Below are 45,116 nucleotides of genomic sequence, written 5' to 3'. Positions count from 1 at the left end.
CGAAACGAAACGGACCGCAGGCCGCACGTGCGGCCTACGGTCCGTCTCCGTCTGGGGTGAGTAACGGGACTTGAACCCGCGACATCCGCCACCACAAGGCGGCGCTCTACCAGCTGAGCTATACCCACCATGGCTCCCCACAAGGGGATATCCGCAGGAGAGTCTAACGGCTCATGCGGGATGCTCCGAACCGGGTTTGCCGGTGTCGTGGCCGGGGGTCAACGAGCCCTGGTGGAGGGCGGCGATGCGCTTCGCCTCGGCCGAGTCGGGACCGGGGGAGGGGACGAAGACGGCCTCCCGGTAGTAGCGCAGCTCCTCGATGCTCTCGCGGATGTCGGCGAGGGCGCGGTGGTTGCCGCCCTTGGTCGGCGCGTTGTAGTAGGCGCGCGGGAACCAGCGTCGCGAGAGCTCCTTGATCGAGGAGACGTCGACGATCCGGTAGTGCAGGAACTGCTCGAGCTGGGGCATGTCGCGAGCCAGGAAGGACCGGTCGGTCGCGACGGTGTTGCCGGCCAGCGGCGGCCGACTGCCGCTGGGGCAGTGCTCCTTGACGTAGGCGAGCACCTGCGCCTCGGCGTCCTCGAGGGTGGTGCCGTTGTCGAGCTCCTCGAGCAGGCCGGAGGTCTCGTGCATCTGCTGCACGAACTCCACCATCTGGTCGAGTGCCTCGGGGGGTGGCTTGATGACGATGTCGATGCCGTCACCGAGGACGTTGAGGTCGAAGTCCGTGACCAGGGCAGCAACCTCGATAAGGGCGTCTGCCTCGAGGTCCAGCCCGGTCATCTCACAATCGATCCACACCAGTCGCTCAGTCACATCGAGGGAGCCTACTCGGGGAACTCTCAGGACCGACTCCTACAGTGGTCGCATGCTGCGATGGGTGGGGCTGGTGGCGCGCCTCGTCGTCGGTGGCGTCTGGCTCTGGGCGGGCTTCCTGAAGGTCGCCGAACCCGAGTCCAGCGTGAGCGCGGTCCGCGGTTACCAGCTGCTGGCGCCCTCGGTCGCCGACGCCGTCGGGCGAGCGCTGCCGATGACCGAGGTCGTCCTCGGCGCCTGCCTCGTGGTCGGACTGCTCACCCGGTTCGCGGGCGGACTCTCCGCGCTGCTCCAGCTCGCGTTCATCATCGGGATCGCGTCGGTGTGGGCCCGCGGGATCTCGATCAACTGTGGGTGCTTCGGCGACGGCGGACCGAACCCCGATGCGATCGGCCACTACCCCTGGGAGATCGCCCGCGACGTGGGGCTGCTCGCCTTGTCCCTGTTCCTGGTCTGGCTGCCGCGTACGCCGCTGGCGCTGGACAACCTGCTCTACTCCGTCTCGCCGGGAGGCCGTGATGTCGAAGAAGCAACGTGACACCAACCGCACCGCCCGTGCTGCCGCCGTACGACGGGAGCAGGCGGCTCGCGAGCGCAACCGGCGGATCGTCCTGACGGCGGTCGTGCTGGTGGTGCTGGCCGTGGTCGTCACCGCCGGTGTGCTGATCGGCAACCGGGGGAGCGCGCCCACTGCCGCCGCTGCCAGCGCCAGCAAGGTGGGTGCGCGCGCCGACGGTCAGGCGCTGGTGCTCGGCACCAACGCGAAGGCGCCCAAGGTGGTCATCTACGAGGACTTCCTGTGCCCCTACTGCCGCGAGTTCGAGGCGGCCTCGCGCGCCACGCTTCGTGATGCCGCCGAGAAGGGCGCCGCGGTCGTCGAGTACCGACCGTTCCACCTCTTGCAGGACGACTACTCGACCGAGGCCCTGACGGCCTGGGCGGCGGTGCTCGAGAAGGGCACGCCGGAGCAGGCGCTGCAGTTCCACGACCTGCTCTACGAGAACCAGCCCTACGAGTCCGACAGCAACAAGCCGAGCGTCGCCGACCTGGCCGACCTGGCCAAGAAGGCGGGCGTGAAGGAGTCCTCGATCCTCGACGCCATGAAGCAGTCCCACCAGTCGTTCGTCGACGCGGCCGACAAGTCGGCCACCGACGCAGACGTCCAGGGGACGCCGACCGTGCTCTACGACGGCAAGCCGCTCGTGGGCTCGCCGACTCAGCTGGCCGACACACTCAAGCAGCGACTTGGCCAGTGACCAGCCAGACAGTCCGCGATCCCGACCCCGAGGCACCCGCAGCTCGCAGCACAGTGCTGCCGTACGTCATCGGCGGGCTGGCGCTGATCTCCGCGGTGATCGCCGGACTGGTGATCTTCTCCAGCGGGGAGGGGCCGGCCGACAAGCCCGAGGCGGCGGCGCCGGTCCGCGCCGGTGACGCCTCGCTCACCGTCGGCACGAGCGACGCCCCGACCAAGGTGGTCGTCTACGAGGACTTCGGCAGCCCGCAGAGCCGTGAGTTCGAGATCGGCTCGCGCGACTTCCTGCGCATCGAGGCGGCGCAGGGGAGCGTGCGGGTGGAGTACCGCCCGTTCGCGGCCGGTGCCGGCGCCTACTCGGCCGACGCGCTGCAGGCGTGGGGCGGCGTCCTGTCAGCAGGTACGCCGAAGCAGGCGCTGGCCTTCCACGACGTGCTCTTCGACCGGCAACCGTCGTCGGGGTCGCCGACTCCGAGCGAGCTCGTCACCTGGGCCGAGGACACGGGCATCCGTGAGAAGTCGGTGCAGGCCGCGATGGCACAACCGGGTGACGCGCTCGCGGCGGCGGCCGGGCGGGCAGCGAGCGAAGCCGGGGCCACCAGCCCGCCCTTCGTCCTGCTCGACGGCAGACAGCTCTCGGCGGACTCGCCGACCGCGCTGGCCGACGCGCTGCAGCGTCAGATCCTCGAGCGCGAGCACTGACGTCGTGCGGCATGCTGTGCCGCATGCCCTCGGACCTCACCGGATTCATCGCCCGACTCCCCAAGGCAGAGCTGCACGTGCACCACGTCGGTTCGGCCTCCCCACGCATCGTCTCCGAGCTCGCCACCCGGCACCCGGGCGTCGTGCCCAGCGACCCCGACGCGCTGGCGGAGTTCTTCGCGTTCCGCGACTTCGCCCACTTCATCGAGGTCTACCTGGCCGTCGTCGACCTGATCCGCACCCCGGAGGACGTCCGGCTGCTCACCTACGAGATCGCCCGCGAGATGGCCGAGGTGCAGCAGGTGCGGTACGCCGAGCTGACCGTGACGCCACACACGTCGGTGCTGACCGGGATCCCGATCGAGGCGTTCACCGAGGCGATCGAGGACGCGCGGGTGGCGGCCGAGCGCGACCTCGGGATCGTGCTGCGCTGGATCTACGACATCCCCGGCGAGTTCGGGGTGCCGGCGGCCGATGCCACGCTCGGCTATGCGCTCGACCACGGGCCGGAGTCGTTGATCGGCTTCGGCCTCGGCGGTCCCGAGGTCGGCGTACCGCGCCCGCAGTTCGAGTCCCACTTCGCCGCGGCCCGGGCGGCCGGCCTGCGCAGCCTTCCGCACGCGGGGGAGACCACGGGTCCGGAGACGGTGTGGGACGCACTCCGTCACCTCGGCGCCGAACGGATCGGCCACGGCACGTCGTCGGCCCAGGACCCCGCGTTGCTGGCCCACCTCGCCGAGCACCGGATCCCGCTCGAGGTGTGTCCGTCGTCCAACATCGCGACCCGGGCGGTCGCCACGCTCGAGGAGCACCCGCTGCGGACCTTCGTCGAGGCCGGGGTCGTGGTCACGATCAACAGCGACGACCCGCCGATGTTCGGCACCACCCTGAACCGGGAGTACCAGATCGCGGCCGACCTGCTCGACCTCGACGAGGGCGGCCTCGCCGAGGTCGCACGGACCGCCGTCCGGGTCTCGTTCGCGCCCGACGACGTCAAGTCCCGCGTCCTGGAGGAGATCGACGCGGCGCTGGCCGGGGCATGATTCAGGCCCTGGAAGCTCATACCTTCCAGGGCCGTGTCCTTTGTACGACGCGACGGCGGGTCTGCCCGGTATCGACACGCAGCGCGGCGGCCCTAGGCTCGCGGAATGAGTGAGCGCCCTGCAGCACTGGATGCCTGGCACCGGGTGGCCGAGAGCCGCGACCCGGCCGGGCTGGACGACCTGCTCGACGAGGCATGCGTCTTCCGATCGCCGGCGGTGCACACGCCGCAGGAAGGCAAGACCCTCACGACGGCGTACCTCTCCGCGGCCCTCGTCGTGCTCGGGCCGAGCCTGACCTACCGGCACGAGTGGTGGGACGACGGCTCGGCGGTCCTGGAGTTCACGGCCGAGCTCGACGGGCTGACCCTGCACGGCATCGACATGCTCCGGTGGGGCGACGACGACCGACTCACGGAGTTCACCGTGATGGTCCGGCCCTACAAGGGACTCACCGCGCTGATGGAGCGGATGCTCGCGGAGCTCACGGCCCCCTAGGGACCGCCGCCCGGTGCCATACTCGCCGCCATGGCGGGACTCGGTCACACCCTGCGCGCGATCGGCACGTGGCGCGGCCGCCGGTCCCTCGTCCAGCAGATCAGCACTGCCCTCTCCGGGCCGGACGGTCGAGTCGCCGTCATCGGTGAGGACCCGGCCCTTCCGGGCGTCTTCGTCGTGGACCCGGGGCTGAGCCCGTCGAGCAGGCATGCGCGACTTGCCGGAGCGGGGCCCTTCGACCTGCTCGTCGATGGCACGGCCGACGCCGCGGGCGAGATCGACCGCTTCCGCGAGTCCTTCCTGCACGTCCGCACCGGAGGCAGCTACGTCGTTGCCGGCGCTGCTGCAGGCACGGGGGAGGGACTGATGGCCCTCCTCGAGGCCGGCGAGAGCTCGGACCTCACCCAGGCGGTGGGTCAGGTACGCCGGACGGGCGGACTGCTGAGCGTCGTACGCACCGGGCGGACGCTGGCCAAGCTGCGCGAGCGCGAGATGAACGAGGCGCTGGCAGTCGACCCCTCTCGCGGGCGCATCATGAGCAGCATCCCGGGCGCCGTGTTCGACTCCCGCTGCGAGATGCGGGTCAGCCGGCCACCCCTGCGCGACCAGACCAAGGACCGCTACGAGGCTCCGGAGCTCTTCCTGCGCGAGTACGAGGGGGTGACCTGCCGGCCCAAGTCGGTCGTGGTGCAGCGCGGACTGTTGACCCCGGACACCTACCGCCACCACCAGAGCCCGCGGCTCACCCACAAGATGCTGCGGGACTCGTGGCCACGCTTCGCCGTCACTCCGAAGAACGAGCCGCCGGCGCGCCGGCTCGAGGGTACCTACTTCCACCTCGACAACGAGATCCGCGGGTTCTTCGGCCATGCCCTCACCGAGCAGGTCTCTCGCCTCTGGGCGTGGGACGAGGTCGCCTCGCAGTACCCCGGCATCAAGGCGCTGGTCTCGCTCAACCGGGGGCGTCAGGTCGCCGACTGGGAGTACGAGCTGCTCGCCGCCGGCGGCATCGCTCGCTCCGACGTCGAGGTGATCGGTGAGCCGGTCGTGGTGGAGCGGCTGCTCTCGGCGACGCCGATGTTCTCGATGCCGGCCTACGTCCATCCCCGGATCACCGAGACCTGGGACGCGGTCGGTAGGGAGCTGCGCAGCGACGCGCAGCAGCGGGAGTCCCCGTCGCGGATCTTCTGCACGCGCGAGCACGGCAAGCGGGAGTGCACCAACCGTGCGGACGTCGAGGAGCTGTTCGCGTCGTACGGCTTCGAGGTGGTGCTGCCCGAGAAGCTGCCGCTGCCGGACCAGGTGGACCTGTTCCACCGGGCCGACGTCGTGGCGGGGTTCGCCGGCAGCGCCATGTTCACGACCCTGTTCAGCGATCGGCCCAAGCGCCTGGTCCTGGTCAGCCCCGACACCTACGGGCCGAGCAACGAATACATGGTCAGCGCCGTACGCGGACACCGACTCGACGTCGCCATCGGGCACTCGCCCGCGATCGACGGCGTCGACCCGCTGAAGGCGCCGTTCACGGTCGAGATGGCCGACGAGGGCGCGTGGCTCCGGGAGGTGCTGGACGACCTCTGAACCAGGGGAGCCGAGTAGGTATTACTTGGGTTTGTCAGTGAGGTCCGCCGATCCCTGACAGGTTGATGGTCGGGACCTCGGGGGGTGGCGATGCGAGCAGGCCGGGACTCTGGACGTCGGGACCCGAAGCCGCGCGGGCTGACGCAGCTCACGGTCCCTGTCGTCGCCGCTGTGGCGTCGATCGCAGTCGCGGTCGTCTGGATCGCCCTGACCGGGCATCCGGCGAACCCGGTCAGTGCTCCGCAAGCACCTGGGACCTCGTACCCCACGCCGTCGACGCCGTCGACGACAACCGCGCCGCACGCCGAGGGGGACGCAGCGGAAGTCCTGTCGACGCTGGCCGTGAAGGGCCGTGCCGCCAGGACCGGCTATGACCGCGCCTCGTTCCGGTTCGGCGCCGACGTCGACAACGACGGCTGCGACACCCGCGACGACGTCCTCGCGCGTGACCTCGTCGACCGAACGGTGCCGGCCGACGACCAGTGCGAGACCGGGTCCGGGACCCTGACCGACCCCTACAGCGGACGGCGCATCGACTTCCAGCAGGGCACGACCTCGGTCGACATCGACCACGTCGTCGCGCTCGACGACGCCTGGGTCAGCGGTGCCTTCGGGTGGGACGAGGACACCAAGGTCAGGTTCGCCAACGACCCGCTGAACCTGCTGGCCGTCGACTACTCCCTGAACAGGCAGAAGGGCTCCGGCGACGCCGCGACCTGGTTGCCGCCGCTGAAGTCCCACCGGTGCGCATATGTCGCCCGCCAGATCGCGGTCAAGGCGAAGTACCGCCTCTGGGTGAAGCCCGCGGAGCGTGCTGCCATGGAGCGGATCCTGAGTGCCTGTCCCGGGCAGCACCTCCCGCGTCGTACGTCGCGGCCTACCCCGCCCGTGGCCACCAGCCAAGCGCAGCCGTCGGGACAAGAGGCGGCCACGCCTCCGGCCACAGGGCCGTTCGCGAACTGCGCCGAGGCCAGGGCCGCGGGAGCCGCTCCCGTGCACAAGGGAGACCCGGGCTACTCACCTCAGCTCGACGGCGACAGTGACGGCACCGGTTGTGAGGACTAGGAGGCCGATCGGTCTCGGCGCCCCTGGCAGGAGTCGAACCTGCGACCTAGAGATTAGAAGGCTCTTGCTCTATCCAGCTGAGCTACAGGGGCTGGGGTGGGACGTGACAGGTCCATCGTCCGACCTGTCGGCTGTCGATTATGGCATCGGCCCAGAGCTGCGAGCACCGACCTCGTCCGTGCGGCGATCCGCCCGTACCGGGTGAGGCCGACGCCTCGGGGTTGGTCGACGGTGGAGACCCCACCACCAAGGAGCTCTGCCATGTCTGACGCGACCAACACGCCTGACCCCGACGTGAACGCGGCCGCCGTCTCCGACGGCGCCTACACCCTCCTCGTCGCGGACTTCGGCGACACCAGCTCGGCGTGGGAGGCCTATGAGGCGCTGAAGTCGATCGAGGACGGCCGCGCCGTCGAGATCGAGGGAGTCATCGTCGTCAGCCGCTCCGCGGAGGGCAAGCTCGAGGTCGAGAAGGCGACCGACCACAGCACGAGGTCCGGGCTCAAGTGGGGCGTGGTCGGTGGCATCGCGCTCGGCGTGGTCTTCCCGCCGTCCATCCTCGGCAGCGCTGCCGTGCTCGGTTCGGCCGGCGCTCTGGCTGGCAAGCTGCGCCAACGCCACCACCACAGCGAGCTCGAGCAACAGCTCGAGTTCGCCATTCCACCCGGCCACTCCGGCCTGCTCGCCCTGGTCTCGGACCCCCGAGCCGTCAAGGTCCGCCAGGCGCTCGAGCGGGCCGAGGCCATCGTCGAGAGCGCCATCGACAAGGTCGAGGCCGACGACATCAAGGCAGCGGCCAAGGAAGTGCAGCAGGCAGAGGACTGACCGCTCAGTACGCCGCAGGCTCCGGCTCTTCGGCGTCTGCGGCCGCTGCTCACCGGAAACGGGCGAAGCCATCCACGACGTGGGCGGCGAGCATCGGCGAGGACGGAAGGACCCATCACTGTGACGACCAAGAACGACTTCACCGAGGACGAGTGGACCCGGGTGCTGCGGGCGCCGATGGTGGCCGGCATGGCGATCTCGCTCGCTGATCCGGGCGGGCCCATCGAGGCCACCAAAGAGACGATGGCGACGGTGCGGACCGCCACCAACCCCCCCAGTCGCGAACAGCTGTTGACCGAGGTCGCACTCGAGCTCCAGGCCGAGGTGCAGCAGCACCACAACCCGCTCAAGGGCTTCAAGCCGACCGGCGCGGGGAGCAGTCCGGGTCAGCTGGTGCTCGACGAGCTGCGTGCCGTGGCCGCCATCGTCGGTGCCAAGGCCACGACCGAGGAGGCGACGGCGTTCGGGAGCTGGTTGGTCGCAGCGGCGCAGGCGGCCGCCGAGGCCGCGAAGGAGGGCGGCTTCATGGGCTTCCACGCCGTGCGGGTCAGCGAGCGCGAGCAGGCGATGCTCGACCAGGTCCGTGAAGCAGTGACCGGGTGAGTCGTCGGTTCAGCGGCCTCTGACGGGGGCGGTGCGGGCCGAGGTGGCGTGCACCTTCGCCGCTCCGGAGTACGCCGTGACGCGGACCCGGATGTGCTTGCGGACGTCGGCCTTGCCGAGGCGGTACGTCGAGTGGGTCGCGTGGGCGATCACCCGGCCGTTGCGCAGCCACTGGTAGCGGACGGTGGTCGGGCGCTTGTTGTAGGAGCCGGCCGTGCTGCGCAGCACGTGGCCCTTGCGGATGGCGCCGCGGACGACGGGGGTCTTGGTGGCCCGAAGGGTCGTCGGCTGCGACTTGTCCGGCGCGACCGATGCGGCGCCGATCGGCAGCTCGATGAGCTGTCCGGTGAACGAGTCGCCCGGGTGGGGGTTCAGGTAGTAGTCGGGCTCGTAGCCGGTTCCGCCGCCGAGCCAGGCGAAGGTGTCGCCGCTGGCGTTGAACCCCTGTACGCCGGTCTCGTAGACGCCGCCGGCCCTGGCCGGGAGGAAGACCTGGAAGGCGCCCGAGGAGTCGACCTCGATCGGGTCGGCGAGCATGGCCTCGCTGCCGCCGTTGGTGTTCACGGTCGGACGCACCCAGCCCGGGACGGACGTGCCACTGCGGTCCACCAGCCGGCCGGAGTAGGAGACCAGCTGGGGAACCAGGAGGTTGATGCCGGAGACGGTCTTGCCGGCCTGCACGGTCACCGTCGTCGAGCTGGCGGGGGTGAAGGCGTCGTCGTAGAAGTAGGTGTAGTCGACAGGACCGAAGGTCACGCCCAGGGCCACCGGCTCGTTGGCCGGGACTTGTGCGGTGTAGGTCCCGTCGCTGGCGATGGTGGCGGCACGGGAGCCGTCCTCGGCCCAGGTGCCGGAGGAGGTCGCGCGGTAGACGTGGAGGGTCCGGTCAGCGGAGCTGGTGGGGAAGGTGACCTTCCCGGTGACGAGACCGTCGGCCGCAGCCGAGGCGGACGTGGCAGGCAGCCCGGCAATAACCACGCCGAGCGACACCAGCGCAAGGAGCCACCGGAGCAGGTGGATCCGGTGAGGTGCGGGGGACTGCGACATATTGGGAGAGTAGGTTCAAATTCGGACGCTGACGAACGTCGCGAAACACCCGTCTAGTCCGGTTGTACGACTCGGGCTTCAAGTGCTGAAAAAGGGGGAAAAGTACGCTAGCGCGTCCCGTATATCCCCAGATCAGGCGCGCAGCCGGTCCATCCAGGCCTCGATCTCGTCCGGTTCGCGGGGCAGGGCCGCTGACAGGTTGCGTACGCCGTCCGCGGTGACCACCACGTCGTCCTCGATCCGGATGCCGATCCCGCGGAGCTCCTCGGGCACCAGCAGGTCGTCCTCCTGGAAGTACAGCCCCGGCTCCACGGTGAGCACCATGCCCTCCTCGAGCTCGCCACCCGGGTAGGTGCCCTTGTCGGCGACCGCGCAGTCGTGCACGTCCATGCCGAGCATGTGGCTGGTGCCGTGCAGCGTCCAGCGCGTGTAGACGAGGCTGTCGGTGGAGAGCGCCTCCTCCTGCGAGACGGGGAGCAGCCCGAGCTCGTCGAGTCCCCGCACCAGCACCCGCATGGCGGCCCGGTGGGGAGCCCGGAAGGCGGCCCCGGGACGGACCTCGTCGATGCCGGCCTGCTGCGCCTCGAGGACCAGGGAGTAGAGCTCGCGCTGGAGGGAGGTGAAGGTCCCGTCGATCGGCAACGTGCGGGTGACGTCGGCGGTGTAGAGCGAGGTCGCCTCGGCGCCCATGTCGAGGAGCACCAGCTGGCCGGGTGTGATCGGCCCGGAGTTCTCGATCCAGTGCAGCGTGGTGGCGTGGCTGCCGCCGCCGACGATCGAGTCGTAGCCGATGTCGTTGCCCATCGCTCGGGCGCGCCGGAAGAAGGTGCCCTCCACCCATCGCTCGCCGTGCTCGAGCACGCGGTCCCACTCGCGCACGGAGTCCTCGAAGCCGAGCGTGGTGATGTCACAGGCGGTCTGGAGCTCCGCCAGCTCCCAGTCGTCCTTGACCAGACGGGCCTCGGACAGCACCCGGGCGAAGTCCTGGTCGCGACCGTCCTGGTCACCGACCAGAGCGTCCACCCGCGGGTCGGCGCCCCGCAGCAGTCGCGTCTTCGCGGACCCGTCGAGGCGCTCGCTCAGCTCGTCGAGGTGGCGGGTCTCGATGCCCAGCGAGTCGGAGATCTCCTTCAACGAGGGGCGGCGCCCGGCCCAGAGCTCGCCGTACTGCCGGTCGCGGAAGAACTCGTCGGTCTGGCGGGAGCTGCGCGGCCGTGCGTAGAGGACCGCGTCACCACCCTCGATGACCAGGACGGCATCGCTGGTCTGGTTGCCGCACAGGTAGGTGTGCGCCGTCTCGGCGCGGAAGCGGTAGTCGGTGTCGTTGGAGCGCACCTTGAACCCGCCGGCCGGGATCACCAGGCGCTCGTCCGGGAACTGCTCGCTCAGCCGCTGGCGACGAGCCCGAGCCCACTCGGTGATGGGATGGGGAGCGACGTCCAGCTCGCGGTCGCCCCAGCCGGTGCGCATGAACGAGGCGTAGGCCTCGGGGACCGGCAGGTCATGGCTCTCCGTGACCGGCTCGTCCGGGACCAGTCCGGCTTCGGGGGCGGCGTCGGGTCCAGTGTCCAAGGCGTCATCCACGTGGCCACTCTACGTGTGGCGTCTCGTTACGCTACGCGCATGCAGAGACGCCGGAGCTATGCCGCGTTCACCATCGTCGTGACGGTGGTGATGCTCTTCGGGGCTGCGGGAATGGGCCTGGTCCTGCTGCTCTCCGGAGCCCCCGGGGCCCTGGTCGTCGGGCTGCTCCTGGCCCTGGTCCCGGTCGTGCCGCTCATCTGGGTCTACATGTGGCTGGACCGCTACGAGCCCGAGCCACGCTCCCTGCTGGCCCTCGGCCTGGGCTGGGGTGCGTTCGTCGCCACCTCCGGCGCGCTGGTCCTCCAGTTGTTCGACAGCGTGATCTTCGAGAACACCGACACCTTCGCCGCCACGGTCGTCGCGCCGGTCACCGAGGAGGCGGCCAAGGGGTTGTTCATCCTCCTGCTGCTGATCTACCGCCGCAACGAGCTCGACGGCGTGCTCGACGGTCTGGTGTACGCCGGGATGGTCGGCATCGGCTTCGCGTTCACCGAGAACATCCTCTACCTGACCTCGGCGTACATGGGGGACGACGGACAGGCCGGCGGGCTCGGCGGCGCGGTCGGCCTCTTCGTGGTCCGGTGCATCTTCGGCCCGTTCGCCCATCCGTTCTTCACCTCGTTCACCGGCATCGGCATCGGCATCGCCGTGACGGCCCGCACCCGTGCGGTGCGGGTGTTCGCGCCGATCGTCGGCTACCTCGTCGCTGTCTGTGCCCACGGGCTGTGGAACGCGTCCCTGATGGTGGACGACGGACGCAACGCGATCGCCACCTACGTCTTCCTGATGGTCCCGGGGTTCCTGCTGCTCAGCGGCTTCGCGATCTGGTCGCGACGTCGCGAGGGCGGCGTCCTGACCGCGGCGCTCAGCGACTGCGCGCAGCGCGGCTTCCTCGACCCCGCCGAGATCCCCTGGCTGGCGCGCATCCCGGCCCGCCGCTTTGCCCGGAGGTACGCCGAGAAGGTCGGTGGCCCGTCCGCCCGGCGCGCCATGGTCGCCTACCAGAACGAGGCCGTCGAGCTCGGCTTCCTGCACAGCCGCTACCTCCGCGGGGTCGCGCCCCCGGACTTCGCGGCGCTCGGCCAGGAGCACGTCGACCACATGCGCGCGCTGCGGCCGGGCCTCGTCTGGCCGCAGCCCGCCGCGGGAGGCCCGCCCACCCAGCTGCCGGCGGTTCGTGGAGCCGGACGGTGACGCACGCCGGGCACTCATCGGGAGAGCGGCCCGGTCGCACGCAGTGGAGCGCGGGCTCGGCGCAGCTGCTGACGACGCTCACCAGCCTGCGCGAGGCACTGCGGTCCACCCACCTTCCCCTGGAGATCCCCGGCGCCGCGGAGCACCGGGCGCACCTCGCGGAGATGGTGTCCCAGCTCGAGGACTACGTCCTGCCTCGGCTCGTCGAGGTCGACGCGCCGCTGCTCGCGGTCGTGGGCGGATCGACCGGTGCCGGCAAGTCGACGCTGGTCAACTCGCTGGTGGGTGCTCGGGTGAGCGAGCCCGGCGTACTCCGTCCGACGACGCGGTCACCGGTCCTCGTGCACCACCCCGACGACGCCGGCTGGTTCGACCAGCAACGGATCCTGCCCGAGCTCGAGCGCACCACCCGCCCCACCGCCGACCCCGATGCGTTGCAGCTGGTGGCGTCCCCGGAGATGCCGCAGGGGCTCGCGCTCCTGGACGCGCCCGACATCGACTCCGTGGTGGAGCGCAACCGCAGCCTGGCGGCCCAGCTGCTCGCGGCGGCCGACCTGTGGCTGTTCGTCACCTCGGCCGCGAGGTACGCCGACCAGGTGCCGTGGGGCTTCCTCAAGCAGGCGGCCGAGCGCAGTGCTGCAGTCGCGATCGTGCTCGACCGGACGGCCCCGGGCGCGCTCGGTGAGGTGAGTGGCCACCTGGCCCGGATGCTGACCTCGCGCGGCCTCAAGGACTCGCCCCTGTTCACGGTGCCGGAGTCGCCGCTGGACGACCAGGGGCTGCTGCCCGCTGCTGCCGTGGGGGACATCCGTGGCTGGCTGCACGAGCTCGGCGCCGATGTCGAGGCCCGCAACGGCGTGGTCCGGCAGACCCTCGACGGAGCCGTCCGCTCGATCGGGCGGCGTACCTACGACCTCGCCGACGCTGCCCAGGCCCAGGCCGACATGCGCACCCGCTTGAGGCGGGACGTCGACGTCGCCTACGACCAGGCCGTCACCGACATCGACACCGGCACGGCCGACGGCACCCTCCTGCGCGGTGAGGTCCTCGCTCGCTGGCAGGAGTTCGTCGGCACCGGCGAGTTCCTGCGTGCGCTGGAGTCGAAGGTGAGCTGGCTGCGCGACCGGATCACCAACGCCGTCAAGGGAAAGCCCCAGCAGGCGGAGAAGGTGACGGTGGCCGTCGAGTCGGGCCTGCAGACGCTCCTCATCGAGCACGCCGAGGCCGCGGCCGAGCGCACCGACGCGTCCTGGCGCTCGGTGGCTGCGGGTGCGCAGGTCCTGGAGACCGCCGGCGTCGACCTGTCCCGGGCGTCGCGCGACTTCCGGGAGCGGTCCGAGAGGATGGTGCGTGACTGGCAGGCCGGGGTGCTCGACCTGGTCCGCACCGAGGGCGGCGACAAGCGCACGACCGCCCGCTTCCTCGCCTACGGCGTCAACGGACTGTCGGTCGCGCTGATGGTGGTCGTCTTCGCCTCCACCGGGGGAGTGACCGGCGCCGAGGTCGGCATCGCCGGCGGCTCGGCCGTCGTCGGCCAGAAGCTCCTGGAGGCGGTGTTCGGCGACCAGGCCGTACGCCGGCTGGCACTCAACGCCCGCAAGGATCTGACCACGAGGGTCGATGCGTTGCTGGACCAGGAGCGCCGACGCTTCACGACCCTGCTCGACGACCTCGACCTGCCGGCCGAGACCCCGGACCAGCTGCGCGCGCTGGCCCGGAGGGTCGACGACCTGCGCCTCGCACCGAGGCCCACCTCGTGAGCGGGCTGGTCGCCGGAGCGAGGAAGCTGCTCGGTCGAGGTGCCTCGCTCGACACCCGTCTCGTCGGTCTCGAGCAGGCGGTGGCGGGTGCCCGCGGACGGCTGGACGACGTCGTGGTCGACCGGGCCGCCCTCGTCGTCGACCGGGCCGGTGCCCGGCTGCGGCTCTCGGCCGAGCACACCGTGGTGGCGCTGGCCGGTGCCACCGGCTCCGGCAAGTCGTCCACGTTCAACGCTCTCGCCGGTCTCGATCTCGCAGCCGTGGGAGTACGCCGGCCCACCACGTCGTACGCCACCGCGTGCGTCTGGGGCGAGGACCCGGCCGCCGAGCTGCTCGAGTGGCTCGAGATCCCGCCGCGCCACCGCGTCGTCCGCGACTCCACGCTCGACCGCGGCCACCAGCACACCGGGCTCGACGGACTGGTGCTGCTCGACCTGCCCGACCACGACTCCACCGAGGTCGCGCACCACCTCGAGGTCGAGCGGCTGGTCGGGCTGACCGACCTGATGGTGTGGGTGCTCGATCCGCAGAAGTACGCCGACCTCGCCGTCCACCAACGCTTCCTCGCGCCGCTCGCCAGCCACCGCGAGGTCATGCTGGTCGTGCTCAACCACATCGACGAGGTCACGCCCGACGGCCGAGAGCAGATGCTCGCCGACGTGCGCCGCCTGCTCGCGGACGACGGGCTCGGCGACGTACCCCTCCTCGCCACCTCGGCCCGCACCGGCGAGGGCATCGACGAGCTGCGCCGCGTCATCGGCAAGCGCGTGGCCGACAAGGCGGCGACCCGCACCCGCCTCGCCGGCGACATCGCGGACGCCGCGGCCGCGCTGTCGGTCCAGAACGGGGACAGCCAGCCGCGCGAGCTCACCGCCAAGGACCGGCGCGAGCTCGTGGACGCGCTGGCGGACTCCGCCGGGGTGCCGATCGTCGTCGACGCCGTGCAGCGCGCCACCACCCTCCGCGCCCGCCGCGCGACCGGCTGGCCGCTGACGGCCTGGATCTCCCGGCTGCGCCCCGACCCGCTTCGTCGGCTCCACCTCGACCGGGGTACCAGCGGCAGGGACGTCATCGCAGCCGCACGGTCCTCGATGCCCGCTGCCGACTACGTGCAGAAGGCGCGCGTCGAGACGAGCGTGCGCTCGATGTGCGACGAGGTGTCGAAGGGTCTCGCCCAACCGTGGGTCAGGTCGATCCGGACTGCCTCGACCTCACGGTTCGAGGACCTCGAGGACCGTCTGGACCGGGCCGTCACCACCACCGAGCTCGGGGTCTCCGGCACCCCGGGCTGGTGCCGGGCGGTGCGTGGCGTCCAGTGGATCCTGCTCGGCGCTGCCCTGCTCGGAGCCGTCTGGCTCGGAGTGCTCGCGGGCATGTCCTACCTCCAGATGCCGCAGCCGGGCACGCCGGACTACGCCGGCTTCCCGGTGCCGACGCTGCTGCTCGTCGGCGGCGTGGTGGCCGGCGTCGTCCTGGCCCTGCTCTCCCGAGTGCTGATCGCGGTGGGCGCGCGGTCGCGGGCGCGGCGGGCCGACAAGGCCCTGCGCGAAGCCGTGTCCGTGGTCTGCGAGGAACTAGTCGTCGAGCCGGTAGCCGCCGAGCTGGCGGCCTGTCGCGCGACCTGGGAGGGCTTGCGTACGGCGCGGTCGTGACCCGTTCGCGTCCACAGCCCGTGTGCTCCTGGCCTCGGTCCACAGCCCGGCAACAGCTGCTTCCGTCGTACGACGCCCGCGGCTGGACTGGTTCGCACATGAGCGGACCAGGAAGGACGGACAGAGACATGAACGAGTCGTACGTGACACTGCAGGGCTGGGTCGGGGGAGACGTGGACCTCCGCGACGTCGGGGAGACCCAGTGCGCGTCCTTCCGCGTGGGGTCGACCCCGCGCTACCTCCGCAACGGCAGCTGGGTCGACGGCCAGACCTCGTGGTTCACAGTCAACTGCTGGCGCGGGCTGGCCCGCAACGTCAAGGAGAGCCTCCAGCGCGGCGACGCCGTGGTGGTCCACGGTCGTGTGCGCGTGGACGTGTGGGAGCGCGAGGACAAGTCCAGCTCCGTGAGCTGGATCATCGATGCCACCTTCGTGGGCCATGACCTCAACCGGGGGACCAGCAGCTTCGTCAAGACGGCCCGCTCGGGCCGCGACCCGCGGGAGAACGAGGCGGTCCGCGAGATGGTGCACGCCTACGAGCCCGACGGTCCCCAGCTCGACTCGGCAGGGGAGGTGCGCACGGACCCGACCGCGGCCTGACCCGTTTCGGCGCCGGCGGGGGTGGGCGCCTAGGCTGGCTGGACCATGGCTGATTACGTCTTCACGCTCCGCAACGTCCGCAAGGCCCACGGCGACAAGGTGGTCCTCGACAACGTCACCTTGTCCTTCCTCCACGGCGCCAAGATCGGTGTCGTCGGGCCCAACGGCACCGGCAAGTCGACCCTGCTCAAGATCATGGCCGGGCTGGAGCACGCCAACAACGGTGACGCGATCATCGACCCCGAGGCCACCGTCGGGATGCTTCAGCAGGAGCCGCCGCTGACCGAGGGGCGCACGGTGCTCGAGAACGTCGAGGAGGCCGTGCACGAGATCAAGAGCAAGCTCGACCGCTACAACGCGATCTCCGAGGAGCTCGCCGATCCCGACGCGGACTACGACAAGCTGCTCGCCGAGATGGGTGACCTCCAGACCGACCTGGACCACTCCAACGCATGGGACCTCGACAGCCGGCTCGACCAGGCGATGGACGCCCTGCGGTGCCCGCCCCCGGACGCCCTGGTCGACAACCTCTCCGGCGGTGAGCGTCGCCGGGTGGCACTGTGCAAGCTGCTGCTCCAGCAGCCCTCGCTGCTCCTGCTCGACGAGCCCACCAACCACCTCGACGCCGAGTCGGTGCAGTGGCTCGAGGGTCACCTGGCGTCGTACCCCGGCGCCGTCCTGGCCGTCACCCACGACCGCTACTTCCTGGACAACGTCGCCAGCTGGATCCTCGAGCTCGACCGCGGCAGGGCGCACCCCTACGAGGGCAACTACTCGACCTACCTCGAGACCAAGAAGGACCGCCTCAAGATCGAGGGCCAGAAGGACGCCAAGCGGGCCAAGATGCTCGAGCGCGAGCTGGAGTGGGTGCGGTCCAACGCCAAGGCGCGGCAGACCAAGAGCCGGTCGCGCCTGGCGCGCTACGAGGAGATGGCGGCCGAGGCCGACCGGATGCGCAAGATCGACACCTCCGAGATCAACATCCCGGCGGGGCCTCGCCTGGGTGACGTCGTCCTGGAGGCGCACGACCTCGAGAAGGGCTTCGACGGCCGCCTCCTGATCCACGACCTGTCCTTCACCCTGCCGCGGGCGGGCATCGTCGGCGTGATCGGTCCCAACGGCGTCGGCAAGACCACGCTCTTCCGGATGATCACGGGTGAGGAGAAGCCGGACGGTGGCGAGCTCAAGGTCGGCCAGACGGTGAAGATCTCCTACGTCGACCAGAGCCGTGGCGGCCTCGACCCGACCAAGAACGTCTGGGAGGTCGTCTCCGACGGGCTCGACTTCATCAAGGTCGCGAACTTCGAGATGAACTCCCGGGCCTACGTCGCCTCGTTCGGGTTCAAGGGGCCCGACCAGCAGAAGAAGGCCGGCGTGCTCTCCGGTGGAGAGCGCAACCGCCTCAACCTCGCGCTCACCCTGAAGATGGGCGGCAACATGCTGCTGCTCGACGAGCCGACCAACGACCTCGACGTCGAGACGCTCTCCTCGCTCGAAGACGCCCTGCTGGAGTACCCCGGCTGTGCCGTGGTCACCTCCCACGACCGGTGGTTCCTCGACCGCGTCGCCACCCACATCCTCGCGTGGGAAGGCGACGACGAGGACGACGCCAAGTGGTTCTGGTTCGAGGGCAACTTCGCGTCCTACGAGGAGAACAAGATCGAGCGCCTCGGGGCCGAGGCCGCCCGTCCCCACCGCGTGACGCACCGCCGCCTGACCCGCGACTGAGGTCGAGCCCAGCGCGGGGTCAGCGGATGTCGGCCTCGTCGGGCTTGGCGCGCAGCAGACGGTCGCTGACCTCGTCGAAGATGCGCCCGAGGGCGGCGAAGTCCTGCTTGGAGGCCAGGTCGACCAGGTGCTCGCGCACGCCGCGGACGTGCGTCGGAGCCGCGGCGATCAGCACCCGTCGGCCCTCCTCGGTCATCACCGCCTCGACCCCGCGTCCGTCGGCCCGGGATGCCTCACGCACCACCAGGTCGGCGCGTTCCATCCGGGCGATGGTGTGGGTCACCCGACTGCGCGAGTGGGACATGGCGTCGGCGAGGATCGCCATCCGCATCCGGCCGTCCTCGGCCTCGGAGAGACGCACGAGGATCTCGTACTCGCTGAAGGAGATGTCGTGCTCCTCGCGCAGCTCACGGTCGAGCTGATGGTTCAGCAGCTCGGTGCCCATGATGTAGGCCCGCCATGCCTTCTGTTGATCACTGGTCAGCCAGTGAACGTCGTTCCGAGATGCCATGGCGGGAGTGTAGGTCCCGACGGATTCGAAATTGTCCCGTCCCGCGGGAATATTGCCTCAATCCGGGTAGTTGAAGCCTGTACTACCGCAGGTGCGAGACGCGCACCGCGCCAGTACGTGAGGACTGATCTGCATGACGATCACCGTTGACAGCACCTTCGACACCGACATCACCGCGGGTTCGTGGACCATCGACCCGAGCCACTCCGAGGTCGGTTTCACCGTGCGGCACCTGATGAGCAAGGTCCGGGGCCAGTTCGAGAAGTTCGAGGGCTCCCTGACCACCGGCGACTCGCTCGAGGGCACCCGCGCGACCGCGACCATCGACCTGAACTCGGTGAACACCCGCGACGAGCAGCGCGACGGCCACCTGCGCTCCGCTGACTTCTTCGACGTGGAGAAGTTCGGCCAGATGACCTTCACCACCACCTCCTTCGACGGCACCACCGCCGTCGGCGACCTGACCATCAAGGGCGTCACCAAGCCGGTCGAGCTCGAGGTCGAGTTCCTCGGCATCGGCCAGGACCCGTGGGGCGGCCAGCGTCTCGGCTTCGAGGCCAACGGCGTCATCAACCGCAAGGACTTCGGCGTGGACTTCAACGTCCCGCTCGACGGCGGCCGCGTCCTCGTCGGCGACAAGGTGAACATCCACCTCGCCGTGGAGGCCGTGCGCGAGCAGGCCTGACCCCTGCAGCAGCACCAGCAGTACGACGAGAGGGCGCATCCGGAATACCCGGATGCGCCCTCTCGGCATGTTCAGGGGCAGCTCAGCTGAGCCGCTCCAGGATCATCGCCATGCCCTGGCCACCACCGACGCACATGGTGATCAGGCCGGTGGACTTGTCGTGCCACTTCAGCGAGTTCAGCATCGTGTTCTGCAGCCGGGCGCCGGTCATGCCGAACGGGTGACCCACCGCGATCGAGCCGCCGTTGATGTTGAGGCGGTCGAAGTCGATGCCGAGGTCCTGGTACGACGGGACCACCTGGGCCGCGAAGGCCTCGTTGATCTCGACCAGGTCGATGTCGTCGATCGTCATGTCGGCGTTCTTCAGCGCCTGCCTGGTCGCCTCGACCGGTCCGAGGCCCATGATCTCGGGGGAGAGGCCGGTGACTCCGGTGGAGACGATGCGCGCCAGCGGCGTGATGCCGAGCTCCTTGGCCCGGGTGTCGGACATGACGATGACCGCCGCAGCGCCGTCGTTGAGCGGGCAGCAGTTGCCGGCGGTGACGACGCCGTCCGGCCGGAAGACCGGCTTGAGCTGGGAGATCGCGTCGTAGGTGACGCCGGCGCGCGGGCCGTCGTCGCTGCTGACCATGGTGCCGTCGGGGCCGGCGACCGGGGTGATCTCGTTGGCCCAGAAGCCGTCGTTGATCGCCTTCTCGGCGAGGTTCTGGCTGCGGACGCCGAACTCGTCGAGCTCCTTGCGGTCGAGGCCGCGCATCCGCGCGACGTTCTCGGCCGTCTGGCCCATGGCGATGTAGATGTCCGGGAGCTTCCCGTCGTCGCGGGGGTCGTGCCAGTCCTGGCCGCCCTGGGCGTACTCGTCGGTGCGCGCGTTGGCCTCGTCGAACTTCGGGTTGCGGGTGTCGGGGATGTGGTCCGAGGTGCCCTTGGCGAAGCGGGAGACGGTCTCGACGCCGGCGGAGATGAAAGCGTCGCCCTCGCCGGCCTTGATCGCGTGGAAGGCCATCCGCGAGGTCTGCACCGAGGAGGAGCAGTAGCGGGTGATCGTGGTGCCCGGGATCTCGTCGTACCCGAGCAGCGTGGCGACCACGCGGCCCATGTTGTTGCCGGCCTCGCCGCCGGGGAGTCCGCAACCGAGCATGAGGTCGTTGATCGTGGTCGGGTCGAGCTCCGGCACCTTGTCCAGCGCCGCCTTGATGATCAGCGCGCTGAGGTCGTCGGGTCGGAAGTCCTTGAGCGAACCCTTGTTGGCGCGGCCGATGGGGGAGCGGGCCGCAGAAACGATCACTGCCTCGGGCATGTGGTCTCCTGCTCGTGTGGGTGTGCGACGCGCAGGCGTCGCGGGGCATCGACCACCCTAGGACAGGGACTGGTGAGTTGACTCTGTGCTCTTCCCCACCAAGGAGGTCATCAGCAGCTCGAGGCTCTCGCCCAGGAAACGCGCCCGATCCGCGGGGTCCTCGCGCACGGCGCGCAGCAGCACGCCGTCGATCGCGGCGAGCAGCGTCCGGGCGCGGGCCGGGTTGTGCTCCTTGCCGGTGGCCTCCATGGCGTGCTCCACGATCTGCACCAGCTGGACCCACTGCACCTGGAGGATGTCGGCCACCTCCGGCTGGCGCGCGCCCTCGATGGTCAGCTCCATCCGCACCAGCAGCAGCTCGGGGTCGTCGAGCCAGGAGCGCAGCATGGCGAGGGTCTCGCGCACGACATAGCCGTCGACTCGTGCGTGCTGCTCGATCCGCTGGGTGAGGTCGGAGATGTCGTGCGCGAACTGCGAGGTGACGTACTCCGCGAGACGGGTGAGCAGTGCGACCCGCGTGCGCATGTACGCCGAACAGCTGCCCTCGGGCAGGCCCGCCTCAGCATCCACCGCCCGGTGGGTCAGGCCGCGCAGACCGCTCCGCGCGACCACCCGCGCCGCTGCGGAGAGCAGCTGCACCTGCCGGGGCGTGAAAGGTATCTCCGGGATGGTCATGCCGCTCCTCCCTGTGGATCGCAGGTGACGCAGGACACTACCGGGCCCCTTGAACGGGTGGTTCTACACTTGTAGATTCTACAGATGTAGAGACCTAGGAAAGGACATCTCATGACCTTCGACCTTCCGAACGTGACTCCGTTCGTGACCGTCTTCTTCGCCGTGGCCGCCATCTCCCTCGCCCTGGCCATCGGTTCGCTCGCGACCTTCTTCGTGCAGAACCACTCGACCAGGGTGCGTCGCCACGAGGGTGTCTTCCAGTACTACGGCCACCTCGTCCTCGGGCACTGAGCCCCGCGCGGGGCTTGCTCTGGCACGATCGGCGCGTGCCGCACACCTACGAGTGCCCCATGCGCTGGGCCGACATGGACCTGCTCGGCCACGTCAACAACGTCACCTACCTCGACTACGTCGCCGAGGCCCGTGAGCGGCTGTTTCCCGACAGTCCCACGGGCCGGGCGCCGGTGACGCGACACCGGGTGGAGTTCGCCGCGCCGCTGGTCTTCCGCCGGCGTCCGGTGCTGGTCGACTCCTGGGTCACCGACGTGGGCGACCAGACTCTGGCCCTGGCCCACGAGGTGTACGACGCACCGGGCTCACCCGACGGTGAGCGGGTCGTGCACGCCCGGGTCTCTACCGAGCTCGCCGTCCGGCCCTCGGCCTCCGAGCTCGAGGTCCTCGAGGGGCTCAAGGCGCCCGACCACGAGTGGCGCCCGCTCGCCGACAGTGCCCCCCAGGGAGGGGACGTCTACCCCCTCACCGTGCGGCGCGCAGACGTCGACGAGCACGGACTCGCCCGCGACGTGGCGTTCTTCGAGTTCCTCCAGGAAGCGCGCATCACGTTCCTGATGGGGCTGCACACCCGCGGCCAGCGCTGGAGCCACCACGTGGTCGCGCGCACCGACGTGACCTACCTCGAGCCGCTGGCACACCGGCGCGAGCCGTACGCCGTGCGCTCCTGGATCGGTCACGTCGGGACGCGGTCGTTCACCATCCAGGCCGAGGTGCTCGACGGCGAGCGGGTGCTGGCCAAGGCCGCCGTCGTGATGGTCATCTTCGACATGGAGACGCAGCGGCCCACCGACATGGCTGACGCCCAGCGCGCGCGGCTGCTGCAGGAGCTCGGTCAGCCGAGCTGAGTGCGTCCCGCGGCAGGATCCGGGCCGTCGAGGGTGTTCACCATGAACTGGGCGGCGTGGGTGACGTACTCCCAGAACTGCTGGTCCTGCTCCGGCGTCAGGTCGGCCTCGTCGAGGGCCGCCCGGAAGTGGTGCAGCCAGTGGTCGCGGGCCGTAGTCGTGACGGCGAACGGGGCATGCCGCATCCGGAGACGGGGGTGCCCGCGCTGGTCGGAGTACGTCGTGGGACCGCCCCAGTACTGCTCCAGGAACATGGCGAACCGGTTCTCCGCCGGGCCGAGGTCTTCCTCGGGGTACAGCGGCCGCAGCACCTCGTCAGTGGCGACGCCCTCGTAGAAGCGCTTGACGATCCCGCGGATCGTCGGGCTGCCGCCGATCGCGTCGTAGAACGTGGCGGGCGAGTCTGCCGGGGTGCTCATGTGGCCATTGTGCCGAGAGGCCGTCAGCGCAGGTCGGCCAGGTAGCGGCCTGCCGTCTCCAGGTTGCGGCGCCGGGCCTCCCAGGTGATGCCGACGAGCAGCAGGGCCAGGCCGACGGCGCCGAGGGAGATCCAGCGCGGCACGGCGTCGGCGTACGGCTCGAGGTGGCGCAGGGCGAGCAGCCCGGTGGTCACCGCGCCCAGCACGAACGGCGCCGCGAGCCGCTGCTGGATGCCTGCCGTGAGCACCAGGATGCCCGCGGCCGCGACGAGCGCGCCACGCACCGAGACCGGCTCGTCGAGTGCGAGCAGGAGGCTGGGCAGCAGGGCGAGCGTCAGCCCGCTGCCGAGGGCGGCGAAGCTGTTCGCGGCCTCGTCGGTGCGCAGCCGCCACGCGCCTGCCACCACGAGCACGACCGCCGCCGGGAGCGTGTACAGCTCGGGAGCCTGCACCTCCAGGGCCACCCGCATGACCGTTGCGAGCCCGAGGACCACTGCGCCGAGCCAGCTGAACAGCTCGCGATCGCGCCGAGCGACCGCCACCAGGCAGATCGCGCTGCCGACGATGGTGAGCGCCATGGCGCTCGTCCGGGCGTCGGCCGGGTAGGTGGCCGCGGCGCCGCCGACCACGAGCGCCGAGACCTCGAAGGTGATGCGCGAGGTGCTGCTGCGGGTGATCGGGGCGGCGAGGACGCCCACGAGTGCGGCGTACAGGGCGAGCGCGATGGCGATCGCGTCGTGGTCCGAGCCCAGCTGTGCCCCCCACGCCACCAGGGCCCACGCCCCGAGGAGCGCGGCCAGGCCTCCGGTGACGGCCGCCGACACGGTGCCACCCGCCGTCTCGCGCAGGGCGTAGGCGGTCAGCAGGCCGAGGACCAGCACGGAGAGCGTCAGGGCGAGCAGGAGATCGTCGGCGGAAGCGGTGCGGACGGTGACGATCGCGAGGTATGCCGTCGTGGCACTGCCGACCCAGCTGGCCACCGAGTGCTCGCGCACCCACCAGGCGGCTCCGCCGGCAACCGTTGTCGCGAGGACGCCGGCGAGCACACCGGCCCACAGGGGCGACTCGCTGAGGAGGGCCACGTCGAGCGCACCCAGCGCGAGCACCGCGGGTGCCACAGCAGTGACGCACCGCGTGGCCAGGTTCCGGTCCTGGTCGCGGACCTGCCGGAGAAGGAGTGCCAGCGTCGCGGCGACGCAGAGACCGACCACAGCGTAGGTCCAGGGGGCGATCCCGGTGCCGGACCCGTCGAGCGCGTCCCAGGGCGCGATCGCCAGTACGACCCCGAGGCCCAGCACCCCCAGTCCGGCCAGGACCGTTGCCCCGAGCGCCCAGGCGCGCGGCGCTGCGAAGGCGACCAGGCCGAGGACCAGCACGACGAATCCGGCGACCGCGAGGTCCCGGGTCTGGGTGCCAGGGGTCGCAGGAGCCTCGGCCAGGAGCACGAGCGGGAGCAGGGCCAGCCCGGCGGCGACCGGACGTGCGGCCGCGGGCACCGACCTGGCGTGCACGACGACGGCCGCGAAGAGGGTGGCGGCCAGGAGCGGCCAGCCGCGCAGGTCGGACCACCATGCTCCGAGACCGACCTGCTCGAGGGCTCGGTCCAAGCCGACGAGCAGGAGCACCACCCAGCTGAGCACACCGATCCCGCCGACGCCGTACGCCGTCACGGGCAGCAAGCGCCGCAGGGCCACGAACAGCACCGCGAGCAGCGGGATCGCCACGGTGCACCCGACGGCCGGGATCTCGGCGCACCAGGCGTTGGTCGCGCAGAGCACCAGAACCCCGAGAGCGGCGACGGCCTCGGCGCCGTACACCCGACCGACCGGCTGGCGCTCGGCCCAGAGCCCGACCGCCAGCCCGGTCACGAAGAGGGTCAGCCCGACCAGGGCGCCGGTGCCGCGCCAGTCGAGCGCGTCGAGTCCGGCCAGGCCGGCGGACTGAGCCCCGAGCAGGTCGACGGTGAGCATCCCGAAGACGACCAGCCACAGGGCCTCGGCCGCTCCGCGCAGGCCCCGGCGGCTGACCGCGACCGCGGCCATCGCGAGCAGGCCGGTGACGCCGAGCAGGACCAGGGTTCGTCCGGTCAGCCCGAGGACGCTCCACGCCACGGCCACGAAGACGGTCGCGGCCACGAGCAGGCACAGCGCCCCGAGGGAGAGGAGCACGACCGGGACGGACGCGGAGGGCAGCAGTCTCCTGCGCGCCGGTCCGGTGTCGCTCCGGGGGAACGCGGGGAGGTCGTTGCCCAGGGTCGCGGCCGGTGCGGAGGGCAGTGCGGGTGTGGCGACCCGTCCCGAGAGCGCACGCAGCTGCTCGACGACCCGGTCGGCGGCGACCATGCGCTGCCAGAGCTCGGCGGCGAGGGGCCCGGTGACCTCGAGCCCGCAGGAGGTGCAGGTCGCTGCTGGATCCAGCAGTGCCCGGCAGTCGGGGCACAGGGTGGGGTCGACCAGTTTGCTCATGTCGACGATCGTCGTCCCTGGCACCGGCCCCGCGCGTCGGCGACCGGACTCAGGTGTGCTGAGTAGTGCTACTCAGGTGCGCCGTCGGGGGTGATGACCTGCCCAGGACCCTGCTGCCAGAAGAGCCGCTGCGGCACCTGCATCGAGATGCCCTCGTGGTCGAAGCGCGCCTTGATGCGCTCGCGCATCTCGCGGGCGACGCCCCACTGCTTCAGGGGCGCGGTCTTCAGCGTGACGCGGACCGTCACCCAGTCGGGGTTGAGCGCCTGCACGCCCCAGACCTCGGGCTCCTCGAGGATGACGTCCTTGTAGTCCTCGTCGTCCCAGAGACCGTGGGCGACGTCCTGCAGCACCTCGCGGACCTTGCGCAGGTCCTGGTCGTAGCTGACGTTGACGTCGAGCACCGTGCGGGCCCAGTTCTGGCTGGAGTTGCCGACGCGGAGGATCTCGCCGTTGCGCACGTACCAGACGGTGCCGTTGACGTCGCGGACGCGCGTGACGCGAAGGGCGACGTGCTCCACCGTGCCGATCGCCTCGCCGAGGTCGACCTCGTCGCCGACGCCGTACTGGTCCTCGACCATCATCATCACGCCGGACAGGAAGTCCTTGACGAGGTTCTGCGCGCCGAAGCCGATGGCCAGGCCGAGGACCCCGGCACTGGCGAGGATCGGGGCGACGTTCATGCCGAGCTCGTCGAGGATCATCACCGCAGCGATGCCGAAGACGACCGTCGTGGTGATGCTCTTCAGCAACGAGCCCAGGCTCCTGGCTCGCGCGGCACGCCGGTTGTGACCGACCCGCCCGGCGCCCAGGGAGGCGTTCTCGGCGCGGCGTACGACGCGGTCGATCGCCTTGGAGGCGAGCCACCGCACCACGACGGCCACGAGCAGGATGACGAGGATGGCCAGTGGCTTGCCGATCAGCCACGTTGCTCCGTGGGCGAGCGTCTCGTTGCCGGTCCAGTGATAGACAGCCGCACACGTCCAGCTGTCACTGTCACTGGTCCGGCAGGTGGCAGGCATGTCGAGGAACGCCTGCGTCGGTGCCGAGTGGACAGAAGTCAGCGAAAGCATGTGAGGGAGGCTACGAGGGCCGGGCGACGCTGACCAAGCCGCGAATCGCTATCCTGCGTGTGTGTTGACTCACGACTCGGCCCGTCGCCGCCTCCGCCCGGTCCTCCTGCTGCTCGGAGCGGCCTGGTTCGTGCTGGGCGCACTCGTCTCGCCGGCCGCGGCCGACACGCCGGCCGCCTGGGAACAGCCGCCGGACGTCTCGCCACTCGGATTCCTGATGGTGCTGCTGATCCTGCCGCTCGGCTGTGCCGCGGTGATCACCTTGCTGGTGGTGCTGCCGTCGCTCGCCAGCGACAAGGGTTACGAGCCCGGCCAGTCGTGGCGCGGGGACACCGAGTGGTTCGGCGGCCCGACCAAGGGCGTCAAGGGTGCCGACGACGTGACCCCCGACCAGATCGAGCAGAGCTCGCAGGGCGCAGGAGGCATCAGTGGCCGTTGGTGACTTCTCCGCCTCCCAGGAGGCCGAGATCGACCGCGCCATCCGCGCGGCCGAGACAGCGTGCCGCTTCGAGTTCTCCGTCTACGTCGGTCCGGCCAGCGCCGAGTCGCGCGCCTTCGCCCACCGACTGCACGCGTCGCTCGCCGCGCCCGCTCGCAGCGTGCTGATCATGGTCGACCCCACGGCCCGCCAGCTCGAGGTGGTCACCGGCTCCGTCGTACGCCGCTCGCTCAGTGACGACGCCGTCCGCCTGGCCGTGGCCGGCATGGAGTCGGCCTTCTCCGGCGGCGACCTCGTCGGCGGGATCAAGCACGGCGTCGGCCAGCTCGCCGAGGCCGCCCGTCAGCCGCTGTCGCTGCACGAGCAGCGCTGACCCCTCAGCGCTCGCCCGCGTCCTTCGCCTGTCCGGCCAGGTAGCGCTCCACGTCAGCGGCACCCTCGTGCACGTAGCGCTTCGCGGCGGGGTTGGCCGCTGAGTCCTGGAGCCAGGTGGAGACCCGGTCGAGGAGCTCGCGGGAGGCGAGCGGGCGCGGGAAGAGGAACTCGAGCGCGGTCGAGGCCCGCTGGGTGCCCTTGCGCTCCCACAGCGTCTCCGCCACCTCGAGGTACTTCTCCACGTACGGCGCGAGCAGCTCGTCCTGCCCGTGCTGCATGAAGGACAGCACCACGCTGCGCTGCGTCTCGTTGGGTACGTCGTCGCGGACGACCGCGATCTCCCAAGCCTCCGCCTTGGCCTCGGCCGTCGGTCGGGCGGCGCGTGCTGCCGCAGCCCGCTCCTGGCCGGAGATGGTGTTGTCGCGGCGCAGCTCCTCGGCGATGCGCTCGTCGTCGGCCCGGCCGGCGCGGGCCAGCCCGCTGAGCAGGGTCCAGCGCAGGTCGGTGTCGATGCTGAGTCCCTCGATCACGAGCGAGCCGTCGAGCAGCCCCTCGAGGTCGTCGAGCGCCTCCCCGGTGTGGGCCGCCGAGGCGAACGAGCGGGTGAAGGTGAGCTGGTGGTCGCTGCCCGGCTCGGCCTCGTCGAGCAACCGGCGGACGCCCTGTTCCCAGGCTGCGCGCAGCTCGGCCCGGGTGGCCGGGTCGGAGAAGTTGTTGGCGGCCTGGGCGGCGTACCCGGGGATCCGCGAGGAGCCGAAGGCGTCCGTCTCCACCGCGATGTTGCCGAGCACCAGGGCCACGAAGTCGGTGGCGCGCATCTCCGCGTCGCGGGTCATGTCCCAGGCGGCTCCCCAGCACAGCGCGCGGGCGAGAGAGTCGTCGAGGCGGGAGAGTCCGCCGACCAGGGTTGCGAGGGACCGCTCGTCGAGGCGGATCTTGGCGTAGGTGAGGTCGCCGTCGTTGAGCAGCAGCAGGTCGGGCTGGCGTACGCCGACCAGCTCCTCGATCGCGGTGCTCTCGCCCTCGACGTCCACCTCCACATTGGTACGACGGACCAGGCGACCGTTGACGTCGTCGTAGAGGCCGATGCCGATCCGGTGCCGGCGCAGCGTCGGGTGCTCGACGACAGCGGTCTGGAGCACCGAGAACGAGGTGTAGCTGCCGTCCTCACCGATCTCGAACTGCGGGGTGAGCGTGTTGACGCCGCTGGTCTGCAGCCACTCCTTGGCCCAGGAGTCGAGCTCACGGCCCGAGGACTTCTCGAGCGCACTGAGCAGGTCGCTGAACTCGGAGTTGCCGAAGGCGTGCTTGCCGAAGTAGGCGCGCAGGCCGACCAGGAAGTTGTCGAGGCCCACCCACGCGACGAGCTGCTTGAGCACCGAGGCGCCCTTGGCGTAGGTGATGCCGTCGAAGTTGACCTCGACAGCCTGGAGGTCGTAGTTGTCCGCGGCGATCGGGTGGGTGCTGGGCAGCTGGTCCTGGCGCAGGGCCCAGTTCTTGCGGGCGTTGGTGAAGCCGGTCCAGGACTCGTCGAACTCGGTGGCCTCGACGGCGGCGTGGTAGCAGGCCCACTCGGCGAAGGACTCGTTGAGCCAGAGGTCGTCCCACCACTTCATCGTGACCAGATCGCCGAACCACATGTGCGCCATCTCGTGCAGGATCACCGAGCAGCGGAACTCGTAGAACGCGGCGTCCTGGCGGCTGCGCGGGAGGTACTCGTCGCGGAGCGTCACCGCACCGGCGTTCTCCATCGCGCCCATGTTGTACTCCGGCACGTAGAGCTGGTCGTACTTGTGGAACGGGTAGGGGTAGCCGAACGCGTCCTCGAAGAACTCGAAGCCCTGGCAGGTCATCTTGACCAGCTCGTCGGTGTCCATGTGCTCGACGAGCGACTGCCGGCAGTAGTGCCCCAACGGGATCTCGCCGTGCTTGCCGCGGTAGGTCGCGAACTCGGCGTGGTACTCACCGGCGATCAGCGCGGTGATGTAGGTCGACATCCGCTCGGTGGCGGGGAACTCCCACAGCGCCTTGCCGTCGCCGAGCGGTCGGGGCTCGGGAGTGGGGGCGTTGGAGACCACGGCCCAGCCCTCGGGCGCGGTGACGTGGAAGTGGAAGACGCTCTTCAGGTCCGGCTGCTCGAACGTCGCGTAGACCCGGCGGGCGTCAGGCACCTCGAACTGGGTGTAGGTGTAGACGCGGTCGTCGGCCGGGTCGACGAAGCGGTGCAGGCCCTCGCCGGTGCGCGAGTAGGGGCATGCGGCGCGTACGACGAGCTCGTTGACGTCCTGGAGGTCGGTCAGCCTGATCCGGTTGTCGGCGTACACCTCTGCCGGGTCGAGCCTCCGCCCGTTGAGGGTCAGCTCGTGGATGGTGGCGCCGACGAGGTCCGCGAACGTCTCGGCACCGGGTTGGGTGCACGTGAACGCGATCGTCGTCGTGGAGTCGAAGGTGGTCTCGCTGGTCGTCAGGTCGAGCTCCACGGTGTAGGAGTCGACACCGAGCAACCGGGCGCGGGTCTGCGCCTCGTCGCGGGTCAGGTTGGTTCCGGGCATGTCCGGCATCATGTCATCCAGGCGAAGCGATGGCCCACTCGTGTCGGACGGTCGAGGGACCACACGACTGTTGTTTCCGGCAACGGGAATGATCTGACCCACCGTCGAGGTTTGGGTTGGTATGACCACTCCCCATGCTGACTTCTGGTTCGACCCGCGCTGTCCCTTCGCCTGGATCACCTCCCGGTGGATCCTCGAGGTGGAGAAGGTCCGCGACATCGAGGTGCACTGGCACGTGATGAGCCTGGCCTACCTGAACCAGGACAAGGACGTCTCCGAGGACTACCGCAAGGGGCTCGAGAAGGCCTGGGGCCCGGTCCGGGTCTGCATCGCCGCCGAGCAGAAGTACGGCGCCGAGGCCCTCGCCCCGCTGTACACCGCCCTCGGCACCCGCATCCACAACGAGAAGCAGGAGGTCGACCGGTCCCTGGTCGAGAGTGCTCTCGAGGAGGCCGGCCTGGCCGTGGAGCTGGCCGACGCCATGGACGACGAGCAGTACGACGAGGCCGTCATCGCCTCCCACCACGAGGGCATGGACGCCGTCGGTCTCGACGTCGGCACCCCGACCATCCACGTCAACGGTGTTGCCTTCTTCGGCCCGGTGATCACCAAGGCCCCCCGTGGCGAGCAGGCCGGCGAGCTGTGGGACGCCTGTGTGACCCTGGCGTCGTACCCGCAGTTCTTCGAGATCAAGCGCACCCGCACCGGCGATCTCGACTTCAGCTGAACCCCTCGCGGGCGTAGCGTGCCCGACATGTCAGGCGAAGCAACGCTCTCGGTTCTAGCCCGCTCCCTCGACCAGCTGGGTGACCTGCTGGGCCACGTCAGTGCCGTCCAGCTGGACGCACGGACACCGTGCGCCGACTGGACGCTCGGCGACCTCGCCGACCACATCGTCGCGGCACCGGGGAAGTTCACCGTCATGGCGCGTGGCGAGCAGCCCGACTGGTCGGCCGCCCCCCAGCACTTCGAGAAGGGCTGGGCGCCGGCGTTCCGCTCGGCCGCGGACGACCTGATGCAGGTCGTGGGCCAGAAGGACGCCGGGAGCATGGATCCCGCCTGGATGACGGCGGAGTTCGCCGTCCATACGTGGGACCTGGCACACGCCCTGGGCCGGTCGACCAGCGACCTGGATCCCGAGGTCGCCGGGCACGGGCTGGAGTTCATGCGCGCCAACCTGCGTGCAGAGATGCGCGGCGAGACCTTCGGTCCGGAGCAGCCGGCTCCCGAGGGCGGGGACGCCTACGACGCGATCGCGGCCTTCGCCGGCCGCACGGTCTCAGCCTGACTGTTTCAGCCTGACGTCGCGGCCGTGCTGGCCGTGGCGGCGACGACCGCGGCCGTCATCGCGGCCTGGGCGGCCGTGATCGCGTCCTTCACCGCCTTGGCGGCCCAGTCACCGTCGGCGATCTCCTTGGCGCGCGCCTTGAGCTGACGCCGGGGGAGTCCGTCGGGGTCGACGACCTTGTGGGCGAGGTCCATCGCGGAGAGCACCGCGATCAGTGCCGCTGTTCGTTCCTCCGGCGAGGCGCCACGGACCAGTGCGTCACCGAGGCGCCGGCGCAGGTCGGCCTCGTGCGCCCCGTCACGCGTGGGCCAGCGTCGACGCCGGAACAGACCCATGACCCGGTCGTCCCGACGCGCGAGGATCCCCGCTGCCTCGAGACCCTCGAGCAGCGGCTCGCGGCGCCCCTTGCCCAGGCGTCCGACGAGGTCCTGGGCGGTGCGCTCCTTCTCGGCGACCATCGCCAGTGCCTCCGCCAGCACCGGGTGTGTCGGCGCCGGTGCCGGGGTCGGGTGCACCTTGGCCCGCGCCCACAGTCCGCTGCCCTTGACCACGTCCACCTGTTCCCCGAGGGCGAGCTCGACGAGCAGCGCCCCACCGAGGCCGGCGTCCAGGAACGTGGTGTTGGTGAGCTTGCCCGACTCGTCGTCGAGCAGCAGGAGCAACAGGTCCTCGGCGATCAGAGTGGCCACGGGTCGAGACTAAACGGCTTCCGTGCCGCCCCTAGGATTCCCGCATGAACTTCACCCCACGAAACCGAGAGAGCGGCTCGCTGCGCTCGCGTGTGTCACGCTTCCGCGGGGACCCCGAATGAGCAAAGTGCTGTCCGCCGTCGCCTGGCCGTATGCCAACGGCCCGCGCCACATCGGCCACGTGGCCGGTTTCGGCGTGCCCTCCGACGTGTTCAGCCGCTACATGCGGATGGCGGGCCACGACGTGCTGATGGTCTCGGGCACCGACGAGCACGGCACCCCGATCCTGATCGCCGCCGACGAGGCCGGGGTCACGCCGCAGGAGCTCGCGGACCAGAACCACCGGATCATCGCCGAGGACCTCGTCGCCCTCGGCATCTCCTACGACCTCTACACCCGTACGACGACCCGCAACCACACCGCCGTCGTGCAGGAGCTGTTCACCGGTGTCTACGACAACGGCTACTTCATCGAGCAGACGACGTACGGCGCGATCAGCCCGTCGACCGGCCGCACCCTGCCCGACCGCTACATCGAGGGCACCTGCCCGATCTGCGACTACCCGAGCGCGCGCGGCGACCAGTGCGACAACTGCGGCAACCAGCTCGACCCGGCCGACCTGATCAACCCGCGCTCGCGCATCAACGGCGAGGTGCCGGAGTTCGTCGAGACCCAGCACTTCTTCCTCGACCTGCCCGCGCTGGCCGACGCGCTCAAGGTGTGGCTCGACGAGCGCGAGGCCACCGGGCTGTGGCGGCCCAACGTGATCCGGTTCAGCCAGAACATCCTCGAGGACATCCGCCCGCGCGCGATGACCCGCGACATCGACTGGGGCATCCCGGTGCCCCTCGACGGCTGGCGGGACAACCCGACCAAGCGGCTCTACGTGTGGTTCGACGCGGTGATCGGCTACCTCTCCGCGAGCATCGAGTGGGCCCGTCGTACAGGAGATGAGGACCGCTGGCGTGAGTGGTGGAACGACCCCGAGTCGTTGTCCTACTACTTCATGGGCAAGGACAACATCACCTTCCACAGCCAGATCTGGCCGGCCGAGCTGCTGGCGTACTCCGGCAAGGGCGACAAGGGCGGCAAGCCGGGGGAGTACGGCGAGCTGAACCTGCCGACCGAAGTGGTGTCCTCGGAGTTCCTGACCATGGAGGGCAAGAAGTTCTCCTCCTCACAGCGCGTGGTGATCTACGTCCGCGACCTGCTCAGCCGCTACCAGCCCGACGCGTTCCGCTACTTCGTGGCGGCCGCCGGACCCGAGAACCAGGACTCCGACTTCACCTGGAGCGAGTTCGTACGCCGCACCAACGACGAGCTGGTCGCCGGCTGGGGCAACCTGGTCAACCGCACCGCGAACATGATCGCCAAGAGCTTCGGGGAGATCCCGGCCGCCGGCGAGCTCGGCGCCGAGGACCAGGCGCTGCTCGACCACGTGGACGCGGCGTACGGCGTCGTGGGTGACCTGATCGGCCGCCACCGGCAGAAGGGCGCCATCGGCGAGGCCATGCGCGCGGTCGCCGAGGTGAACAAGTACGTCTCCGACAACGAGCCCTGGAAGCTCAAGGGCGACGACGAGCGCGAGCGGCTGGGCACGATCCTGCACGTCGTCGCGCAGTGCGTGGCCGACCTCAACCGGATCCTGTCGCCGTTCCTGCCGTTCTCGGCCAACGCGGTCGACGCGGTGCTCGGGGGCAGCGGCGAGGTGCAGCCGATGCCGCGGCTCGAGGAGGCCGACGACCTCGACGGCGGAGCCGGCTACCCGGTCATCACCGGCGACTACACGGGCGCCGCCCGCTGGGAACGCAGCCCGATCAAGGTCGGCACCCCTGTCTCCAAGCCTGTCCCGGTGTTCACCAAGCTCGACCCCGCGGTCGTCGACGAGGAGCTCGCCCGGCTGACCTCCTAGACGCACTCAGGTCGCGGATGTCACCTGCGCTGCGAGTGCCGCGCGCGAGGAGACCCCGAGCTTCCCGAAGGCCTTCGAGAGATGTGACTCCACGGTCTTCTCGCTCAGGAACAGCCGGGCGGCGATCTCGCGGTTGGTCAGCCCCCGGGCCACCAGCTCGGCGATCTCCCGTTCGCGGTTGCTGAGGGCGTCCACCCCGAGGCGGCTGGACGAGCGCGCTCCGCCCACACCGACCCGCCGACCGAGCCGGCGCAGCTCGCGGGTGGCCGCGTCCGCCGTACGACGGGAGCCACGCCGCTGCGCCAACCGGTGCGCCTGCGTGAGGTGCGTGACTGCTGCTTCCTTGTCGATGGCGGCGAGCGCCCGACCCGCGAGCAGATGGGCCGTCGCGGCGTCGAGCTCGGCGCCGATGGAGTCGGCCCGCTCTGCCGAGGCGATCGCCAGCTCCGCGGACTCGGCGGCCTCCCCGCGCGCAGCCAGCACCACCGCACGAGCGCGCTCTGCCGCTGCGACGGCGCCGGCGAGCCCGGTGCCGTCGGCGAGGGTGGCTGCCCGGTCCGCCGCCTCCCCCGCGCCCTCGAGGTCGCCGAGGGCGATCCGGGCCTCGACCAGCTGTGTGGCCCACCGGCAGACCCAGCCCGGCTCGACGTCGTACGCCGCGATGAGGGGCTCCGCCAGCTCCGGTCGGCCGTCTGCCAGCAGGGCCGAGCCGAGCACGGCGTTGCCGATGGTGACGAGAGCCGACTGGTCCAGGCGGCGCGCCAGCGCGACGCTCTCCTCGGCTCCGCGCAGCGCTGTGTCGAGGTCGCCGTGCTCGAGCAGCACCCAGGCCCGCATCCAGAGTGCCCATTGCACCGACTGGTCGTTCCGCGTCAGCCGCGCCTCCACCTCGGCGCGGTCGGAGACCTCGGCCGCCTCCTCGGTGCGCCCGAGCAGCCCGAGGGTGAGCACCTCGGCGAGCAGGAGCGGCACGGCCGCGGCGCCGTTGCCCGCCCGCAGCGCAGCGCCGGAGGCGCGCCTGCTCACGAGCAGTGCGTCGTCGAGATGCTCGACGGCGACCAACGACCACGCGGTCGCGATCAGCAGCTCGGCGTGCACCGCCAGCTCGTCGTCGGTCGCGTCCCGCACCATCGCCACGGCTGCGGTCGACTCCGACTCGGCCTCGTCGAGCCGCCCGCTGAAGAGATGACCGAGCGCCACCATCGATCGCGCAGCCGCCCCGACCAGTCCGTCGCCGGCTCGAGCGGCCTCGGCCCACGACCCCACCTCGTCGTACTCGCCACGTTCGTAGGCCGACAGGGCCAGGGCAGCCGCGACCTCAGCGGTCAGCCGCTCGGAGAGCGACGGCTCGTCGATGGCCCGCACCAGCCGACGACGCGCACCCTCGTGCCGGCCGAGGAGCCGTTCCACCGACGCGGCGGACAGCACGAGCCGGACGCGGTGCTCCGCGGAACCCTGGCCGAAGAGCAGTCCCTCGTCGGCGACGGCCAGCGCCTCGGCGAGGCGACCCGACTGGACGAGGACCTCGGCGAGGTCCGAGAACGACGACAGCTCGGCAGGTGGCGCCGCACGCTTCGCGGCGAGCATCCAGTCCGCCGCGATCGACGGCGCCTGCCGGCGCACCATCCGCGCCGCGTCGCGCAGCTCGGCCGCGCTGTCCACGTCGCCTGGCTCGGCGACGTGAGCGAGGTGGCGGGCCCGGCTCGGCACCGGTGCGCCCAGCGCGGCCAGCGCCGTCGCGGCCTGCGCATGCAGTCGCAGGCGTACGACGACCGGCTGGCTCTCGTAGACCGCGGTGCGGATCACCGGGTGCCGGAAGGTGAGCTGCTTGGTCCCGGCCGGACGCGCCAGCCCACGAGCCAGGAGCTCGTCGACCGCTACCGCGCCGGACGACGGCGTGAGCTCGGCCGTGACGGCAGCGAGGTCGGAGTCGAACGGGTCGCCGAGCACGGACCCCGCGCGGACCAGCGCGAGCGCGTCGTCCCCCAGGGGCGCCAGCTCGAGGGAGACCGCCGCGAGGATGCCACTCGGTACAGCGGCGGCGTCGCTCCTGGCCAGCTCCTGCAACAACAGGGGGTTCCCGCCCGAGCTCTCGAAGATCCTCGCGCGGTCCTCGGCCGGGCGGTCGGGGCCGATCAACCGGTCGGACGCGGTGCGATCCAGGGGAGCGAGCTCGAGCACGGTCGGCGAGCGAGCGGCAGAGCGCGCCGCGCCCAGCACGGCGTCCGCCAGGGGGCCGGGACGCATGGCCACCACCAGCAGATGAGGGCCGCGGGGCGGACGTCGGACCAGTGACTCCAGGAGCTCCCGCGAGAGTGGATCGGCCCAGTGCGCGTCGTCCAGCACCAGTGCGAGCGGACCCGCGCCCGACAACGACTCGGCCACGCCGCGGAACAGCTGCCAGCGCGCCTCCGGGTCCTCCGCCCTGATCGGGACGAGGTCGGGCAGCGCCTCGCGGAACACCGCCAGCGGGATGTCCGACTCGAGCTCGGTGGCCCGGCCGGTCAGCACCTCGAACCGCCGCGCGGTTGCCCTCCGGACCAGGTCCTCCAAGAGGCGGGTCTTGCCGATGCCGGCCTCGCCGCGGACCAGCAGCAGCCTGCGTTCGCCCGAAGCGATGGCGTCCAGCGCAGCGATGAGCTCCGCCGTCTCACGCTCCCGACCCACCAGGTCCACCTCGCGAGCATCGCACCCGGAGGTTCCAGGGACAGGGATTCCCCCGATGTTCGGAGCCGGAGCAGCGGGCAGCGTCGTACCCGACAAGCCCGCCCGATCGACCACGGAGGACGACATGACCACCACGACCAGCACCGCCACTCCCGACCTGACCATGGCCCGCGCCCGCAACGAGGCGACCTGGCGCGCCGCCGCCGTTGCGTTGTACGCCGGCGACATCGAGGAGTTCCTCGCCCACTGGACCGCGGAACCGCGCTACTCGGTGGCCTACCCGGTCGCGGGGATCCCGCCGACCGTCGAGGGTCGCGACCAGTTCCGTGCCCTGTTCGGTGGGTTCGGCGCCGCGGCGACCTGCATCGAGGTCCACGACGTGCGCTTCCACCAGACCGCCGACCCCGACGTCGCGATCGTCGAGGAGCGGATGGTGGCGGACCTCGTCGGCGGCGGGAGCTACGAGAACCTCCTGGCCATCCGCGTCACCTTCCGCGACGGCCTGATCGCGGACATGTACGAGTACTACGGCCAGGTCGCGCACCAGGCGCTGGCCGACCGCCTGGGTGGTTCCCGGTGAGCGCCGAGACGACGGCGCCGAGCCTGCTGTTCGGTCCAGGGCTCACCGACGTGCGGATGATGGTCGTCGCCCACACCAGCTTCCGCCGCGAGCTACGGCTGGCCGTTCCCGCCGTACGTCGCGTCCGGGTCGGTGACGTCCGCCGCGCCGAGGAGGTGGCCGCACACGTGGACCTGTGGACCGGCCTCGTCGAGCACCACCACTCGATCGAGGACGAGCTTCTCTGGGACCGGCTCGTGGAACGAGTACCGGACGAGCTCGCACCACTCGTGCAGCTGATGGAGGACCAGCACGAGAGCGTCCACCGGCTCCTGGACGGCTGCCCGCCGCTGGTCTCGGTGTGGCGCGCATCAGCGTCGGTCGACGACGGCACGCGGCTGGCCGACCACCTCGCCGGGCTCGGCGCGGCACTCTGCGAGCACCTCGACGCCGAGGAGTCGCGGGTGCTGCCGCTCATGGCCCGGCACATCACGCCGGGGGAGTGGGAGGAGTTCACCGAGCGCGGGATGGAGTCGATTCCCAAGGGCATGCTGCTGACGGGCTTCGGGATGATGCTCTACGAAGGCGACCCGGAGGCCATCGCGCTGGAGGTCGCCAAGCTGCCGGCACCGTTGCGGCCGATCCTCCCCGTCCTCGGCCGGTGGGCCTTCCGAAGGTACGCCCGTCGGATGCACGGCACGGCCACCCCGCAGCGCGGCACGGACTGACGCGCCCGCGTGGTCGTGGGTCTGCAAGGATCGGTTTCATGCGAGTCCACCTGGGATCCGACCATGCCGGCCTCGAGCTGAAGGACCACCTGGTCGGGTGGCTGCGCGAGCAGGGCCATGAGCCGGTCGACCACGGCCCGTTCGTGTACGACGCCCAGGACGACTACCCGGTGTTCTGCCTCCGGGCAGCCGAAGGGGTCGTCGGGGACGAGGGCAGTCTCGGCGTGGTGATCGGTGGCTCCGGCAACGGCGAGCAGATCGCGGCCAACAAGGTGAAGGGTGTCCGGGCAGCGCTGGCCTGGAGCGACGAGACCGCGGCACTGGCCCGCCAGCACAACGACGCCAACGTGATCTCGATCGGCGGCCGGATGCACACCGTCGCGGAGATGACGCGATTCATCGGGATCTTCCTGCGCACGGACTTCACCGGTGAGGAGCGGCACGCGCGCCGCATCGGCATGTTGGCGGACTACGAGTCGACCGGCGAGCTCCCGCCGCTGCCGGACTCCGCGATCCGCGACGATGCCTGAGGGGCACACCCTCCGCCGGCTCGCCGACGACCTGGACGCCGCGTTCACCGGCCACCGGGTCCGGGTCAGCAGTCCGCAAGGCCGGTTCGCCGCGGACGCCGCGCTGCTCGACGGGGAGACCCTGGTCGGCGCCGACTCGGCCGGCAAGCACCTGTTCGTCGAGTTTCCCGGTGACCGGTTCATCCACATCCACCTGGGCCTGATCGGCACGTTCGACCTGCACCCGGGGCCGGCACCCGAGCCGGTGGGCCAGGTCAGGCTGCGGCTGCAGGACGAGGCGACGTACGCCGACCTGCGGGGCGCCATCCAGTGCGACCTGATCGGGCGCGACCGCCACGACCACGTGATCGCCTCGCTGGGGCCGGACCCGCTGCGCCCCGACGCCGACCCGACCCGGGCCTGGGCGCGGATCAAGCGCAGCCACCGACCGATCGGCGACCTCCTCCTGGACCAGGCAGTGATCGCCGGAGTCGGCAACGTCTACCGCGCCGAGGTCCTGTTCCGGCACCGGATGCACCCGCTCCGCCCCGGCAGCACCCTGCGCGTCGGCCAGTTCGGCTCCATCTGGGACGACCTGGTCGCGCTGATGCAGGAGGGGGTGCGCACCGGGCGGATCGACACCGTGCACACGCAGCACACCCCGGAGGCGATGGGTCGCCCGCCGCGGGTCGACGACCACGGTGGGGAGGTCTACGTCTACCGGCGTACGGGTCAGCCGTGCCTGGTCTGCGGGTCCCGGATCAGGACCGCCGAGCTCGCGGGACGAAATCTCTTCTGGTGTCCGCAATGTCAGCCCGCGTTCCGGTCCCGGGCCGTACGCTAGGCATTCCACATTTCGGACACCCCAGGGGAGAACACCTTGCCGAACCGTGCGCCGTGGCGCGGGTTCTCCCTGCGCATCCGTCGGGAGATGTCGGTCTCGGACCGTCCAGCCCTGGTGTTCCTGGTGCTGCTCACGCTCTCCAGCACGCTCGGCGGGATCGTCTACCCCGAGTACATCCCCTCGACGGTGCTCCTGCTGCCGATGTTCATCGGCAGCCTCTGGCTCGGCCCGCGGTCGCTGCCGTGGTTCATCGTGTTCGTGTGCGCGTGCTTCTGCGTGCTCCTGGTCGACCAGCCGACGGTCAGCCTGCGCGCCATCGGCCGCGCGGTCGTGACCTTCGCCATCGCCCTGCTGATCATGGCGACCTCGTTCCGCCGCAGCAGGCTCGGCGTCTCGGGCCCGTTGGGCGAATCGATGTTCGTGGACCTGCGCGACCGCATCTCCAAGCAGGGCAACCTGCCGGAGCTGCCGCGCGAGTGGCTGGTCGAGTCGGTGGTGAAGTCCGCGGGGGGCACCTCGTTCGCCGGCGACTTCATCGTGGCCAGACGGTCCTCCGACGACAAGTTCGAGCTCGTGGTCGTCGACGTCTCGGGCAAGGGGGTCGAGGCCGGGTCCCGATCACTGTTCCTGTCCGGTGCCTTCAACGGGATCGTCTCGGCCCTCCCCGGCGAGCAGTTCCTGCCGGCGGCCAACGACTACCTGATGGGCCAGGACTGGGGTGAGGGCTTCGCCACGGCGATCCACCTGCACCTCGACCTGGTCTCCGGTGCCTTCGAGCTCCGCAAGGCGGGTCACCCGCCCGCCGTCTGGCTGCACGCCGGCTCGGGTCGCTGGTCGGTGCTCAACTCCGACGGGCCGGCCCTCGGGCTGCTCGAGAACGCCGACTTCGAGCCCATCGGCGGACGGCTGAACCCCGGGGACGGGCTGCTGCTGTTCACCGACGGGCTGGTGGAGACGGCGCAGCGCGACATCTCGCTGGGCATGGACAAGCTCGCGGGGCTGGGGGAGCGGCTGGTGCAGAGCGGTTTCGACGGCGGCGCCAAGCTGCTCATCGACTCCATGGAGCAGACCAACGACGACCGCGCTCTGGTGGTGGTGCACCGGCGCCTGCACGGCAGATCGGCTTCCTGACGCCGGTTCGTGACCGCGGGGTCCGCTGTGGCACGATGGTCCCCGCCCTCGCTGGAAAACGCATCGAGGAGCGTGCGCGGATGTAGCTCAATGGTAGAGCCTCAGTCTTCCAAACTGATGACGCGGGTTCGATTCCCGTCATCCGCTCTCAGAAGCCCCTGGCAGCGCCAATTGGGGCCTTCTGGCGGGGCGTAGCGTAGTGGCTAGCGCGCCTGCTTTGGGAGCAGGAGACCGCAGGTTCGAGTCCTGTCGCCCCGACTGTGTGCAGACCCGAACGATCACCGAACTACCAAGGAGAAACCCTGTGAAGAGCGCCGTCGAGACGCTGAGCCCCACCAGGGCCAAGATCACCGTCGAGGTGCCCTTCGAGGAGCTCAAGCCGAGCCTCGACGCGGCGTACCAGGCCATCGCCAAGCAGATCAACATCCCCGGCTTCCGCAAGGGCAAGGTCCCGCCGCCGGTGATCGACCGCCAGGTCGGTCGCGGTGCCGTCCTCGACGAGGCGATCAACGACGCCCTCCCCAAGCTCTACGTCCAGGCCCTGCAGGAGAACGACCTGCAGCCGCTGGCCCAGCCCGAGATCGACGTCACCAAGCTCGAGGACAACTCGCTGTTCGAGTTCACCGCCGAGGTCGACGTACGCCCCACGATCGAGGTCCCGTCGTACGACGCCATCAGCGTGCAGGTCGACGACGTGACCGTCTCCGACGACGACGTCGACGAGCAGGTCGAGTCGCTGCGCGAGCGCTTCGCGACCCTCAAGGACGTCGACCGTCCCGCCCAGGACGGCGACGTCACCACCATCGACCTCAAGGCCACGCGCGACGGCGAGGCGGTCGAGGGTGGCGAGGTCAGCGGCTACTCCTACAAGCTCGGGTCCGGCGAGATGCTCGACGGCATCGACGAGGCGCTCCGCGGGCTGAGCGCCGGCGAGGAGAAGACCTTCACGTCCTCGCTCCTCGGTGGCGACCTGTCCGGCGAGGAGGTCGAGGTCAACGTCAAGCTGTCGGCCGTCAAGGAGCAGGAGCTGCCCGAGCTCGACGACGACTTCGCCCAGACCGCCTCGGAGTTCGACACCGTCGCCGAGCTGCGCGACGACGTCGCCACTCGCCTCGAGCGCGGCAAGCGTCTCGAGCAGGCGGCCGCCGCGCGTGACGCCGTCCTCGAGCAGCTGCTCGACGCTGCCGAGATCCCGCTGCCCGAGAGCGTCGTGGCCGAGGAGCTCGCCGGGCGTCGCCAGGAGATCGAGCAGCAGCTGGTGTACGCCGGCATGACGATGGAGCAGTACCTCGACAACGAGAAGCAGACCGTCGACGAGTTCGAGGCCGAGCTCGAGAAGCGGGTCCGTGACGCCATGGCCTCGCAGTTCCTGCTCGACGAGATCGCGAAGGCCGAGGAGATCGGGGTCGAGCAGGACGAGCTGAGCGCCCACCTGATGCGGCGTGCCCAGCAGTCCGGCCAGAACCCCGACGAGTTCATCAAGCACATGGTCGAGCACAACCACATCCCCGAGATGGTCGCCGAGGTCGTGCGCGGCAAGGCGCTGGCGCGCATCGTCGAGGGTGCGACCGTCACCGACGAGTCCGGCAACACCGTGGACCTGAAGAACCTGCGTCCCGACGGGAGCATCGGCGACCCCGATGCCGACGCCGAGGCGGCGCCGACGGCGGCCGACGTGGTCGAGGCGGCCACCGAGCCGGTCGACAGCGCCGACGAGGACGCCGAGGAGACCAGCGCCACGCAGTCCTGAGACGGCGCGGGTCGTTGACCCGCACCCGAGTTCAGTGAACACTTGTTCACTGTGAGACGGGACGACGCGAGCACCCTGGACGCCGCCGCGCTGGCGGCCGACTACGTGGAGGACCTGGTCGTCGGGACCGTGCGCGAGGTGCACGGTGCCGTGGCCGGCCGGGTCCACGGGATCAACGACAGGCTCAACGGCGGCGGCCCCACGGTCGGGCACCGTCTGCACGACGGCATCGCCAAGGCCGTCTACGGCTCCATCCGCGTCGGCTTCCGGGCCGGCTCGACCAGCCTGCGCGCCGCGAGTCGGGCGGGGCTCGGCACCGAGATGGAGGCGACCCCTCGTGGGCGCTTCGTGCGGGCCGCGGTCACCGGCCTGATCGGCGACCGGTTGCGCGAGGAGGGCTCCAACTTCCACTTCGACATGGGCGTCCGCGTCGGAGGCCGCGACGTCGCCCTCGATCGGGAGGGGCTCGCCGCGGCGTACCCCCGTGCCAGCGAGCGGCTGGTGGTGTTCGTGCACGGGCTGAGCGAGAACGAGGCCTACTGGAACCGCGCCGCCCGGCCGAGGACCGAGGCGCGCCGAGAGCGCCCCGAGAAGGTCAGCTACGGCGAGCGGCTCGCCGCCGAAGGCTGGACGCCGGTCTTCCTGAGGGTCAACACCGGACTGCCGATCGCCGAGAACGGTGTCGCGTTGGCCGCGCTGCTCGACCGTGTCGTCCAGGCCTGGCCGGTGGAGGTACGCCGGATCGCGCTCGTCGGCCACTCGATGGGTGGACTGATCCTGCGCGCGGCCTGTGCCGTGGCCACCGACTCGACCACGCCGTGGACCGACCTGGTGACCGACGTCGTGTGTCTGGGCACCCCTCACCTCGGCGCACCTCTCGAGCGCGTCGTGAACAGGGGAGTCTCGGCCCTGGGTCGCTTCCCCGAGGCGGCTCCGTTCGGTCGCATCCTGGAGTACCGGTCGGTCGGCATCCTCGACCTCCGACACGGACTGGCCAGCGACGTACAGAATCTGCCCAACGCCCGCTACCGGCTCGTCGCCGCGACCCTGACCCGCTCACCGCACTCGGTCACGGCGGGCACGATCGGCGACTACCTGGTGCCCTACGCCTCGGCGCTGGGCCGGCCCCGGCGGGGCGAGGAGATGTTCCCGGGGGCCGAGACGTTGCACGTCCCACTGGCCGACCACTTCGACCTGCTCAACCACGACGACATCTACGCTGCGCTACGGGGATGGCTCGCCAGCGACCCGGGCGACCGCTCCGACCCGCCCACGCAGCAGGAGGCCGCGAACGCATGACCCAGACCCCGAGCACGATCTCCAGCACCGTCGAGATCCAGGCGACTCCCGAAGCGGTGTGGCAGGTGGTCTCGGACCTGGGCCGGATGCCGGAGTTCAGTCCCGAGCTGCGCAAGGCGTTCGTGGTCGGCAAGCCCGGCGTGGGCGCCACCATCGTCGGCATCAACCGGCGCAAGGCCGTCGTCTGGCCGACCACCTCCAGGGTGGTGCGCTGGGAACCCGCGCACGCGGTGGCCTGGAAGACCCGGGAGAGTGGCGCCACCTGGGTCTACGAGCTCGAGCCGACGGCCGTCGGCACCTCGGTGACCGGGCGCCGGGTGCTGCCGAGGTTCACGATCGGTACGGCGCTCCTCGGACCCGTCATCGGTGGGGCTCAGGGGCACGACGTCGAGCTCGCCGAGGGCATCCGCACCACCCTCGAGCGGATCCGGGAGACCGTCGAGGCAGGCGTGCGTCAACCGGACCGCTCCTGAAGCTGTTGCCGGGTCCGCTGCTGAATCCGCTGTGGGCGAACACGGGGGGTTTACCCGTGAACAAGTCGGGGGCGCCGTCTAGGGTCGGACCCGTGACTGACAACTCCATCCCCGCGGACCCGACCCTTCCGCAGATGAACGGCGGGCAGGCCGGCTACGGCCTCGACGACCACATCTACCAGCGCCTGCTCCGTGAGCGCATCGTCTTCCTCGGCTCGGAGGTGCGCGACCAGAACGCCAACGCGATCTGCGCCCAGCTCCTCCTGCTCAGTGCCGAGGACCCCGAGGCCGACATCTTCCTGCACATCAACAGCCCGGGTGGGTCCGTGGACGCCGGCATGGCGATCTACGACACGATGAACTACATCACCAACGACGTGGCCACCGTCGGCATGGGCCTGGCGGCCTCGATGGGCCAGTTCCTCCTCTGCGCCGGCGCGAAGGGCAAGCGCTACGCCCTGCCCCACGCGCGGATCATGATGCACCAGCCGTCGGGCGGGATGGGCGGCTCGGCCTCCGACATCAAGATCCAGGCCCAGCAGTCGCTGCACATCAAGAAGGTGCTCTTCGAGCTGATCAGCGAGCACACCGGACAGCCCATCGAGCAGGTCGAGACCGACGCCGACCGCGACCGGTGGTTCACCGCGACCCAGGCCAAGGACTACGGCTTCATCGACCACGTGATCACCAGCGCCCGTGAGGCGGCCGACTCGGGTCGCCCGGCCCGCAGCAAGTGACTCCTCCCCGCATCGAGAATCGAGCCAACAGATGAACTACTACATCCCGCAGTGGGAAGAGCGCACCTCCTACGGCATCCGCCGCATCGACCCCTACGCCAAGCTGTTCGAGGACCGCATCATCTTCCTCGGCACGCCGATCAGCGACGACATCGCCAACGCGGTGATGGCCCAGCTCTTGTGCCTGGAGTCGATGGACCCCTCGCGCGACATCCAGATCTACATCAACTCACCGGGCGGCTCGTTCACGGCGATGACGGCCATCTACGACACGATGCAGTTCATCCAGCCCGACGTGCAGACGGTGTGCCTGGGGCAGGCGGCCTCGGCCGCGGCCGTGCTGCTCGCCGCCGGGGCGCCGGGCAAGCGGCTGGCCCTGCCCAACAGCCGCATCCTGATCCACCAGCCCTACACCGAGGGGACCTACGGCCAGTCCTCCGACATCGAGATCCAGGCCAACGAGATCCTCCGGATGCGTGAGCTGCTCGAGAAGCTGATCGCCGACCACTCCGGCAAGACCCCGGAGGAGGTCAACCTCGACATCGAGCGCGACAAGATCCTGACCTCCCAGGCGGCGGTGGAGTACGGCCTGATCGACTCCATCCTCGAGTCGCGGAAGGCAGCAACCGTGGGCTGACCTACTCCGGTCGTCGTGTCCTCCCCCATGGAGAGCGATCTCGGAGTACGGTTTTGAAACTGGTCATGAGCAGCGAGTCGGACTCGGATCCGACCTGAAAGATTGAGGGACGGATGGCACGGATCGGTGATGGCGGCGACCTGCTGAAGTGTTCCTTCTGCGGCAAGAGCCAGAAGCAGGTCAAGAAGTTGATCGCGGGGCCAGGCGTCTACATCTGTGACGAGTGCATCGACCTGTGCAACGAGATCATCGAGGAAGAGCTCAACGAGACCACCGAGGTGGGCCTCGACGAGCTGCCCAAGCCTCGGGAG

45 protein-coding genes and 4 tRNA genes (1 of these 49 running past the window's edge) are annotated in these 45,116 nt (G+C 70.4%); 35 read left to right on the top strand and 14 right to left on the bottom strand.

Annotation, left to right across the window (positions count from 1 at the left end):
- Positions 1-52: 52 nt before the first annotated feature.
- Positions 53-128, bottom strand: a tRNA-His gene (locus tag H976_RS0106835).
- 43 nt (positions 129-171) lie between these two features.
- Positions 172-816 carry an oligoribonuclease gene (gene orn, locus H976_RS24970; protein ID WP_036224946.1) on the bottom strand — a complete coding sequence of 215 codons (645 nt, stop codon included), beginning with the start codon at positions 814-816 and terminating at the stop codon, positions 172-174.
- A gap of 52 nt (positions 817-868) precedes the next feature.
- Between orn and H976_RS24965 the strand changes: the two genes are divergently transcribed.
- The 7 genes from H976_RS24965 (at position 869) to H976_RS24950 (ending at position 6,957) form a co-directional block, all read left to right on the top strand.
- Positions 869-1,354 (top strand): DoxX family protein, encoded by a 486-nt coding sequence (locus H976_RS24965; RefSeq protein WP_051276339.1) that lies wholly within the window; start codon positions 869-871, stop codon positions 1,352-1,354.
- Complete coding sequence (locus H976_RS24960) at positions 1,335-2,072, top strand: thioredoxin domain-containing protein (RefSeq protein WP_051276337.1); 738 nt, start codon at positions 1,335-1,337, stop codon at positions 2,070-2,072. Before H976_RS24965 ends, H976_RS24960 begins: the two co-directional genes overlap by 20 nt.
- On the top strand, positions 2,069-2,773 hold the full coding sequence (locus H976_RS28580) for a thioredoxin domain-containing protein (RefSeq protein WP_051276336.1): 705 nt from the start codon (positions 2,069-2,071) through the stop codon (positions 2,771-2,773). The genes H976_RS24960 and H976_RS28580 overlap by 4 nt, the downstream gene beginning before the upstream one ends.
- 23 nt (positions 2,774-2,796) lie before the next feature.
- Positions 2,797-3,816 (top strand): adenosine deaminase, encoded by a 1,020-nt coding sequence (locus H976_RS0106810; protein ID WP_196803985.1) that lies wholly within the window; start codon positions 2,797-2,799, stop codon positions 3,814-3,816.
- Between the two features lie 105 nt (positions 3,817-3,921).
- Positions 3,922-4,311: a nuclear transport factor 2 family protein gene (locus tag H976_RS0106805; RefSeq protein ID WP_027860931.1), complete on the top strand. Its 390-nt coding sequence runs from the start codon at positions 3,922-3,924 to the stop codon at positions 4,309-4,311.
- 30 nt (positions 4,312-4,341) lie between these two features.
- Positions 4,342-5,892, top strand: a complete 1,551-nt coding sequence (locus H976_RS0106800; protein WP_027860930.1) for a DUF563 domain-containing protein — start codon at positions 4,342-4,344, stop codon at positions 5,890-5,892.
- 171 nt (positions 5,893-6,063) lie between these two features.
- Positions 6,064-6,957, top strand: coding sequence for an excalibur calcium-binding domain-containing protein (locus H976_RS24950; RefSeq protein WP_051276334.1), 894 nt, complete (start codon positions 6,064-6,066; stop codon positions 6,955-6,957).
- A gap of 18 nt (positions 6,958-6,975) precedes the next feature.
- On the opposite strand, the gene H976_RS0106790 is transcribed toward H976_RS24950, so the two are convergent.
- Positions 6,976-7,049, bottom strand: a tRNA-Arg gene (locus tag H976_RS0106790).
- A gap of 169 nt (positions 7,050-7,218) precedes the next feature.
- Here H976_RS0106790 and H976_RS0106785 point away from each other — a divergent pair.
- Together H976_RS0106785 and H976_RS0106780 are read left to right on the top strand one after the other, a co-directional pair.
- Positions 7,219-7,782 (top strand): DUF1269 domain-containing protein, encoded by a 564-nt coding sequence (locus tag H976_RS0106785; protein WP_027860929.1) that lies wholly within the window; start codon positions 7,219-7,221, stop codon positions 7,780-7,782.
- A gap of 120 nt (positions 7,783-7,902) precedes the next feature.
- Positions 7,903-8,385 carry a hypothetical protein gene (locus H976_RS0106780; RefSeq protein ID WP_027860928.1) on the top strand — a complete coding sequence of 161 codons (483 nt, stop codon included), beginning with the start codon at positions 7,903-7,905 and terminating at the stop codon, positions 8,383-8,385.
- A gap of 9 nt (positions 8,386-8,394) precedes the next feature.
- On the opposite strand, the gene H976_RS0106775 is transcribed toward H976_RS0106780, so the two are convergent.
- Positions 8,395-9,432 (bottom strand): hypothetical protein, encoded by a 1,038-nt coding sequence (locus H976_RS0106775; protein ID WP_027860927.1) that lies wholly within the window; start codon positions 9,430-9,432, stop codon positions 8,395-8,397.
- Positions 9,433-9,564: 132 nt separating this feature from the next.
- Entirely contained in the window at positions 9,565-11,016 is a 1,452-nt protein-coding gene (locus H976_RS0106770; protein ID WP_231388810.1) for an aminopeptidase P family protein, read from the bottom strand.
- Positions 11,017-11,055: 39 nt separating this feature from the next.
- Between H976_RS0106770 and H976_RS24945 the strand changes: the two genes are divergently transcribed.
- The 5 genes from H976_RS24945 (at position 11,056) to ettA (ending at position 17,949) form a co-directional block, all read left to right on the top strand.
- On the top strand, positions 11,056-12,210 hold the full coding sequence (locus H976_RS24945) for a PrsW family intramembrane metalloprotease (protein WP_051276332.1): 1,155 nt from the start codon (positions 11,056-11,058) through the stop codon (positions 12,208-12,210).
- Positions 12,207-13,970 carry a dynamin family protein gene (locus H976_RS0106760; protein WP_231388809.1) on the top strand — a complete coding sequence of 588 codons (1,764 nt, stop codon included), beginning with the start codon at positions 12,207-12,209 and terminating at the stop codon, positions 13,968-13,970. Before H976_RS24945 ends, H976_RS0106760 begins: the two co-directional genes overlap by 4 nt.
- The gene (locus tag H976_RS0106755) at positions 13,967-15,622 is read left to right on the top strand and encodes an ABC transporter (protein WP_027860924.1); all 1,656 of its coding nucleotides are present in this window, start codon (positions 13,967-13,969) and stop codon (positions 15,620-15,622) included. The genes H976_RS0106760 and H976_RS0106755 overlap by 4 nt, the downstream gene beginning before the upstream one ends.
- 128 nt (positions 15,623-15,750) lie before the next feature.
- Positions 15,751-16,221: a single-stranded DNA-binding protein gene (locus H976_RS24940; protein WP_051276330.1), complete on the top strand. Its 471-nt coding sequence runs from the start codon at positions 15,751-15,753 to the stop codon at positions 16,219-16,221.
- 45 nt (positions 16,222-16,266) lie between these two features.
- Positions 16,267-17,949 carry an energy-dependent translational throttle protein EttA gene (ettA, locus tag H976_RS0106745; protein WP_027860923.1) on the top strand — a complete coding sequence of 561 codons (1,683 nt, stop codon included), beginning with the start codon at positions 16,267-16,269 and terminating at the stop codon, positions 17,947-17,949.
- A gap of 19 nt (positions 17,950-17,968) precedes the next feature.
- Here ettA and H976_RS0106740 read toward each other — a convergent pair whose 3' ends face one another.
- Positions 17,969-18,460, bottom strand: coding sequence for a MarR family winged helix-turn-helix transcriptional regulator (locus tag H976_RS0106740; RefSeq protein ID WP_036224941.1), 492 nt, complete (start codon positions 18,458-18,460; stop codon positions 17,969-17,971).
- A gap of 133 nt (positions 18,461-18,593) precedes the next feature.
- Between H976_RS0106740 and H976_RS0106735 the strand changes: the two genes are divergently transcribed.
- Positions 18,594-19,145: a YceI family protein gene (locus H976_RS0106735; RefSeq protein ID WP_036224939.1), complete on the top strand. Its 552-nt coding sequence runs from the start codon at positions 18,594-18,596 to the stop codon at positions 19,143-19,145.
- 82 nt (positions 19,146-19,227) lie between these two features.
- On the opposite strand, the gene H976_RS0106730 is transcribed toward H976_RS0106735, so the two are convergent.
- Positions 19,228-20,445: an acetyl-CoA C-acetyltransferase gene (locus H976_RS0106730; protein WP_027860920.1), complete on the bottom strand. Its 1,218-nt coding sequence runs from the start codon at positions 20,443-20,445 to the stop codon at positions 19,228-19,230.
- A gap of 57 nt (positions 20,446-20,502) precedes the next feature.
- Positions 20,503-21,120 carry a TetR/AcrR family transcriptional regulator gene (locus H976_RS28575; RefSeq protein WP_051276328.1) on the bottom strand — a complete coding sequence of 206 codons (618 nt, stop codon included), beginning with the start codon at positions 21,118-21,120 and terminating at the stop codon, positions 20,503-20,505.
- Between the two features lie 111 nt (positions 21,121-21,231).
- Here H976_RS28575 and H976_RS0106720 point away from each other — a divergent pair, with 111 nt between their 5' ends.
- Both H976_RS0106720 and H976_RS24930 read left to right on the top strand, forming a co-directional pair.
- Positions 21,232-21,411: a hypothetical protein gene (locus H976_RS0106720; RefSeq protein WP_027860919.1), complete on the top strand. Its 180-nt coding sequence runs from the start codon at positions 21,232-21,234 to the stop codon at positions 21,409-21,411.
- 35 nt (positions 21,412-21,446) lie between these two features.
- Complete coding sequence (locus H976_RS24930) at positions 21,447-22,259, top strand: thioesterase family protein (RefSeq protein WP_051276326.1); 813 nt, start codon at positions 21,447-21,449, stop codon at positions 22,257-22,259.
- Here the strand turns inward: H976_RS24930 and H976_RS24925 are convergent.
- The 3 genes from H976_RS24925 to H976_RS24920 all read right to left on the bottom strand — a co-directional run bounded on the left by H976_RS24925 (position 22,247) and on the right by H976_RS24920 (position 26,216).
- Entirely contained in the window at positions 22,247-22,678 is a 432-nt protein-coding gene (locus H976_RS24925; protein ID WP_051276323.1) for a globin, read from the bottom strand. The two genes, H976_RS24930 and H976_RS24925, sit on opposite strands and share 13 nt — an antisense overlap.
- Positions 22,679-22,701: 23 nt before the next feature.
- Positions 22,702-25,143 carry an SCO7613 C-terminal domain-containing membrane protein gene (locus H976_RS0106705; protein ID WP_027860918.1) on the bottom strand — a complete coding sequence of 814 codons (2,442 nt, stop codon included), beginning with the start codon at positions 25,141-25,143 and terminating at the stop codon, positions 22,702-22,704.
- A 68-nt stretch (positions 25,144-25,211) separates the two neighbouring features.
- Positions 25,212-26,216: a mechanosensitive ion channel family protein gene (locus H976_RS24920; protein WP_231388808.1), complete on the bottom strand. Its 1,005-nt coding sequence runs from the start codon at positions 26,214-26,216 to the stop codon at positions 25,212-25,214.
- A 61-nt stretch (positions 26,217-26,277) separates the two neighbouring features.
- Between H976_RS24920 and H976_RS0106695 the strand changes: the two genes are divergently transcribed.
- The gene (locus H976_RS0106695) at positions 26,278-26,658 is read left to right on the top strand and encodes a hypothetical protein (protein WP_027860917.1); all 381 of its coding nucleotides are present in this window, start codon (positions 26,278-26,280) and stop codon (positions 26,656-26,658) included.
- Entirely contained in the window at positions 26,645-27,028 is a 384-nt protein-coding gene (locus H976_RS0106690) for a DUF5130 family protein (protein ID WP_027860916.1), read from the top strand. The genes H976_RS0106695 and H976_RS0106690 overlap by 14 nt, the downstream gene beginning before the upstream one ends.
- A gap of 4 nt (positions 27,029-27,032) precedes the next feature.
- Here the strand turns inward: H976_RS0106690 and pepN are convergent, their stop codons facing one another.
- Positions 27,033-29,582, bottom strand: coding sequence for an aminopeptidase N (pepN, locus tag H976_RS0106685; RefSeq protein ID WP_027860915.1), 2,550 nt, complete (start codon positions 29,580-29,582; stop codon positions 27,033-27,035).
- Between the two features lie 121 nt (positions 29,583-29,703).
- Here pepN and H976_RS0106680 point away from each other — a divergent pair, with 121 nt between their 5' ends.
- A complete protein-coding gene (locus tag H976_RS0106680; RefSeq protein WP_027860914.1) occupies positions 29,704-30,309 on the top strand; it encodes a DsbA family protein in 606 nt (201 codons plus the stop codon).
- A 27-nt stretch (positions 30,310-30,336) separates the two neighbouring features.
- Positions 30,337-30,870: a maleylpyruvate isomerase family mycothiol-dependent enzyme gene (locus tag H976_RS0106675; RefSeq protein ID WP_036224935.1), complete on the top strand. Its 534-nt coding sequence runs from the start codon at positions 30,337-30,339 to the stop codon at positions 30,868-30,870.
- A 5-nt stretch (positions 30,871-30,875) separates the two neighbouring features.
- On the opposite strand, the gene H976_RS0106670 is transcribed toward H976_RS0106675, so the two are convergent.
- Entirely contained in the window at positions 30,876-31,559 is a 684-nt protein-coding gene (locus tag H976_RS0106670) for a GPP34 family phosphoprotein (protein WP_027860912.1), read from the bottom strand.
- A gap of 118 nt (positions 31,560-31,677) precedes the next feature.
- Between H976_RS0106670 and metG the strand changes: the two genes are divergently transcribed.
- On the top strand, positions 31,678-33,471 hold the full coding sequence (gene metG, locus H976_RS0106665; protein ID WP_027860911.1) for a methionine--tRNA ligase: 1,794 nt from the start codon (positions 31,678-31,680) through the stop codon (positions 33,469-33,471).
- Positions 33,472-33,477: 6 nt separating this feature from the next.
- Here the strand turns inward: metG and H976_RS30985 are convergent, their stop codons facing one another.
- Positions 33,478-36,138: an AAA family ATPase gene (locus H976_RS30985; RefSeq protein ID WP_196803984.1), complete on the bottom strand. Its 2,661-nt coding sequence runs from the start codon at positions 36,136-36,138 to the stop codon at positions 33,478-33,480.
- Positions 36,139-36,193: 55 nt separating this feature from the next.
- Between H976_RS30985 and H976_RS28570 the strand changes: the two genes are divergently transcribed.
- From H976_RS28570 to clpX, 13 genes are all read left to right on the top strand, one after another.
- Complete coding sequence (locus H976_RS28570; RefSeq protein ID WP_051276321.1) at positions 36,194-36,718, top strand: nuclear transport factor 2 family protein; 525 nt, start codon at positions 36,194-36,196, stop codon at positions 36,716-36,718.
- Positions 36,715-37,425 (top strand): hemerythrin domain-containing protein, encoded by a 711-nt coding sequence (locus H976_RS0106650; RefSeq protein ID WP_051276319.1) that lies wholly within the window; start codon positions 36,715-36,717, stop codon positions 37,423-37,425. Before H976_RS28570 ends, H976_RS0106650 begins: the two co-directional genes overlap by 4 nt.
- 38 nt (positions 37,426-37,463) lie before the next feature.
- Positions 37,464-37,955, top strand: coding sequence for a ribose-5-phosphate isomerase (locus H976_RS0106645; RefSeq protein ID WP_027860908.1), 492 nt, complete (start codon positions 37,464-37,466; stop codon positions 37,953-37,955).
- A complete protein-coding gene (locus tag H976_RS0106640; RefSeq protein WP_027860907.1) occupies positions 37,948-38,778 on the top strand; it encodes an Fpg/Nei family DNA glycosylase in 831 nt (276 codons plus the stop codon). Before H976_RS0106645 ends, H976_RS0106640 begins: the two co-directional genes overlap by 8 nt.
- Positions 38,779-38,814: 36 nt before the next feature.
- Positions 38,815-39,909: a PP2C family protein-serine/threonine phosphatase gene (locus tag H976_RS0106635; protein ID WP_027860906.1), complete on the top strand. Its 1,095-nt coding sequence runs from the start codon at positions 38,815-38,817 to the stop codon at positions 39,907-39,909.
- A gap of 76 nt (positions 39,910-39,985) precedes the next feature.
- Positions 39,986-40,056: transfer RNA gene (locus tag H976_RS0106630), tRNA-Gly, on the top strand.
- Positions 40,057-40,094: 38 nt separating this feature from the next.
- Positions 40,095-40,167, top strand: a tRNA-Pro gene (locus H976_RS0106625).
- A gap of 46 nt (positions 40,168-40,213) precedes the next feature.
- Positions 40,214-41,659 (top strand): trigger factor, encoded by a 1,446-nt coding sequence (gene tig, locus H976_RS0106620; RefSeq protein WP_027860905.1) that lies wholly within the window; start codon positions 40,214-40,216, stop codon positions 41,657-41,659.
- Positions 41,660-41,710: 51 nt separating this feature from the next.
- Positions 41,711-42,958, top strand: coding sequence for an alpha/beta fold hydrolase (locus tag H976_RS24910; protein ID WP_051276318.1), 1,248 nt, complete (start codon positions 41,711-41,713; stop codon positions 42,956-42,958).
- A complete protein-coding gene (locus H976_RS0106610; RefSeq protein ID WP_027860904.1) occupies positions 42,955-43,431 on the top strand; it encodes an SRPBCC family protein in 477 nt (158 codons plus the stop codon). The genes H976_RS24910 and H976_RS0106610 overlap by 4 nt, the downstream gene beginning before the upstream one ends.
- Positions 43,432-43,565: 134 nt before the next feature.
- The gene (locus tag H976_RS0106605; protein WP_027860903.1) at positions 43,566-44,168 is read left to right on the top strand and encodes an ATP-dependent Clp protease proteolytic subunit; all 603 of its coding nucleotides are present in this window, start codon (positions 43,566-43,568) and stop codon (positions 44,166-44,168) included.
- Positions 44,128-44,805: an ATP-dependent Clp protease proteolytic subunit gene (locus H976_RS0106600; RefSeq protein ID WP_255337293.1), complete on the top strand. Its 678-nt coding sequence runs from the start codon at positions 44,128-44,130 to the stop codon at positions 44,803-44,805. Before H976_RS0106605 ends, H976_RS0106600 begins: the two co-directional genes overlap by 41 nt.
- A gap of 113 nt (positions 44,806-44,918) precedes the next feature.
- Positions 44,919-45,116, top strand: the beginning of a protein-coding gene (gene clpX, locus H976_RS0106595) for an ATP-dependent Clp protease ATP-binding subunit ClpX (RefSeq protein ID WP_027860901.1). 1,086 nt of this gene lie beyond the right edge of the window; 198 of the gene's 1,284 nt are visible here — the first part of the coding sequence; the start codon lies at positions 44,919-44,921; the stop codon falls past the right edge of the window.

It is taken from the genome of Marmoricola sp. URHB0036 (genome assembly GCF_000426045.1).
In the GTDB taxonomy this organism is placed as follows: Bacteria; Actinomycetota; Actinomycetes; order Propionibacteriales; family Nocardioidaceae; genus Marmoricola.
Note: the sequence above shows the minus strand (reverse complement) of the source record. Positions and strands in the feature narration are given on the sequence as shown.

Excerpts from the sequence above, each read along its gene's own strand:
- H976_RS24965 (WP_051276339.1), top strand. The coding sequence starts at position 869 with ATGCTGCGATGGGTGGGGCTGGTGGCGCGCCTCGTCGTCGGTGGCGTC.
- H976_RS24960 (WP_051276337.1), top strand. The coding sequence starts at position 1,335 with ATGTCGAAGAAGCAACGTGACACCAACCGCACCGCCCGTGCTGCCGCC.
- H976_RS0106810 (WP_196803985.1), top strand. The coding sequence starts at position 2,797 with ATGCCCTCGGACCTCACCGGATTCATCGCCCGACTCCCCAAGGCAGAG.
- H976_RS0106805 (WP_027860931.1), top strand. The coding sequence starts at position 3,922 with ATGAGTGAGCGCCCTGCAGCACTGGATGCCTGGCACCGGGTGGCCGAG.
- H976_RS0106800 (WP_027860930.1), top strand. The coding sequence starts at position 4,342 with ATGGCGGGACTCGGTCACACCCTGCGCGCGATCGGCACGTGGCGCGGC.
- H976_RS0106785 (WP_027860929.1), top strand. The coding sequence starts at position 7,219 with ATGTCTGACGCGACCAACACGCCTGACCCCGACGTGAACGCGGCCGCC.
- H976_RS0106775 (WP_027860927.1), bottom strand. The coding sequence starts at position 9,432 with ATGTCGCAGTCCCCCGCACCTCACCGGATCCACCTGCTCCGGTGGCTC.
- H976_RS24945 (WP_051276332.1), top strand. The coding sequence starts at position 11,056 with ATGCAGAGACGCCGGAGCTATGCCGCGTTCACCATCGTCGTGACGGTG.
- H976_RS24940 (WP_051276330.1), top strand. The coding sequence starts at position 15,751 with ATGAACGAGTCGTACGTGACACTGCAGGGCTGGGTCGGGGGAGACGTG.
- ettA (WP_027860923.1), top strand. The coding sequence starts at position 16,267 with ATGGCTGATTACGTCTTCACGCTCCGCAACGTCCGCAAGGCCCACGGC.
- H976_RS0106740 (WP_036224941.1), bottom strand. The coding sequence starts at position 18,460 with ATGGCATCTCGGAACGACGTTCACTGGCTGACCAGTGATCAACAGAAG.
- H976_RS0106735 (WP_036224939.1), top strand. The coding sequence starts at position 18,594 with ATGACGATCACCGTTGACAGCACCTTCGACACCGACATCACCGCGGGT.
- H976_RS0106730 (WP_027860920.1), bottom strand. The coding sequence starts at position 20,445 with ATGCCCGAGGCAGTGATCGTTTCTGCGGCCCGCTCCCCCATCGGCCGC.
- H976_RS28575 (WP_051276328.1), bottom strand. The coding sequence starts at position 21,120 with ATGACCATCCCGGAGATACCTTTCACGCCCCGGCAGGTGCAGCTGCTC.
- H976_RS0106720 (WP_027860919.1), top strand. The coding sequence starts at position 21,232 with ATGACCTTCGACCTTCCGAACGTGACTCCGTTCGTGACCGTCTTCTTC.
- H976_RS24925 (WP_051276323.1), bottom strand. The coding sequence starts at position 22,678 with ATGAGCACCCCGGCAGACTCGCCCGCCACGTTCTACGACGCGATCGGC.
- H976_RS0106705 (WP_027860918.1), bottom strand. The coding sequence starts at position 25,143 with ATGAGCAAACTGGTCGACCCCACCCTGTGCCCCGACTGCCGGGCACTG.
- H976_RS24920 (WP_231388808.1), bottom strand. The coding sequence starts at position 26,216 with ATGCTTTCGCTGACTTCTGTCCACTCGGCACCGACGCAGGCGTTCCTC.
- pepN (WP_027860915.1), bottom strand. The coding sequence starts at position 29,582 with ATGCCCGGAACCAACCTGACCCGCGACGAGGCGCAGACCCGCGCCCGG.
- H976_RS0106680 (WP_027860914.1), top strand. The coding sequence starts at position 29,704 with ATGACCACTCCCCATGCTGACTTCTGGTTCGACCCGCGCTGTCCCTTC.
- H976_RS0106675 (WP_036224935.1), top strand. The coding sequence starts at position 30,337 with ATGTCAGGCGAAGCAACGCTCTCGGTTCTAGCCCGCTCCCTCGACCAG.
- metG (WP_027860911.1), top strand. The coding sequence starts at position 31,678 with ATGAGCAAAGTGCTGTCCGCCGTCGCCTGGCCGTATGCCAACGGCCCG.
- H976_RS28570 (WP_051276321.1), top strand. The coding sequence starts at position 36,194 with ATGTTCGGAGCCGGAGCAGCGGGCAGCGTCGTACCCGACAAGCCCGCC.
- H976_RS0106645 (WP_027860908.1), top strand. The coding sequence starts at position 37,464 with ATGCGAGTCCACCTGGGATCCGACCATGCCGGCCTCGAGCTGAAGGAC.
- H976_RS0106640 (WP_027860907.1), top strand. The coding sequence starts at position 37,948 with ATGCCTGAGGGGCACACCCTCCGCCGGCTCGCCGACGACCTGGACGCC.
- H976_RS0106610 (WP_027860904.1), top strand. The coding sequence starts at position 42,955 with ATGACCCAGACCCCGAGCACGATCTCCAGCACCGTCGAGATCCAGGCG.
- H976_RS0106605 (WP_027860903.1), top strand. The coding sequence starts at position 43,566 with ATGAACGGCGGGCAGGCCGGCTACGGCCTCGACGACCACATCTACCAG.